Source organism: Methylibium sp., assembly GCF_035762065.1.
Classification (GTDB): Bacteria; Pseudomonadota; Gammaproteobacteria; order Burkholderiales; family Burkholderiaceae_C; genus Methylibium.
In genome coordinates, this window is record NZ_DASTPW010000010.1 from 54,518 (window position 1) to 112,188 (window position 57,671).

Below are 57,671 nucleotides of genomic sequence, written 5' to 3' on the forward strand. Positions count from 1 at the left end.
GGCGCGCTGCTCGGCCGCGACGCGAAGTTCGCCGCCGACCGCCTCGTGCTGCGCCTGGGCACCGCGACGCTGCGGATCGACGGCCTGCGCCTCGACGGCCTGCACGCCAGCGGCTGGCGTGCGACCTCGCCCTACGCCCGGCTCGACGCGGCGCTGCTCGCGGCAGATCGCATCCGGCTCGAGACCGCACCCGATCCCGCGCCGAAGCCGCCCTCCCCGCCGCCGATGTCGCTGCGCACGCCGGTGGCGCTGCGCGTCGACGCGCTGCGCATCGCGGCCTTCGAGCTTGCGGCGCTGGGCGCGCCGGTCGAGCAGATCCGCGCGCGCATCGAGGTGGGCGCCGAGCATCGGCTCGACGACTTCAGCGCACGCTGGCGCGGCCTCGTCGCGCAAGGCCAGGCGCGGCTCGAAGCCGACGGCGCGATGCAGCTCGAAGCGCGCAGCACGCTCGCCGCCGATCCGAACGCCGCGTCCTCGCTGCTGCCGCCGGGCGCGCGCGAGCTGCGGGTCGAAGTGCAGGCCAGCGGGCCGCTCGCGCGCTTCGATGCGCAGGCCGCGCTCGAACTGCAGGACCAGCGCGTCGATGCGAAGGCGCAGCTCGCGCCTTTCGAGCGCGCGCCGCTCTCGCGGCTCGACGCGCGCTTCGACAAGCTCGACCTCGCCCGGCTTGCCGGCGCGCTCGGCAACGCCGCGGTGCTGCCGGGCACCGCGCTCGACGGCACGCTGCAGGTCCAGCTGACGCCCGAGCAGCCGCTGGTCGTGCAGGCCACGGTGCGCAACGCCGAGCCCGGCCGCTGGGACCGCCGCCGGCTGCCGCTGGCCGGGCTCGACCTGCTCGCGCGCGGCGCCGGCAGCGCCTGGACGATCGAGCGCGGCCGGCTGCAACTGGCCGGCGACGGCGCGCGCGCGGCCGGCAGCGTCGAGGCCGCCGGCCGCATCGACGCGGCGCGTGCCGACGTCGAGCTGCGGCTGCGCGACGTGCTGCTGCGTGCGCTCGACGAACGCGCGCCGGCCCTGCGGCTGGCCGGGCCCATCAAGCTGCAACACGAGCCGCCGGCCGGCGCGAGCGGTGCGGGCGTGGTGCGCGTCGATGCGCAGCTCGAGGCCGTGCAGCTCGCGACGCCGGTCTCGCGCGGCACGGCGGCCGCGAAGCCGCTGCTGCGCGAGCCGCTGCGCCTGGCGCTCGCGGCGAGCGCCGACCTGCAGGCCGCGCGCTACACGGTCGACAAGCTGCAGGCGCGCAGCGCCGGCGCGCGGCTCGACGGCAAGGGCCGCGCCGAACGCGACGGCGCGGCCTGGCAGGCGCAGGCCGAGCTGTCGCTGGCCGAGTTCGATCCGGCGCCGTGGCTCCCCGGCGATCCCGGCGCGGCGTGGAAGCGCGCGCGCAACCGGCTCGCGGGGCAGCTGAAGCTCGACGCGCGCGTGCCGGCGGCGCTGCCGGCGCCCCCGGCGGCAGCGCGCAAGGCCGCGGCGCCGCCCGAAGCGCTGCGCTGGCTCGCCGCCACGCAGGGCCGGCTCGACCTGCGCTTCGCCGACAACCTGTTCGCCGGTCAGCCGCTCGACCTGAACGCGCAGGCCGAAGCCGACGGCCGCGGCAACGCGAGCGCGCGGCTCGACGCGCTCGCCGCCGGCAACCGTGCGAAGGGCGAGCTCGTGCTCGCGCTCGCGGCCAGCCGCACCGGCGGCGAACGCGCGCAGCTGGAGATCGACGCGCCGGCGCTGGACCGGCTCGCACCGCTCGCGCAGGCTTTCGGGCTGGGCGCGCTCGCGGGCCGGCTGCAGGCGCAGGCCAGCGCCGACGGCCCGCTCGGCGCCTGGCTCGGCGGCACGCCGAACGCGGCGCTGCGCACGCGCGGCGACGCCAAGGCGCAGAGGATCGACGCGGCCGGTGTGACGCTTGCCGCCGGCACCGCCCGCTGGGACCTGACGCTGCCGGCGCGCGCCGACCTCGGCGGCACGGCCGATCCCAAGCTCGAAGCACGCGCCGAGCTGCGCGAGCTGAAGTCGGGCGGCCTCGCGGTGCCGCAAGCCACGCTCGATCTGGCCGGCAGCCTCGCGGCGCACCGCGCCCGCTTGCAGGCGACGTTGCGGCCGGGTTCAGCGCCGACGCAGGCCGCGGCGGATGCGCAGGCCGCCGCCGCGTCCCGCTCCGGCGTCGCGAGCAACGCGGACGGCGCGGAAGCGGCGAAGCCGAACGGCCTCGGGCCGCTCGCGCTGGCGCTCGACTTCGAAGGCGGCTGGCAGGCGCAGCCGGCGACCGAAGGCGGGCTCTGGCGCGGCCGCTGGAACGAACTGCTGCTGCGCCCGGCGGGTGCGCGCTCGGCCAGCGCGGCGACGCCGCTGGTCGAGGCGCGCGGCGTCGAGCTCGAATGGCAGCAGGGCAGGAGCGGCCTGCGCCTGGCCGTCGCGCCGGCGCAGGCCGAGGTGCTCGGCGCGGTGCTGCGCTGGAGCCGCGCCGAGTGGTCGCGCACGACGGCGGCGGCGGGCGCCGCGCCGAAGGACCGGATCGAGCTGGACGCGACGGTCGAGCCGTTTCGCGTCGCGCCGCTGCTGCAGCGGCTGCAGCCCGATTTCGGCTGGGGCGGCGACCTGCTCGTCGCCGGCAAGGCCCGCGTGCGCAGCGAACCTGCGCTCACCGCGGCGATCGAGATCGCGCGCACCGGCGGCGACCTGACGGTGCAGGAGTTCGACGTGGTGCAGCGGCTGGGCCTGAGCGCGCTGCGGCTCGACCTGAACGTCGCGCAGGGCGTCTGGGCCGCGACGCAGGTGATCGACGGCGAGACGCTGGGCCGCGTCGCCGGCGCGCAGACGGTGCGCGGCCGCGGCGGCGACGGCGGCGCGCTCTTGCCGGCGGCGGATGCGCCGGTCGAAGGCGCGATCCGGCTGCAGGTGGACAACCTTTCCACCTGGGGCGCCTGGGTGCCGGCCGGCTGGCGGCTGGGCGGCGCGCTCGACGGCGTGGTGACGATCGGCGGGCGCTTCGGCGCGCCGGAGCTCACCGGCTCGCTTTCCGGCCGGCAGCTCGCGGTGCGCAACGCGCTCGAAGGCGTCGCGCTGGCCGACGGCGACCTGCAGGCGCGCTTCGACGGCGAGACGGCGAAGCTCGAGAACCTGAGCTTCCGTGCCGGCGACGGCAAGCTCGAAGCGCGCGGCGACGCGCGCCTGGGCGCCGCGCCGCGGGCGAACCTGCGCGTCAACGCCGAGCGCGCGACGGTGCTGGGCCGCGTCGACCGGCGCGTGGTGGCCAGCGGCGAGGCGCGGCTGGCGCTCGACGCGCAGGCGATCCGGCTCGAAGGCGAGCTGCGCGCCGACGAGGGCCTGATCGACATCAGCCGCGGCGACGCGCCCAAGCTCGGCGAGGACGTGCGCGTGCGCCGCACCGCCGCGACGCCCGGCGAGGCCGGCGTGCCGGCGCCGGCCACCGCGCCGCCGGCGCCGCCGCGCAACGTCGACCTGCGCCTGGCCGTGGCGCTGGGCGAGCGCTTCCGGCTGCGCGGCCGCGGCATCGACACGCGGCTCGAAGGCCGGCTGCTGCTCACCTCGCCGAAGGCCAAGCTCACCGCGAGCGGCGAGATCCGGACGGTCGACGGCACCTACGAGGCCTACGGCCAGAGCCTGGTGATCGAGCGCGGCGTGATCACCTTCGTCAGCGACATCGCCAACCCGCGGCTCGACATCCAGGCGGTGCGCGCGAAGACCGAGGTGCGCGTCGGCGTGATCGTCTCGGGCAGTGCCCAGTCGCCGCGCGTGCGGCTGTTCTCCGAGCCGGAGCTGCCCTCGACCGAGAAGCTCGCGCTGCTGGTCACCGGCCGCAGCTACGACAGCCTCGGCGGCGCCGAGACCGCCTTGCTGCAGCAGGCCGCGATGGCGCTGCTGGCCGGCGACGGCGGCGACGGCCAGAGCAAGTTCGACGTCGCGCGGATGCTGCAGCTCGACGAGCTCTCGGTGCGCCAGAGCGACGGCGCGGTGCGCGACACGGTAGTCACGCTGGGCAAGCAGATTTCCGATCGCGTCTACGTCGGCTACGAGCGCGGCCTGCAGGCCGCAGGCGGCAACTGGCAGCTGATCTACCGGATCGCACAGCGCTTCACGCTGCGCGCGCAGTCGGGCGACGACCCGGCCGTCGACCTGATCTGGATGTTCAGGTGGAACTGATGACGCCCAGCCCCGTTGCGGCTTCGCCGCTCGCCATCAACGGGGCACCGCTGGCGGCCCGGCGAAGCGGGATCCGCGGCGGTCGTTGAGTGGACAACCGCTCTACCAGAAGCCGACCCATTGCGCGAGCCGGTTGCCGCCGTGCCCGAGCGCGAAGCCGAGCACCCACCAGGCCAGCATGCCGATTTCCAGCCGCCAGCGGTTCAGGCCGTGGCGCGCGTTGAGCCACAGCGTCAGCAGCACCGCCGGCAGCTCGCGCAAGGCGATGGCGACCAATCCCCAGAACAGCCCGCCGAGCGCGAGGCCGAGCGGGATCAGCGTGAAGGTGGAGACGACCCGCACCGCGTTGAGCATCGCGTGGTACTGCGGCTGGTTCAGCGCGAGGTAGACCTGGTGCGCGAGCTGGTAGCGCGCCAGCAGCAGCGACAGGGCCAGGATCGACAGGATCGGCCCGGCGTCGCGGTAGCGCTCGTCGTAGAGGATGTCGATCAGGAGCGGCCCCGTGGCGAACAGCAGGCCGGAGCCCAGCAGCATCACCGGATCGACGCGGCGGCGCGCCTTCAAGTAGATCTCGGCGAGGCGCTGCGGATCGTTGCGCGCCATCTCGCTGAAGGCCGGCAGCAGCACGTTTCCGAACAGCTTCTCCATCACCAGCACCGCGGCCGACGAAAGGCCGAAGGCCACCGAGTACAGGCCCATGTAGTGCGCGTCGGCGACGCCGGCGAGCAGCAGCCGGTCGGCGTTGAGCGCCCACACGCCGACCGCCGACGACAGGAACAGCCACTTGCCGAAATGCATCAGCTCGGAGAGCACCGTGCGGTCCCAGGCCCAGCGGTTCTTCACCTCGGGCCAGAGGCGGTGGCTCAGCACGGTGTGCAGCGTCTGGCCGATCAGGTTGGCCGCGACGATCGCCCAGATCGAGCGCGTCAGCCAGGCCAGCACGATCATCACGACGATCTGGGTGATCTGCTGGGCCAGCTCGAGCGACACGTAGCGGCGCATGTCGAGCTCGCGCACCGCGGTGTGCACGCTGGTGGAGTGGAAGCCGTGCGCGATCGAGCCGAGGCCGCTGGCGGCCAGCACCCACGGCAGCACCGGGGCCGCGTAGGTGGAGTTGGCGGGCACGAACCCCATGAGGTTCGCCGCGTACAGCAGCAAGCCGAGCAGCACCGTGACGGCGCACAGCACGAAGCCGCGCACCACCTGCACGCTCCACACGGTGTTCAGGAAGACCCGTTCCTTCGCGCGCTCGTGCCGCACGACGCTCTGGTGCAGGCCGACGTCCGACAGGTTCAAGAGCACGATCGAGACCGTCAGCACGATGGCCATCACGCCGAACATCTCGGGCACCAGCAGGCGCGTGACGACGAGGTTGGCGCCCAAGCGCAGCACGTGGCCCAAGCCCACGCTGCCGGCGGACCACAGGCTCGCGCCCATCATGCGTTTGCGCAGCGACGGCCGACGGCTCTCGACGCGGCTCGGATCGGGGGGAATGGCGGACTCCGGCTTCGCGGCTTCGGGCACTGAGGACATCGCTGGCAATTGTCGAACGCGCGCCCCGGCCGTCTCGAGTGAATAGTTCGCGCGCTGCGTCGCGCCCCCGGGAGTCGAGGGCCGGCGTGTGGAGGCGAAAGGTGTTGGCGGCCCCGACAGGAATCGAACCTGTATCTGCCCCTTAGGAGGGGGCCGTTCTATCCATTGAACTACAGGGCCCGGGCGTCGTGGCTCGACGGCGGCGCGGATTGTGCCCGAGGGCCCCCGCTGCAACCTCCGCGCAAGCCTTCGATGCGCGAGCGCGACAGCACGTCAGCGCGGGCCGCGGCGCATCGCGCGGCTGAGCAGCACCACCGGGATCAGGCCGACCGCGACGATCGCGATCGACGGCAGCGCGGCCTCGGCCAGCCGCTCGTCGCGCGCCAGCTGGTAGGCGACGACGGCCAGCGTGTCGCTGTCGAAGGGCCGCAGCACGAGCGTCGCCGGCAGCTCCTTCATCACGTCGACGAACACCAGCAGCGCCGCCACCGCGGCCGAGCGGCCGAGCAGCGGCGCGTGCACGCCGAAGAACAGCCGCGCCGGCCCGGCGCCGAGCATGCGCGCGCTGTCGTCGAGGCTCGCCGGGATGCGCGCGTAGCCCGCCTCGACCGACTGCAGCGCGACCGCGCTGAAGCGCACCAGGTAGGCGTAGATCAGTCCGGCGACGCTGCCGGTGGCCGCGAGCGTGACCGTGTTCGCGAGCAGCGAGCCCGGCGCCGCCGCCTGCACCCAGCCGAGCGGCAGCAGCAGGCCGACCGCGATCACGCCGCCGGGCACCGCGTAGCCGAGCGAGACCAGCCGCGCCAGCGGCCGCGCGAGCCCACCGGCGCGCTGGCGCAGCACGAAGCCGAGCAGCCCGGCGATCGCGACCGCGGCGGCGGCGGCGAGGAGCGCGAGCTTCAGGCTCGTCCAGGCCCAGCCGCCGAAGCGCGCCCACGGCAGGCCGAATTCGCCGTGCAGCGCCTCCCGCCAGACGCCCTGCAGCAGCACCGCGACCGGCAGCACGAAGCCCAGCAGCACCGGAAGCGCGCACAGCGCGAAGGCCAGCGCGGCGCGCCGGCCGCGCAGCGCGACCGGCCGGCCTTCGCGCGCGTCCGGGCGCAGGCGGCCCGCCGCGAAGCGCAGCCGCGCCTGTGCGCGCCGCTCGGCCCACAGCACGATCGCGACCACCGCCAGCAGCACCGTCGCGAGCTGCGCCGCGGCGATGCGGTCGTCCATCGCGAGCCAGGCCTTGTAGATGCCGGTGGTGAAGGTCTGAAGGCCGAAGTAGGCGCCGACGCCGTAGTCGGCCAGCGTCTCCATCAAGGCGAGCGCGACGCCGGCGGCGAGCGCCGGCCGCGCCAGCGGCAGCGCAACCCGCACGATGCGCTGGCCCAGCCCCGAGCCAAGCAGCCGCGCCGCTTCCATCAGGTGCACGCCGCGCTCGACCAGCGCCGCGCGCGTCAAGAGGTAGACGTAGGGATAGAGCGCCAGCGTGAACAGCACGATGGCGCCGGGCAGGCTGCGCACGTCGGGCCAGAGGGCGCCGCTCGCGCCGCTCCAGCTGCGCAGCCAGGTCTGGGCCGCGCCGCTGTACTGGAGGAAGTCGGTCGCCGCGTAGGCGAGCACGTAGGCCGGCATCGCCAGCGGCAGCAGCAGCGCCCATTCGAAGACGCGGCGGCCCGGAAAGTCGAACAGCGTCACCGCGACCGCGGTCGCGCCGCCGACCAGCGCCACGCCGGCGGCCACGCCGAGCGCCAACCCGGCCGAGCCGAGCAGGTAGCCGGGCAGCACGGTGTCGAGCTGGTGCCGCAGCGTCGCGAGGCCGTTCGCCGAGGGCTCGAACCAGGCGCCGATGACGCCGAGCATCGGCAGCGCCAGCGCCGTGCAGACGACGACCGTCCACCGGCGCGCATTCATGCCTGCCGTGGCCGACGAGCCGCCGGGGCCCGCCACGCGGCCCGGTTGGCAATGCGAATGCCTGTCATTTGAAGTCCGCTGATTATCATCGGCCGATGCTGTTGAGCCTCGACCAAGCTTCGATCGCCTACCCCGCGGCGGCCGGCTCGGAGTCGGGCTCCGAGCCGGAAAAGGCAGGTCCGCGGCGCGCGGTGGACGCGGTGTCCTTCGGGCTGGCGGCCGGCGACATCGGCGTGCTGATCGGGCCCTCGGGCTGCGGCAAGACCTCGCTGCTGCGGGCGGTCGCCGGGCTCGAGCCGCTCGCCGGCGGACGCATCACGCTCGGCGATCAGGTGCTGAGCGACGCGGCCGGCGGCCGGATGCTCGCGCCCGAGCAGCGGCGCATCGGCATGGTGTTCCAGGACTACGCGCTGTTCCCGCACCTGAGCGTCGCGCAGAACGTCGGTTTCGGGCTCGCGAAGCAGCCCCGCGCGGCGCGCGAGGCGCGGGTCGCCGAGCTGCTGGAACTGGTCGGCCTGGCCGGTGCCGGCGCGCGGGCGCCGCATCAGCTTTCCGGCGGCCAGCAGCAGCGCGTCGCGCTGGCCCGCGCGCTGGCGCCGTCGCCGCGGCTGCTGCTGCTGGACGAGCCTTTTTCCAGCCTCGACGTCGATCTGCGCGAGCGGCTCGCGCAGGAGCTTCGCGCGATCCTGAAGCGCTCGGGCACCACCGCCCTGTTCGTCACGCACGACCAGCTCGAAGCCTTCGCGCTCGGCGACGTCATCGGCGTGATGCACCGCGGCCGCCTCGAGCAGTGGGACGCGGCCTACCAGCTCTACCACCGGCCGGCCACCCGCTTCGTCGCCGACTTCATCGGGCACGGCGTGTTCGCGCCGGCGCGCATCGTCGGCGGCAGCGGCGGCGCGCCGCGCGTGCTGACACCGCTGGGCGAACTGCTCGACCGCGGCGAATGCCCCCTGCCCTCGGCCTACCCGGCGGGCGAGTGCGAGGTGCTGCTGCGCGCCGACGACATCGTTCACGACGACGCCAGCCCGGTGAAAGCACGCATCGAGCGCAAGGCCTTTCGCGGCGCCGAGTTTCTTTACACGCTGCAGCTGGCCAGTGGCGAGCGCGTGCTGGCCCACGTGCCCTCCCACCACGACCACCAGATCGGCGAGTGGATCGGCATCCGCGCCGAAGTCGATCACGTCGTGACCTTCCCGCGCACGAGCGCCGTTTGACGCAACTTTCCGGGAAGAACGCGACTCCGAGCCGCGGAGCCCGGTCCTATACTGGGCTGCGACTTTTTTAAGCAACTCCCTAGGGAAAGCGGTCATTCGATGGGTACCAAGACCAAGGTCGTCGGCTGGGTCACTCTGGGCGCCGTCGCCGGCGCGCTCGCGACGATGCAGCTGACCGCGATCGCGCGCAGTTCCACCGCGGCGCTCCCGCTCGAAGAGCTGCAGCAGCTCGCCGCCGTCTTCGGCATGGTCAAGAGCGACTACGTCGAGCCGGTCGACGAGAAAAAGCTGATCACCGACGCGATCGGCGGCATGGTCGCCGGGCTCGACCCCCACAGCCAGTACTTCGACAAGAAGACCTTCAAGGAATTTCGCGAAGGCACCTCCGGTCGCTTCGTCGGCGTCGGCATCGAGATCGGCATGGAGGACGGCCTGGTGAAGGTGGTGAGTCCGATCGAAGGCTCGCCGGCCTTCCGCGCCGGCCTGAAGAGCGGCGATCTCATCACCAAGATCGACGACACCTTCGTCAAGGGCCTGACGATGGACCAGGCCGTCAAGCGCATGCGCGGCGAGCCGAACACCAAGGTGCTGCTCAACATCTTCCGCAAGGCCGAGAGCCGCAGCTTCCCGGTGACGATCACCCGCGAGGAGATCCGCATGCAGAGCGTGCGGGCCAAGATGGTCGAGCCGGGCTACGCCTGGCTGCGCGTGAGCCAGTTCCAGGATCGCACCGTCGACGACTTCATCACCAAGGTCAACGATCTCTACAAGCAGGACGCCAACCTGAAGGGCATCGTGCTCGACCTTCGCAACGACCCGGGCGGCCTGCTCGAGGCCTCGGTCGCGATCTCGGCTGCCTTCCTGCCGAAGGACGTGACCGTGGTGTCGACCAACGGGCAGATTGCCGAGTCGAGGGCGACCTTCAAGGCCAACCCGGAGTTCTACGCCCGCCGTGGCAGCGACCCGCTGAAGAAGCTGCCGGACGCGCTGAAGACCGTGCCGCTGGTGGTGCTGGTCAACGAAGGCTCGGCCTCCGCCAGCGAGATCGTCGCCGGCGCGCTGCAGGACCACAAGCGCGCCACCATCATGGGCAGCCAGACCTTCGGCAAGGGCTCGGTGCAGACGGTGCGCCAGCTCTCGGCCGACACCGCGCTCAAGATCACCACCGCGCGCTACTACACGCCGAGCGGCCGCTCGATCCAGGCCAGCGGCGTCGTGCCCGACGTGTGGCTCGACGAAACCGCCGAGGGCAACGTCTACGCCGCCCTGCGCACCCGCGAGGCCGATCTGGAGAAGCACATCTCCAGCGGCCAGGGCGCCGAGGTCAAGGACCCGGCGCGCGAGAAGGCGCGCGAGGAGGCGATGAAGAAGCTCGAGGAGCTGAACAAGTCCACCGACAAGGACAAGACGCCGAAGCCGCTGCCCGAATTCGGCAGCGCCGAGGACTTCCCGCTGCAGCAGGCACTGAACCGCCTGAAGGGCAAGACGGTGCTGGCCTCCAAGACGCAGACCGAGCGCAAGCCGGAAGAGATGTCGAAGGTGAACTGAGCCTCGCCCGACGGCACCGCGGCCCGGCGGGCAGTCCGTCGGGCCACACCCCAAGCCCGCCGCCCGGCGGGCTTTTTCTTGCCCGAACTTATGCTCGCCGCATGAACGACGACCAGCTGCTGCGCTACAGCCGACACATCCTGCTGGACGAGATCGGCATCGACGGCCAGCAGCGGCTGCTCGACGCGCATGCGCTCGTGATCGGTGCCGGCGGCCTCGGCGCGCCGGCACTGCTGTACCTGGCCACCGCCGGCGTCGGCCGCATCACCGTCGTCGACCACGACACAGTGGACCTGACCAATCTGCAGCGCCAGGTCGTCCATCAGCAGTCCGAAATCGGCGCGCCGAAGGCCGAGTCGGCCGCGCGCCGGCTGGCAGCGATCAACCCCGGGGTCCACATCGAAGCGCGCGTCGAGCGCGCCGATGCCCCGCGGCTGGCGGCATGGGTCGCCGAGGCCGACGTGGTGCTCGACTGCAGCGACAACTTCGCGACCCGGCATGCGGTCAACCGCGCCTGCTTCGCGCACCGCAAGCCGCTGGTGGCCGGCGCCGCGATCCGCTTCGACGCGCAGATGTCCGTCTACGACCCTCGCGACCCCGCGAGCCCCTGCTGGGCCTGCCTGTTCCCCGAGGACGCCGGCTTCGAGGACGTCGCCTGCTCGACGATGGGCGTGCTCGCGCCGCTGGTCGGCATCGTCGGCAGCATGCAGGCCGCCGAGGCGCTGAAGCTCTTGGTCGGCAGCGGCCGCTCGCTGGCCGGCCGTTTGCAGATGCTCGACGCGCGCACGATGGAATGGACCGAGATCCGCGTCGCGCGCCGCGGCGACTGCCCCGTGTGCACCGAACGATGAACCCATGAAGAACGCCGCCGACATGTCCGACGCCAAGCCCTCGCTGCACGCGCGCAACTTTCCGACCGCCGAGGAAGACGCGGTCGTCGCCGCCTCGCGCTACGCCGGCCCTGGCAGCGCCTACCGCCTCGCCTTCGACGACAAGGACTTCCTGCTGCGCGACGAGTTGCGCCCGGTGCGCATGCAGCTTGAGCTGCTCAAGCCCGAGCTCGTGCAACGCGAGCACGGCATCGACGCGACCGTCGTCGTCTTCGGCAGCGCCCGCGTCGTCGCGCACGACGTCGCCACCGCCGCGGTCGCCGCCGCGCGTGACGGGGGCGACGCCGATGCGCTCAAGCGCGCCGAGATGCAGCTCGCGATGAGCCGCTACTACGAGGAGGCGCGTCGCTTCGGCGGCATCGTCACCGCGCAGGCGAAGCGGATGAAGGACCCGATCGCGGTGGTCACCGGCGGCGGGCCGGGCGTCATGGAAGCCGGCAACCGCGGCGCCTTTGAAGCCGGCGGACCGAGCATCGGTTTGAACATCGTGCTGCCGCACGAGCAGGCGCCGAACGACTACATCACGCCCGAGCTGTGCTTCCAGTTCCACTACTTCGCGCTGCGCAAGATGCATTTCCTGATGCGCGCGATCGCCATCGTCGCCTTCCCCGGCGGCTTCGGCACGCTCGACGAACTGTTCGAGGCGCTCACGCTGATGCAGACCGGCAAGATCCGGCGCCGCCCGGTGCTGCTGTTCGGCCGCGAGTTCTGGACGCGCCTGGTCGACTTCGACGCGCTGGTCGCGACCGGCATGATCTCCACGCCCGACCTCGACCTGTTCCGCTTCGTCGAGACCGCCGACGAAGCCTGGCGCCTGATCGAAGGCCACTACCGGCTCGATGCCACCGCCAACGGCGCCGCGGCCGAAGACCTCTAGCAGTACCTGCACAGGACCGCCATGAGCCTCAGCTCCGCCAAGCCCCGCGTTAGCCTGATCGGCGCGCCCACCGATGTCGGGGCCGGCGCCCGCGGCGCGTCGATGGGCCCCGAGGCGCTGCGCGTCGCCGGCCTGCAGGCGACGCTCGAAGGCCACGGCCTGGAAGTCGTGGATCGCGGCAACCTCGCCGGCCCGGCCAATCCCTGGCAGGCGCCGGCCGAAGGCTATCGGCACCTGGCCGAGGTCGTCGCATGGAACCATGCGGTGCACGGCGCGGTGCACGCCGAGTTGCAGGACGGCCGGCTGCCGATCCTCCTCGGCGGTGACCACTGCCTCGCGATCGGCAGCATCAGCGCGGTCGCGCGCCACTGCCGCGAGGCGGGCAGGAAGCTGCGCGTGCTCTGGCTCGACGCGCATGCCGACTTCAACACCAACCTGCTAACGCCCAGCGGCAACGTGCACGGCATGCCGGTCGCGTGCCTGTGCGGCAACGGGCCGCAGCCGCTGATCGAGATCGGCGGCCAGGTGCCGGCGATCAGCCCGAAGTGGGTCCGCCAGATCGGCATCCGCAGCGTCGACCCCGGCGAGAAGCGCCTGGTGCACGACGCCGACCTCGAAGTCTTCGACATGCGCTACATCGACGAGATGGGCATGCGCCACACGATGGAGCTCGCGCTCGCGACGCTGGACGCGAACACCCATCTGCACGTGAGCTTCGACGTCGATTTCCTCGACCCGCCCATCGCTCCGGGCGTCGGCACCACCGTCAACGGCGGGCCGACCTACCGCGAGGCGCAGCTGTGCATGGAGATGATCGCGGACACCGGCCGCCTCGCCTCGCTCGACGTGATGGAGCTGAACCCCGCCTTCGACGTGCGGAACGCGACCGCGTTGCTGGCGGTCGATCTCGTCGAGAGCCTGTTCGGCAAGAGCACGCTGATGCGCAAGTAGCCGCGGGCGCTCGCTTGCCGGCCCTCTCGGGCAAGGACGCTCTGCCGGTTCGCTTGATCGCGAGAAGGGCCGGTGGGGCGCGGACCGGGGCCGCGGTCGCTCAGAACTTCGAGCGAAGGCTCACGCCGAACGAGCGCTCGCGGCCCAGCGGCAGGAAGGCGCCCGAGCCGTAGCTGCCGTACAGGCGCCGGTCGGCGACGTTGACGATCGACAAGCCGAGCGCGTGACGCCCGAAGTCGCTGCTCCAGGAAAGATCCCAGGACGCACTGCCCGGCAGCTCGATCGGGCCATTCAGCAGACCGCTCTCGCCGGCTTCGGCAAGGGTTCGTCGCGATTGGGCGACCAGCGCCAGGCCGAGCTGAGACGCCGGTGCGATCCAGGCCGGCAGGCGCACGTCCGCCAGCAACCGCGCCGCACGCCGGGGCGAGCCGACGCCGGAGTAGAACTGGACGCGGTCGTTCGCGTCCCACAGCCCGCGGTCGTAGCGCCCGCCCCCATAGCGGCTGAACTCCAGGCCGGCGCTGACTTCGAGCCAGGGTGCGACGCGCCCGGCGTACTCCAGCTCGACGCCACCGGCCGAACGCGGTGGAGGGATGTCCGTGCCGCTCGCATACATCGGCGCCTCGCCGCGGTCGGCCAGGCGGAACCACTCGACCGTGAACAAGGCTCGGCGCTCGGCAAGCGCGAGCTTCAGCCCCGTCTGGTGCTGCTGCTGTCGGTAGCGCGAGGTCGCGCCTTCGCCTGCGGCCGTCAAGCTGCTGGCTTCGAAGTTGCGCTGTTGGCCCGCATACAGCGTCAACGCCGGGGTGGCCTTCCATGCCAGCCCCAAGTCCCACAGCGTCGAAGGTGGCACGCCACTGGTCTCCAGCGGCACGTCGTCCGCTCTGGAGGAGAAGTGGTACTGGCCCCGACGCAGCGAAACGCGGCCACGCCAGGCGCCCCATTCGAGCTGGTCCTGCACCAGCCATGCGTACTGCTGGCCGCGCGAGTGGATGACTTGCTGGAACGGCTCATTGGCCTCGCCCTCGCTCAGCGGCGTGAGGCCGGGCTGGAACCCGTCACACGCGCAGAACCACCAGCTCTCGAACCGCTTGGGCCGCCGCTCGCGCCACGTCCCGCCGTCGATCGCGAACAGCAGTTCGTGCGCCACTTCGCCGGTATCGGCGCGGCCGATCAGGTTGAGCTGTGCGCCGTGCAGGCTCAACCGCTGCGCGAAGGTGCCACGCTGAACCAGCGTGCGGCCCGGCAGGTAGGCGACCAGATGCTGCTCGCCTTCGCCGCGCAGGCTCTCGAGGCGCCACAGCAGGCGCATGCGCCAATCGTCGGCGAGTCGAAGGCGCAGGTCGACATCGGCGAGCGTCGCTCGTACGGCGCGGCCGTCGCCAGGCGCCACCGGCCGCGCGCGCCCCGCCACGATCTGCCCCGGCAGCGGGGTTTCGACGCTGTCGCCCGGCGCGGCGACGACACGCGTCGACGGCGGGGGCGCGTCGCGGCGGTGGTCGCTCAGCAGGCTCATCAGCACCTCGGCGTCGCCGGCTCGCCAGCGCAGTGCGCCGAGCAGGCCGCTCGCATGCACCGGTTCGTAGCCGCCGTCGGTGCTGCCGCTGCGTTTGCCGTATGCCACGAGCCGCCAATCGGCGGCGCCACCGGGCGCGGATTCGAGGTCGGTGATGGAGGTGAGGGTGCCGCCGTCGCGCGTGTCGAACGCGGTGCGCTGCATGCTGCCGGTGCCGGCACCGGGGCGCTTCAACTCCAAGTTCGCAAGGCCGCCACGGCCGTTGGAGTCGGCCGCGCCGGCGACCGTGCCGTTCGGGCCCTTGGCCACCTCGATGCGCTCGATGAACGCGCTCTCGAGCATGTTGGCGCTGCGCAGCGTGCGCATGCCCGAGATCTTGGGCTGGGCTGACAAGCCTCGAACCGTGACCGGCGCATCGACGTAGAACGCGCCGCCGACGTTCGTCGGCTCGCCCGCGCCAGCGACGAAACGCAAGGCCTCGGCGGCCGTCGGCTCGCGCTGCAGCAACAACGAATCGCGCGTCAGCACCGAGACCGCCTGGGGCAGATCGACCAGCGCGGTCTGGGTGCGCGTGACCGATTGCCCGTACGAGGCACCCAGCCCCCCGTCGTCTTGCCGGCGTACGGCGTGCATCACGACCCGGTCGAGCAGCAGCATGGCCCGCGGATCGCCGGGCGGCGGCTCGCCCGGTGCAGGGCTCGGCGCCGAGTCCCCCGGGGCCAGCGGCCACAAGGGCGCAGACGCGTCGCGATCCGGCTCGCTCGCGACGATGACCAGGGTGTCGCCGGGCGCCTCGCTGCGCGCTTCGAGCGCCGTGCCACGCAGCGTCTGCTCCAACGCATCGGCGAGGCTCAGCGAGCCGGCGAGTGCCGGTGCGCGCAAGTCGCGCACCAGCGCCGGCGAGAAGCCGAGCACGACGCCGTAGCGCGCGCCGATCTCGATCAGCGTGCGCGCGAGCGGCTGGGCCGGCAGATCGAGCGTGAGGGCGCGCGCCGACACCGCAGCCTGCGCCGCAGGAGGCGGCTTCTGCGCCAGCGCAACCGGGGGCAGCGCCGCCGCGGCCAGCAGGTTGGCGAGCCGCAGGGTGCGGATCGTCGCGGCAACGGTTTGGCGTTTCGGCATGGAGCGTCGCGCGATCTTCTTCGGCCCGCGCGCTGTCGCGACGTGGCAAGTCCTGGACGCCTGTGTCTTCGGCCGATCAGCGATGGGCTTGAGGGCCCGGAGCGCACGGTGCAGAGCGTGCTTCACGATCCACCGACAGGCCGCGACCGTCGTCTGGCGGCAGCGGCAGCGCAGCGGACCGCTCGAACCGCCTGGGCCGCCGTCAAGGTTCGCGCTGGGTGGTGCCGTCGGCGCGGCTGTGCGCGCGAAACGCCCGCACCCCGTCGATCAGCCGCGAGTGGTCGATGCCGCGCAGCACGATGCGTCGCACGACGTACTCGCCGACGAACAGCAGCGCGACCAGCGGCATCGTCGCCAGGTTCGCGAACGCCGACCACCAGGGGAGCGGCGCGGCGACGAACAGCAGCACCGAGGTCGCGGCGATCGCGACGAAGGCCGCGGCCCACATCTGCGTGACCCGACGGGTGTAGTGCTCAACGCCGTCGGGCAGCACCCCGCCGCGCACGTGGCGCGCGAGGCGCGTGATCAGCGGCCCGCGTGCATCGCGCAGCGAGAGCCCGAACAGCGAGGCAAGCGCGAGGTTGAAGCCCGCATGCTCCGCGACGTAGAGCACCGCGCCGTGCGCCATCAGCCAGCTATGCGCCGCCGCGACCCCGGCGACGATCAGCGCCGCAGCGAGCAGCCCCGCCACGCGGCCGAAGCGGTACGCGACCGCGCCGATCAGCGTCGCGGAGCCGGGCGCGAGCATCAGCCAGGGCGTCCACGCGGAGCCGACCTCGATCGCGTGGTGGCAGGCGAGCAGGTAGAGCGCCGTCGCGACGACGCCCAGCAGCGCGGTCGCGGCGGCGCGGCGGTCGATGGGTGGGGAGGCGGCGGAAGCGTGCATCGGTGAGCGCGGGTATCGCCGCGGCAGGCCGGGCGCGGACGGTATCTTCGCAGCCCCGATGGCCGACCTCGCCGCACCCCCCTGCCCCGCCGTGCGCCCGATCACGCCGATCGTGCTGCGTGCATGGACCGCGACCACCTGCGCCGGCGCCGGCCGCGCGGCCTTGCTGGACGCGCTGCGCGACGGCCGCAGCGGCCTGCGGCCGAACGACTTCAGCCGCACGCCGATCGCGGCGTTCATCGGGCGCATCGAAGGCGTCGAGGACGCGCCGCTGCCGGGCGGGCTCGCGCGCTGGGACTGCCGCAACAACCGCCTCGCCTGGCTCGCGCTGCAGCAGGACGGCTTCCTCGACGCGGCCCGTGCGGCGATCGCGCGCCACGGCCCCGGGCGCGTCGCGGTGCTGATCGGCACCAGCACCTCGAGCATCGGCGCGAGCGAGGAGGCCTATGCGCGGCTCGCGCCCGATGGCGGCTTCCCGCCCGACCTGCAGCGGCCCGAGGTGCACACGCCGCATTCGCTCGGCGGCTTCGTGCGCGAAGCCCTCGGCGCGCGCGGCCCCTGCTGCACCGTCGCGACGGCCTGCTCGTCGAGCGCCAAGGTGTTCGCGCAGGCCGAGCGGCTGCTGCGGCTCGGGCTGGTCGATGCGGCGGTCGTCGGCGGCGTGGACAGCCTGTGCCAGAGCATCCTCTACGGCTTCCACGCGCTGCAGCTCGTCGCGCCCGAACGCTGCCGGCCTTTCGATGCGCGGCGCCAGGGCATCAGCCTGGCCGAAGCCGGTGGCTACGCGCTGCTCGAACGCGCGGGCGCGGACGACGAGGCCCGGTCCCTGCTGATCGGCTGGGGCGAGTCGTCCGACGCGCATCACATGGCCGCGCCGCATCCGGAGGGCCGCGGCGCCGAACGCGCGGCACTCGATGCGCTGGCGCGCGCCGGGCTCGACGCCGGCTCGATCGACTACCTGAACCTGCACGGCACCGCGACGCCGAAGAACGACGCGACGGAGGCGGCGATGGTCGCGCGCCACTTCGCGGCGCCGACGCGGGCGAGCTCGACCAAGGGGCTCACCGGCCACACGCTCGGCGCGGCCGGCATCGTCGAAGCCGTGATCACGCTGCTCGCGCTCGAACACGGCTTCGTTCCTGGCAGCACGGGGCTCGACGCGGCCGATGCCGAGCTGCCCGAGGCCTTCCGCGCGCTGCTCGCCCCTGCGCCGCAAGCCCGCCCTTTGCGCGTCGCGCTCAGCCATTCCTTCGGCTTCGGCGGCAGCAACGCGGTGCTCGCGTTCGCGAAGGACCGTGCCGCGCTCGAAGGAGCGCGCCGATGAGCGCCGGCGCGATCGACCTCGGCGTGCTGGGCGTCGGCCTCTGGGCCGAGGGCCTGCCCGGCTGGGCCGCCGCGCGCACGGTGCTGCGCGGCGACGCCGGCTGGCCGCTTGCGATGCCGGGTCCGGCGCCGATGACGCTGCTCGCGACAGCCGAGCGGCGCCGCGCGTCGGCCTCGGTACGCGTCGCGATCGCGGTCGCGGAGGAGGCCTGTGCGCAGGCGGGCATCGAGGCTTCGACGCTGCTCTCCGTCTTCGCCTCCACCCACGGGGAGCTGGGCCTGACCGACGAGATCTGCCGCACGCTGGCTGCGCAGCCGGAGGCGATGTCGCCGACGCGCTTCCACAACTCGGTGCACAACGCGGCCTCGGGCTACTGGACGATCGGCGCCGGCTGCACCGAAGCCTCGACCGCGATCAGCGCTTGGCAGCACAGCTTCGCCGCGGGGCTGCTGGAAGCCGGCGTGCAGGCGGCGAGCGAGCAGCGGCCGGTGCTGTTCGTCGCCTACGACGCGCAGGCCTCCGGCCCGCTCGCGAGCATGGCGATCAGCGGCTCGAGCTTTGGCGCGGCGCTCGTGCTTGCACCGTTCGCGACGCGCGGGCCGCGGCTTGGGTTGCGGCTCGACGCGGCCGGGCCGGCGCCGCAGGCGCCGCCCTGGCCGATCGACAATCCGCTCGCACCCTGCCTGCCGCTGTTCGCGGCGCTCGCCCGCGAAACCCCGGCTTCGCTCGGCTTCCCGCTCGCGTCCGGCATGGGGCTCACTGCTAGCATCTTCGGCCCCGACGAAGGCTTGCGCGGGATTCAGGAGTACCCACGATGACCCTTTCTTCGAGCCACGCGGCGCGCGCCGACGTACTGATCCTCGGCGGCGGCCTCGCCGGCCTGACGCTCGCGCTGCAGCTGCGCCAGTCGATGCCCGATCTGGACGTGCGCATCGTCGAACGGCGCGAGCACCCGGTGCCGGTCGCGGCGCACAAGATCGGCGAATCCAGCGTCGAGATCGGCGCCCACTACTTCGCCGAGACGCTCGGCCTGAAGGCCCACCTGGACAGCGCGCACCTGCGCAAGTTCGGCTTCCGCTTCTTCTTCAGCGAAGGCCACGAGCACCTGGGCGGCGCGACCGAACTCGGCGCCAGCCGCTTCCTCACGACCCCGAGCTGGCAGATCGACCGCGGCCTGTTCGAGAACTTCCTGGCCGAAGAGGCGCAGCGCCGCGGCGTGGGCTTCGAGGACGGCGCGACGGTGAAGACGATCGACCTCGATGCCGAGGGCGACCACCAGGTCACCGTCGCCTCGAAGTCGGGCGACGAGCGCACGCTGCATGCGCGCTGGCTCGTCGATGCCGCCGGCCGCGCCGGGCTGCTGAAGAAGAAGCTCGGCCTCGCCGAAGCGAACGGCCACGACGCGAACGCGGTGTGGTTCCGAATCGATGCGCGGCTCGACGTCGACAACTGGGTCGAGGACCCGGCCTGGCGCGCGCGCTGCTCGCCGGCCGCGCGCTGGCTGTCCACCAACCACCTGTGCGGGCCGGGGTACTGGCTCTGGCTGATCCCGCTCGGCTCGGGCGCGCATTCGGTGGGCATCGTCTGCGACGCGAAGATGCATCCGCTCGAGACCATGAACACCTACGACCGCGCGATGCAGTGGATCGCGCAGTACCAGCCCTGCGTGCATGAAGTGCTCGAAGCGCATCGCGACAAGCTGATGGACTTCGCGTTCTTCAAGAACTACTCGTACGGCTGCAAGCAGTTGCTGTCGTCCGAGCGCTGGGCGCTGACCGGCGACGCCGGCCGCTTCCTCGACCCCTTCTATTCGCCGGGCTCGGACTTCATCGCCATCGCGAACACCTACATCACCGAACTCGTCGCGCAGGATCGCGCGGGCAAACCCACGCGGACCAACGCACGCTTCTACGACGAGATGCTGCGCTCGCTCTACGACAGCTCGCTCGCGCTGTACCGCGACCAGTACCCGCTGTTCGGCAACCCGCGCGTGATGCCGGTGAAGGTGTTGTGGGACTACACCTACTACTGGGGCGTGATGTGCCCGCTGTTCTTCCAGCAGCGGCTGACCGACCGCGCCGCGCTGGCCGACCTGCGCGAGCCGCTGATGCGCGCACGTCGCGTCAACGATGCGATGCAGGGCTTCCTGCGCGCCTGGGGCGAGCAGACGATGCCGCCGGCCACCGCGCCGGCCCGCGAGCCGCGGCCGACCGCGCCGATGCTCGACCAGGCCAGCCTGCCGTGGTTCGCCGAGCTCAACCGGGGCCTGCGCGACGCGCTCGACGACCAAGCCTTCCGCGCGCGCATCCGCGCGAACGTCGAGCTGCTCGAGAAGCTCGCCGCCGAGATCGCCTGGCGCGGCGTGCAGGACGACGCCCGACTGGCCGCCCAGCGCAGCGACGCACTGCCCGACGGCCGCCCCGGCGACCTGCTGTTCACGCTGGCCGAGCCGGCGCTGGCCTGAGACGACGCCCGGCCGGTCAGGCCGGGCCGAGGCGCGCGCCGAGCCGCTCGGTCAGGTGCTGCACGTTGGTCGTCGACATCAGGTGCGCATGCAGCAGGCCGAGCGCGCCGTTGCGGGCGAGCTCGAGCAGCGTCGCATCGGACAGCGCCTTGAGCCGGGTCTCGTCGATCACCTGCAGCCCGCCGGCGTTCAGCGCCCGGCCGTCGGCAAGCTTCACGTCGATCTGCACCGACTTCAGCAGGCCGAGCTCGACGAGCCGGCGGCACAAGCCGCGCGTGCGCTCGACTTCGGCCTCGAAGGCATCGAGAAAGCCGATCGTGTCCTTCAGATAGGGCGTGGCCTCGCCGTCGTCCTGCACCAGCAGCTCGCCTCGCGCGTCGTTCAGGCCTTCGTAGCCGGCATCGACGAGCACCGCGGCCTGGCCCTGGGCGTCGCGCGCGTAGGCGAAGGGGTAGCGGCGGATGAAGGCCGGCACGTAGCGCGCGTCCCAGCGGCCGGCGCCGTCGGGCGGCAGGAACAGGTTCTCGTTCTCGCGCAGGCCCAGCAGCGCGATCGGGCTCACTTCGAGCGGTGCGTCCGGCGGCGCGGCCGGCGAGCGGGTCTCGACGAAGCCGATCACGTACTCCTTCGAGGCTTCCGGAAACTCGCTCGCGGCGACGAAGCAGGCATGCAGCTTCGCGAAGCGCGGCGCGAGCCGCTCGCGATCGAGGCGCTTGCCCCGGTGCGCGTGCCGGTCGAGCGCGACCGGGTCGAGGTAGAGGTCGTTCGCCTGGCTCATCCGTGGGCTCCGTGGGGCGCGCTCAGGCGCGGGTTGTCGGCTTCGGGCGCACGGCTGACGAGCAGCTTGTCCACCCGCTTGCCGTCCATGTCGACCACCTCGAAGCGCCAGCCGTCCCACTCGACGACGTCGGCCGCCTGCGGCAGCCGGCCGAGCAGCAGCATCGTCATGCCGGCCAGGGTGTTGTAGCGCCCGCGGCCTTCGTCGGGCAGGCCGCGCAGGTCGAGCCGGTCCTTCAGCTCGGGCACCGGGATCAGACCGTCGATCAGCCAGGAGCCATCGGCGCGCTGCACCGCCCACGAGTCCTCGGCGGTCGGCGTGGTGAATTCGCCGGTGATGGCCTCCAGCACGTCGCGCAGCGTGATCACGCCCTGCACCTCGCCGTACTCGTCGACGACGAAGACCATCTGCGTCGTCGAGCCGCGGAACTGTTCGAGCAGTTCCATGCCGGTCAAGGTCTCGGGCACGAAGACCGAGGGCTGCAGACCTTCGGTGAGGCTCAACGGGCGCCCGCTCGTCACCTGCCGCAGCAGGTGCTGCGCGCCGACGACGCCCAGCACCTCGTCGAGCCCGCCGCGGCACACCGGGTAGCGCGAGTGCTCGTGCGCGCCGATGATCGCCAGCGCTTGCTCGACCGGCACGGTCGCGTCGAGCCAGGCGATCTCGCCGCGCGGGATCATCATCGAGCCGATCTGGCGCTCGTCGAGGCGGAAGACGTTGCGCACCATCTGGTGCTCGTGCGCCTCGATCACGCCGGCGTCGAGCCCCTCTTCCAGGCTTGCGGCGATCTCCTCTTCGGTGACGCCGCGGTTGGCCGTCTCGCGCACGCCGAGCAGGCCGAGGATGGCGTTGGTCGTGCTCGACAGCAGCTTGACGAAGGGCCGTGTCGCGAAAGAAAGGCCGCGCATCGGTCGCGCCACGAGGCGCGCGACCGTCTCCGGATAGAGCTGGCCGATGCGCTTGGGCACCAGCTCGCCGAAGATGATCGTGAGGAAGGTGATGATCACCACGACGAGAGCGAGCGAGCCGATGTCGGCCGCGCGCGGCGGCGCATCGAAGCTGTGCTTCAGCCACGCGGCCAGCGGCTGCGAGAAAGCGGCCTCGCCGACGATGCCGTTGAGCACGCCGATCGAGGTGATGCCGATCTGCACGGTGGACAGGAACTTGGTCGGCTCGTCGTGCAGTTCCATCGCGGCCCGCGCGCCGGCATCGCCGGTCTCCACCATGACCTGCAGCCGCGCCTTGCGGCTTGCGGCCAGCGCCATCTCGGACATGGCGAACACGCCGTTCAGCAGGATCAGGAAGCCGAGCAGCAGAACGTCCATGCAGGCCGCGCCGCCCTCGCGACGAGGGCGCGTGGAACACCAGGTGGGGAGGGTTTCAGCGTAGCAGAATCGACCGATGCGCTACCTCGTGGGCGACCTGCAAGGCTGCTGCGACGCCCTCGAGCGGCTGCTCGCGACGATCGATTTCTCGCCCTCGCGCGACCAGCTCGTCGCGCTCGGCGACCTCGTCAACCGCGGGCCGCGATCGCTCGCGGTGCTGCAACGGCTTTCGGGCCTTGGCGACAGCGCGACCTGCCTGCTCGGCAACCACGACCTGCACCTGATCGCGGTGGCGCACGGCGTGCGCGAGCCGGGCACGAAAGACACGCTGGGCGCGATCCTCGAGTCGCCGCAACGCGCGGCCTGGATCGACTGGCTGCGCCACCGCCGCATGGCGCTGCAGGCCGACGGCTGGCTGTGCGTGCATGCCGGCGTCGCGCCGGCCTGGGACCTGGAGCTCACGCTTCGACTGGCCCGCGAGATCGAAACGCAACTCACCGGCCCCGGCCTCGGCGACTTCCTGCACACGATGTACGGCAACGAGCCGGCGCGCTGGCGCGGAGGCCTCGAAGGCGAAGCCCGCCTGCGCTTCGCGGTCAACGCGCTGACGCGCATCCGCTTCGTCGACGAACACGGCGCGCTCGACTTCAAGGCCAAGGACGGCGCGACGAAGGCGCCGAAGGGCCTCGTGCCCTGGTTCGACGCGCCCGGGCGCAAGACCGCCGGCGTGCCGATCGCCTTCGGCCACTGGTCGACGCTCGGCCTGCTCGAGCGACCCGACCTGCTCTCGCTCGACACCGGCTGCGTCTGGGGCGGCAAGCTCACCGCGATGCGGGTGGACGAAGGCCGGCGCGAGCTGATCCAGATCGACTGCGAGCCGGCGCAACGGCCGGGTTAGCACGGCGACAATCGCCGCTCCGGAAGCGTGGCCGAGCGGTTGAAGGCACCGGTCTTGAAAACCGGCGACGGGCAACCGTCCGTGGGTTCGAATCCCACCGCTTCCGCCAGACCTTGGGTTCGTTCGACGCCGCAGGCGTTGCGCCGAAGCTCATGTCGCGCAGCGACGTGGGCGCGGGCAGTCTCACAGCCCCGCCACGCGCCTGTGCGCTATCGCTTCAGGGGATCGTGCCCCCAGTTCATCAGCGACCACCGCCAGCGCGTGTCGCGCACGTCGCCCGCGGGCCGCTGCGCCATGTGGCGCTTGACGTAGCCGACGACCTTGCGCATGTGCTGCAGGTCGTCGTCGTCCAGCTCGGCACGCTTCGTCTTCAGCAGTTCGACGATGCGCCGGCCCGACTGGTGGCCCACCGACTCCTTGCCGTCGGCGTCGCGCCAGCCCACCTCCTTCGACTCGTCGCGCTCCAGCCAGCGCTCGATCTCCCCGGCGGTCATGTTGACCGCTTCGTCGAAGGCCGCGAGCGTGTCGTCGCGGGTCGCGGCGCCGCTCACCTCAGCCGCCCTTCTTCTTCAGCGACCCCGGCTTGTGGATCGCCGTGGCGCCGCTCTTCGCGCTGCGCACCTCGTACTGCGGCGCGTCGGGCGTGGCCTTGGCGGTGTGGCCCTTGACCTTGTCGGTGTGCGTGACCTTGCGCACCACGGTGCCCTCGGTCTTGCCTTGCGACGTCTTCCACTCGACCGCGTCGCCGGCCTTCAACTGCTTGGTGGACATGGCTGCTCCTGTGGCTCTTGCGGGCGTCCAGCCAGCAACCGCTATGCCCGGCCACTCCCCCATTCCTTGGATGGCCCGCGGGCGCGCCGTCGGCGCCAATACGCGGCTGCGGGGAAAAAGGGAGGAAGCACATGACGACCGAGTGGCATGAGCAGATCTGGGAGGTGGTGGTCGTCGGCACCGGCATGGGGGGTGCGACGCTCGGCTTCGCGCTCGCGGCGCAAGGGCGGCGGGTGCTGTTCATCGAGCGCGGCCACGACCTCATGCGGCGTGCGCCAGCCCCGCTGGCGCCGGTGGGGGCCGACGACGAAGCGCCGCAGGCGCGCATGGCCCGCGGCCATTGGCCGACGCGGCTGCATGGCCAGACGAATCGCGGCGCGGTCGACGTGCTGCCCTCGCTTGGCTGCGGCACCGGCGGCTCGACGCTGCTCTACGCGGCCCAGCTCGAGCGCCTGTTCGCCGCCGACTTCGAGCCGCGCGGCCACTTCGCCGACCTGAACGGCTCGACGCTGCCCGAGGCTTGGCCGGTCAGCCATGCCGAAATGCTGCCTTGGTACCGGCAGGCCGAACGGCTCTTCCGCGTCTGCGGTTCGGCGGACCCGCTCGACCCCGATGCGGCGACGACGCTGCGCGAGCCGCCGCCGATGTCGGCGCGCGACGTGCACTTCATGCGCTCGTTCCGCGAGCTGGGCCTGAAGGCCTACCAGGCGCACGTGGCCTGCGACTTCATCGACGACTGCGTCGGCTGCGGCGGGCGGATCTGCGAGCACGGCTGCAAGAGCGACGCCCGGCGCGCCTGCCTGGAGCCGGCGCTGCGCGAGCACGGCGCGACGCTGGTCGCCGATTGCGAGGCGGTCGCGGTCGAGGCCGACGCGCAGCGTGCCCACGGCGTGCGCGTCCACTGGCAGGGCCGCGAGCTGCTGGTGCGCGCCGAGCTCGTCGTGCTGGCCGCCGGCGCGCTGATGACGCCGCGCATCCTGCTGGCCAGCACCAGCGCGCACTGGCCCGAAGGTCTCGCGAACCGCTCCGGCGCGGTCGGCCGCAACCTGATGTTCCACGCGACCGACTTCGCCGCGGTGCGCCCGCGGCTGCCGCAGCCGGGCGTCGGGCCGCAGAAGGCGGTCGCGACCAACGACTTCTACCTCGACGCGGGCGGCAAGCTCGGCGCCTTCCAGTCGATCGGCATCACGCTCGAGCCGGGGATGGTCTACGCGCAGCTGCTCGAGCGCATGCCGAGGCTGCCGCGCGTGCTGCGCCTGCCGGTGCGCGCGCTGCTGCACCTGGCGGCGGCGGCGATCGGCCGCACGCTGCGCGGCTCGACGCTGTTCGCGACCATCACCGAAGACCTGCCCTACTGGCACAACCGCGTGCTGCGCGACGAGGCGGCGCCCGGCGGCGTGCGCTTCGAGTACCGCTACTCGGCCGAGCTCGATCGCCGCGCGCGGCGCTTTCGCGACCTGCTCAGCCGCAAGCTGCGCACCCACCACCGGCTGCGCTGGCTGAGCTTTCGCCACAACCTGAACTTCGGCCACGCCTGCGGCACCTGCCGCTTCGGCGACGACCCGGCCACCAGCGTGCTCGACCGCGACAACCGCGCGCACGGCATCGACAACCTCTACGTCGTCGATGCGTCCTTCTTCCCGTCGAGCGGCGGCACCAACCCGAGCCTGACGATCGCGGCGAACGCGCTGCGCGTCGCGCAGGCGATTGGCGCGCGGTTCGCGTCGGCGAGCGACGAGCCGCTCGCCCAGCAAGCCTGAATCACGAGGCCGCCGCCGGCGCCGGCCGGTGCCGGCGCCGCAGCCGCCCGAGCAGGTGCTCGGCGTCGTCGACGAGGGTGTAGACGACCGGGATCACCAGCAGGCTCAGCAGCGTCGACGTCAGCAGCCCGCCGATCACCGAAATCGCCATCGGCGCACGGAAGCTCGGGTCGGCGCCGATGCCGAGCGCGATCGGCAGCATCCCGGCCATCATCGCCAGCGTCGTCATCAGGATCGGCTGCGCGCGCTTGTGGCAGGCGTCGAGCAGCGCGTCGAGGCGATCCATGCCGGCCAGGCGCTGCATCACCGCGTACTCCACCAGGAGGATCGAGTTCTTCGCGACGATGCCCATCAGCATCAGCAGGCCGATGAGCGAAGGCATCGAGAACGCCTGCTGCGTCATCAGCAGCGCGACGAAGGCGCCGCCCAGGCTCAACGGCAGCGCGGCGAGGATGGTCACCGGCTGCGCGAAGTCCTTGAACAGCAGCACCAGCACCACGTAGACGCACAGCACGCCGGTCAGCATCGCGAGGCCGAAGCTGCCGAACAGCTCCTGCTGCGATTCGAGATCGCCGCTCGCCTGGCGCTTGACGCCCGCGGGCAGCGCGCGCAGCGACGGCAGCGCGTCGACCTCCTTCGCCACGTCGCCCAGCGCGCGGCCGTTGAGCTCGACCGAGAGCGTCACATTGCGCGAGCGGTCGTAGCGGTCGATCTGCGCCGGCCCGCTGTCGAGCCGCACGCTCGCGACGCTGCCGAGCAGCACCGGGGCGCCGCGCGACGACGGCATCGCGAGCCGCTCGATCGTCGCCAGATCGCTGCGCGCCGCCTCGGGCAGCCGGACGCGGATCGGCACCTGGCGCTCGTCGAGGTTGAGCTTGGCGAGCTGGGCCTCGTAGTCGCCGGCGGTCGCGACGCGCAGCGTGTCGCCGATGCCCTGCACCGTCACGCCGAGATCGGCGGCGCGCGCGTAGTCGGGCCGCACGACGAGCTCGGGCCGCAGCAGGCTGGCCGTGGAGGTGACGTTGCCCAGCCCGGGCAGCGTGCGCAGCTCGCGCTCGATCGCCTGCGCGGCCTGCGCGAGGCTGCGCGGCTCGTCGCCGGAGAGCACGAGCTGCAGCTTCTCGCCCGAGTCGCCGCTGCCCACCGTGATGCGCGCGCCCGGGATCGCGGCCAGCCGTTCGCGCAAGGCGCCCTCCACGTCCTGCTGCGAGGTGTCGCGCTCGCCGCGACCGACCAGCTTGACGAAGAGCTGCGCCTTGCGCACCTCGCCGGCCTGCGAAAGGCCGCCGCCGGGCCCGCCGCCGGCCTGCGCGCTGCCGATGGCCGTGAACACGCTCGCGACCTCCGGGCTCTGCACGATCAAGGCGCGCGCCTGCTCGGCCGTCGCGCGGGTCTCCTCCAGCGTGCTGCCGGGCGCCAGTTCGATCGACGCGGCGGTCAGGCTGCGGTCGGCGGGCGGGATGAAGCCGGTGGGCAGCAGCGGCACCAGCGCGATCGAGGCGACGAAGAAGGCACCTGCGCCGATCGAGGTGATCCAGCGGTGCCGCAGGCACCAGCGCACCGCCGCGAGGTAGCGGCGCATCACCCAGCCGTCGCGTTGCTGCTCGGGCAGCGGCTTGAGGATGTAGGCGGCCATCATCGGCGTGATCAGGCGCGCGACCACCAGCGAGAAGAACACCGCGATCGCGGCCGTCCAGCCGAACTGCTTGAAGAACTTGCCGGCGATGCCGTCCATGAAGGCGGTCGGCAGGAACACGGCGATCAGCGCGAAGGTCGTCGCGATCACCGCGAGGCCGATCTCGTCGGCCGCCTCCAGCGCCGCCTCCAGCGGCTTCTTGCCCATGCGCAGGTGGCGCACGATGTTCTCCACCTCGACGATCGCGTCGTCCACCAGGATGCCGACCACCAGCGACAGGCTCAGCAGCGTCACCGTGTTGAGCGTGAAGCCGAACCACTTCATCGCGAGGAAGGTCGGGATGATCGACAGCGGCAGCGCCACCGCGGCGACGAAGGTCGCGCGCAGGTCGCGCAGGAACAGCCACACCACCAGCACCGCGAGCACCGCGCCTTCGTACAGCAGGTGCATCGAGCCCTCGTAGTTGTCCTCGACGGGCGTCACGCTCTCCGTCGCCTCGGTGAAGACGACGTTCGGATGCTCGGCCGCGAGCTGCTCGATTGCGAGGCGCACGCCGCTGCCGACGTCGATCTCGCTCGCGCCCTTGCTGCGGGTGATCTCGAAGGCGACCGCCGGCTCGCCGCCCTGCAGCGCGAGCGAGCGCCGCTCGGCGCCGGTGTCCTTCACCTCGGCGACGTCGGCCAGGCGCACGCGCCGGCCTCCCGCGAGCGCGATCTCGATCTGCGCAACCTCCTCGGCGGTGCGCACCGTGCCGAGCGTGCGCACCGACTGCTCGGCGCCGCCGAGGTCGGTGCGCCCGCCGGCCGACTCGAGCTGCACCTGGCGCAGCGTGCTCGAGATGTCGGCCGCGGTGACGTTCAAGGCCGCGAGCCGCGCCGGATCGACCTCGACGCGCACCTCGCGGTCGAGCCCGCCGATGCGCGCGACCTGCCCGACGCCCGGCACCGACAGCAAGCGCTTCGCGACCGTGTTGTCCACCAGCCAGCTCAGCTGCAGCTCGTCGCCCGCGGCGCCCGCGTCCGCGTCGGCAGGCCGGGCCTGCACGGTGTAGCGCAGGATCGGCAGGCCGGTCAGCGTGATCTTCGAGACGACCGGCTCTTCCAGTTCCGTCGGCAGGTCGGTGCGGATGCGGGCGACCGCATCGCGCACGTCGTTGACCGCCTCGGCGACGTCCTTCTCGAGCACGAACTCGACGGTGGTCGACGAGCTGCCGTCGGTGACCGTCGAGGTGATGTGCTTGACCGCGCCGATGGTCGCGATCGAATCCTCGATGCGCCGCGTGACCTCGGTCTCCAGCTGCGAGGGCGAAGCGCCCGGCAGGTTCGCGGTGACGGTGACCGCGGGCAGCTCGATGTCGGGGAAGTCCTGCACCTTCGCGCCGCGAAAGGCCATCAGGCCGGCGATCGTCAGCAGGCCGAACAGCAGGATCGCCGGGATCGGGTTGCGGATCGAGAAGGCGGAGAAGTTCATCGCGGTCTCCGCGCCTCAGGTGGTGCGCGCCGCGGTCGCGGCCTTCGGCGGCGTGCCGGGCGAGGCCGGCTCGGAAGCCGGCGGCGCGTTGCCGGTGGCAGGCGGGGCGTCCTGCACCGCGACCACGTCGCCGTCGATCAGGAAGCCGGCGCCGCGCACGACCACCGTCGCGTCGGCCCCCAGGCCTTGCAGGATCTCCACGCGCTCGCCCTGGCGGCGGCCGGTGACGACCGCGGTCTGCTGCACCCGGCCGCCCTGGCCGAGCCGGTACACCAGCGCGTTGCCGTCGCGCACGACCACCGCGGTGGCCGGCACGGTAAGCGCGGGCGCGGCGCCGAGCGTGATCTCGCCGCGCGCGAACATGCCGGCGCGCAGGCGCGGGCTCGGCGCCAGGTCGACGTAGACCAGCGCGGTGCGGTTCGTCGTGTCCACCGTCGGGCCGACCATGCGCACCCGCCCTTCGATGCGCGCCGGCCGGACCGCGTCGCCGCCGGCGTTCTCGTCGAGGCCGAGCATCACCGTCTGGCCCGGCTCGATGCGGCCGAGCTCCGAGGCGAGGAACTCGCCGCGCCATTCGAGGCGGCCCTGGCGGATCAGCCGGAACAGCTCGGTGCCCGCCGGCACGACCGCGCCGACGGTCGCGCTGCGCGCGCTGATCACGCCGTCGTCGGGGGCCAGCACCTCGGCTTGGCGCCGCGCGATGCGCTGGGCCTCCAGGCTCGCCTTCGCCGCCGCGAGCCGCGCCTCGGCGGTGCGCTCGGCGGTCAGGTACTGCGTGATCTCCTGGCCGCTCAGCGAGCCGGTGGCCTGCAGCTGGCGCGCGCGCTCGGCGTTCGCGCGCGCCTCGCCCAGCGCGGCCTCGGCCTCGGCAAGCGCCGCGCGCTGCTGCGCGAGCTGCGCTTCGAGCGTCTCGGTCGCGAAGCGCGCGAGCACCTGGCCGCGCTTGACGACGTCGCCGACACTCGCGCGCAGCTCGGCCAGCCGCTGGCCGTTGGCCTCGGCGCCGATCACCGCCTCCTGCCAGGCGGCGACGTTGCCGTGGCCGCCGAGCGTGCGGCCCCAGCGCTCGCTCCTCGGGCGCTCGACGGTGACGGCCAGCGCCGGCCGCGGGGCCGCGGCGGCGCCGCTGCCGGGCTTCTTCGCCTCGGGCTCGGCGGCATTGCCGGCGCCACGCGCGAGGACGAGCGCGACCAGCGCGGCGACGGCGGCGGCCAGCACCGCCAGCCACAGGCGCGGGTGCCGTCGAAAACGATCGATCGAAATCATCAGCGAACCCTCCCGGGCGCCGCGGGCGCCTGCGAAGAAAGAAGAAGGCGAAGACGCGCGATCACGAGCTTGCGCCGGCCGTGGCCGCCTGCTCGTCGGCCGCGCGCCAGCCGCCGCCGGTCGCGCGATGCAGCGTGATCCATGCGCCGATGCGATCGCGCTCGACGCCGATCAGCGCCTCGCGCGCGGCGAGCAGCGTGCGCCGCGCCTCTTCGAGTTCGAGCACGCTCGCGGCGCCGACGCGATAACGCGCGTCGATCGATTCGAAGTAGCGCGCGTAGCCATCGGCCGCGGCGCGGGCGTCGTCGGCGCGCTTGAGCGCGGTGTCGAGGTTGACCAGCGCCTGCTCGACCTCGCGCACCGCGGCACGCGCGACCGCGCGGTAGTTGCCCTCGGCCTCGGCATGGCGCGCGCGTGCCGCATCGACTTCGGCGGCGCGCCGGCCGGCATCGAACAGCGGCAGGCTGAGCGAGGGCCCGATCGACCAGGTCGGGCCTTCGCTGCGCGAGCCGTAGGCCTCGAAGCGCGTGCGGCCGATGCTGCCGAGGAGGCTCAGGCGCGGCAGCCGGTCGGCCACCGCGACGCCGATGTCGGCGCTCGCCGCGGCCAGGCTGCGCTCGGCGGCGGCGAGATCGCGCCGGCGCTCGAGCACCCGCGCCGGCACTGCGTCGATGCGCAGGGCGGCCGGCTGCGGCAGCCCGCCGGCCGCGACGCGCGCGAGCCGCGCGCGCAGCGCCGGCTCGTCGAGCCCGGTCAGCTCGACGAGCTGCTTGACGTTCAGCTCGCACTGCCCGCGCTGCTGCGTCGCGCGGCTGCGCGCTTCCGCGAGCGAGGCTTCGATGCGCGCCAGCGCCGCCGGCGCGGTGAAGCCGGCCTCGGTCTTGAAGCGGGTGAACTTCACGGTGTCGGCGGTCGAGTCGGCATTGCGCTCGGCCGTCTCGGCCAGTTGCAGGCAAGCGCGGTGATCGAGGTAGGCGCTCGCGACCTCGGCCTCCAGCGCGAGCCGCGCGGCCTCGGCATCGGCGACGCGCGCGTCGAGCCGCGCGAGCGCGGCCTCGCGGCTGCGGCGCACCGCGCCGAACAGGTCGATCTCCCAGTTCAGATCCACCGCGGCGCTGGTGCTGGTCGAGATCACCGCGCCGCTGCCGGCGGCCGACGGATCGCCGCCGCCGACGCCGGTGCCGAGGCTGCGCGAGCGGGTGATCCCGGCGCTGCCCGCGAGCGATGGCAGCGCGGCCGCCCGCGCCTGCACCGCGCTGGCGCGCGCCTGCTCGACGCGCGCCAGCGCCTGCGCGACCGAGGGGCTGCCGTCCAGCGCCGCGCCTTGCAGCGCCGCGAGCGTCGGATCGTCGAAGGCCTGCCACCAGGCGGGCGCCGGCGCCACGGGCGCGCTGCCGGGCGCGGGGAGCGGTGCCTGCCAGGCGACCGCCTGCGCCGGCTCGGGCGCGCGATGCGCCGGCCCGACCGCGGCACAGCCGGCCAGCGCGACCGCGGCGAGCGCCAGCAGCGCCGCGCGGATGCGCAGGCAGGGCGCGGGGCGTCGTGCAAGCGTCATGGCGTTCCCTTCGACGCCGAGCCCGCGCCGGCCGCCGGCGCGGCGGCGGCACGGCGCGCGCGCTCGTGATCCACCAGCGCGGCGCCCTGCTCCGCGAGCCGCCGGACCAGCCGGCGCACCGCGGCGTCGCTGCCGATCAGCCGCGGCCGGATCGCGTGCGTCACCTGGCGCGTCATCACGAAATGCGAGCCCATCGCCACCAGCACCATCGCCAGCGTCTCGATGTCCAGGTCGATGCGCGCGGCGCCGACGTGCCGCTGCAGCATCCGTTCGAGCGCGCGCTGGTGCGGCTCGATCGCCTCGGCCAGCGTGGTCGCGAGCACGCCGCTGGGCTCGGCCATCTCGTGCGCGAGGATCACGAAGAACGGGTCGGCGTCGGCGCCTTCGAGCAGCGGCTCCAGCTGCGCGCGGAAGAAGGCTTCGAGTGCGTCGCGCAGCGGGATCTCGGGCCGCTCGAAGCGGCTCGAGGTGGCGACGAACTCGCGGATCGGCGCTTCGAGTACCTCGCGGTAGAGGCCCGCCTTGTCGCCGAAGTGGTAGTGGATCGCGGCGACGTTGGCGCCAGCGAGGTCGCAGATGTCGCGCGTGGTCGCGCGCCGGTAGCCGTCGCGCGCGAAGACCTCGGTCGCGGCGAGCACCAGGCGCCGTCGCGGGTCGGCCTCGGCCGCGATGCGCGGCGGCACGCGCGGCGCAGCGGTTTTCGCGCCGGTCCGGGCGCGTGAGGCCGCACCCGCCTTCAACACCGGCTTGCGAGGGCTTGTCGTTCGTGAGGGCATCGGCGGGGCCTGCGACCTGTGGCGTCGAGGCCCGGATTCAAGCACATGCTTGAATCGATTCAAGCAAGCGCTTGATTGCCGTGTGCGAAGTAAGGTTGCTGCGGCGGGCCGCCGCCGGCGGTCATCGCGTGGTCACCGCGCGGTCATCCCCGCGTCAGCCGATGCAGGTGCGGTTCTTGCCGGTGCGCTTGGCTTCGTACAGCGCCTCGTCGGCGCGTTCGAGGGCCTGCACGAGCGTCTCCTCCTCGCCGCGCCAGGCGGTGACGCCGGCCGAGAACGTGACGAACACCTGCCCTTCGGCATCGCTCATGAACAGCTCGGCCGAGAGGCTGCGCTGCACGCGGGTGAGCACGCGCTGGGCTTCGTCCACCGGCGTGGCCGGCAGCAGCACGACGAACTCCTCGCCGCCGTAGCGCGCCAGCGTGTCGCCGGGGCGCAGCGTCAGCTGCACGCGCCGGCTGAGGAACTTCAGCGCCTCGTCGCCGTTCGCGTGGCCGAGGCGGTCGTTGAGCTTCTTGAAGTTGTCGAGGTCGATCAGCGCGACCGACAGGACCGCCGCCTCGCCCTCATTGCCGGGAGCGGGCGTTCCGCCCGCGTGGACCGCGCGCTGGCGCTTGCCGCGTTCGGCCTCGAAGGCAGCGAGCAGGCCGCGGCGGTTCGCGATCTGCGTCAGCGGATCGGTCGAGACCTCGCTCGACAGGCGCCGGATCTCGTCTTCCAGCGCGGCGACGCGCTGCTGCATCGCGTCGGCCTTCAGCTGCTCGTTCGCCAGGCGCTGCTGCGAGCGGCTCACGTCCTCGTGCACCGCTCGGCTCTCGGCGACCAGTTCGCGCACGGTATCGGCCAGGGTGTCGAGCGAGTCGGCGCTCTCGATCGCGGCGGCGTGCCGGCCGAGCCGCTCGGAAAAGCGCCCCGTCTGCGCGCCCAGCGCGGCGATCTCGCCGAGCATCTGCTGGATCGAGGCCTTCAGCGCGATGCGGGCCTCGGCGCGTTCGCTGCGCAGCGTGCGCTGGCGCTCGCGCGTGGTGCGCAGCAGCTCGCCGACCGAGCGCACGCCGCGCGCGCTGAAGGCGGCGTCGCCTTCGAGCAGCTCGCGGCGCATCACCTCGGCCTGGCCGCGGACCCAGGAGTCGTCTTCGGCCAGGTCGGCCAGGCTCGCGGTCAGCTCGCGCGCCAGGCCGCCCAGCTGAGCGAGCAGGTGGTGGCGGTGCTGCAGCACGCGCCGCGCCTCGTCGCAGGCCGCGGCGATCGCTTCGGCATGCGGCTGCGGCCCCTCGGCGGCGAGCCGCGACTGCAGGGCCGCGAGCTTGTCCGCGACCTCGCGCCCGCGCGGCTCGCTGCGCGGCAGCGCAACCTGCACCGTCGCGCCGAAGCTCGCGGCGACGTCGGGCCAGGCGGTCGGGGGAGCGGGCGTCGAAGGCGGCGCGGGCGGCGCGATCTCGATCGGCGCGGTCCTCACCGCGGCCGGCACCGGCGGCACCGCCTCGTCGAGCGCCGCGAGATCGGTCACCGGCTCGTCACGCGCCTCGCCGTCCCAGCTCGCGACCAGCTGCGTCAGCCGGTGATGCAGCCGGCGCGCGTCGCTGCGGCTGCCGCCGAGCACGCGAAAGAGGCTGTCCTTGCGCCGCGCGGTGGTCCATTGCTTGCTGCCGCGTTCGAGCCCGCGCACCGCGCGCTCGATGAGCTTGGCCCAGGCGTCGCCGGAGGTGTCGGCGCCGGCCGTCTCAGGGGCAGCGGCGGCTTCCATCTCGCATGCTCCGCGGCGTTTCGCGCGATGCGCGGCGCACCAGCCGGCACCCCGCAAGCAGGCGCGACGGACGCTGCACTGCCGGTCCGTTCGGGGCACCCCGTCGTCGGGGCGCGGCGAAGCCGCAACGGGCGTGGTCCATCACGCGGAGCCCGAGCGGTAAGGCCGCACGACGGTGAACTCGCCGGCGCTGTTCGCCGGCGGCAGCACCTCGACGTCCTCCGACTGCGCGATCCACGGCGCCTTGCGCGGCAGCACGATCTGCGCGAGCCAGTGGTCGAGCTCGTCGGCCGGCAGCGGCCGGCTGAACAGGAAGCCCTGCATCGTGTGGCAGCCCAGTTCCTGCAGCGCCTGCATCTGGCCCAGCGTCTCGACGCCTTCGGCGACCACGCGCAGCCGCAGCGAATGCGCGAGCGCCAGGATCGCGGTGACGACCGCGCGGCTCTTCATCTTCACGCCCAGCCCCTGCACGAAGCTGCGGTCGATCTTCAGCTCGGCGATCGGCAGCGTCGGCAGGTAGGCGAGCGAGGAATAGCCGGTGCCGAAGTCGTCGATGGAGATGTCCACGCCGATCGCGTTGAGCGCATAAAGCTTGCCGATCACGTCCTGCCGGTCCTTCATCAGGCCGGTCTCGGTGATCTCGATTTCCAGCGCGCGCGGCGAGACGCCGTGCTCGGCCGCGGCGGCCTCGATGTGCGCGATGAGATCGGTGCGCTCGATCAGCAGGCTGGGCAGGTTCACCGCGATCGAGATGTCCATGCCGTGCTGCTCGCGCCAGGCGCGCGACTGGCGCATCGCCTCGCGGATCGCCCATTCGCTCATCGGCACGATCAGTCCGGTCTCCTCGGCCATCGGGATGAACTCGAGCGGCGGCACCAGCGGGCCGCCGGCGCGCTTCCAGCGCATCAGCGCCTCGACGCCGACGATCTGCGCGTTGCGCACGTCGATCTTGGGCTGGTAGTGCAGCACCAGCTCCTCGCGCTCGATCGCCTTGTGCAGCGCGCTCTCCAGCTCCAGCTTGCGCCGGCCCTGACCGGCCAGGTGCGGCATGTACAGCGAGGCCGCGTTGCGGCCGGCGGCCTTGGCCGAATACATCGCGACGTCGGCGTTGCGCAGCACGTCGGCCACGCTCATCCCGTCGCGCGGGAACAGCGCGATGCCGACGCTCGCGGTGACGAAGCACTCCTGGCCGGCGACGAAGATCGCCTCGCGCATCACGTCGAGCACGCGCTGCGCGACGCGCTCGGCGTCGGCATCGCTGCCCACTTCCGGCAGCAGCGCGACGAACTCGTCGCCGCCGAGCCGGCCCACCGCCTCGAGCGAGCGGTGCGTCGTGAGCGCGCGCGAGTCGTGGTTCGGGCTGTCGTACATCAGCTCCGAATGCCGCACGCAGGAGCGCAAGCGCCGCGAGACCTCCACCAGCAACTCGTCGCCCGCGCTGTGGCCGAGCGTGTCGTTGATCAGCTTGAAGCGGTCGAGGTCGATCAGCAGCAGCCCGACCTGGTGGTTGCCGCGCCGCGCCTGCTCGACCGCACGCTCGGCGCGCCAGATCAGCTGCCGGCGGTTCGGCAGGCCGGTGAGCGCGTCGAAGTTCGCGAGGTGGCGGATCTTGTCCTCGGCGACGCGACGGTCGGTGACGTCCTGCACGATGCCGGCGTAGCCGGACAGCCCGCCGAGCTCGTTGAATTCCGGCTCGGCCTCGACGTGGATCACGCGCTCGCGGCCGTCGGACAAGGTCACCGAGAAGTCGGTCGCCAGCACGACGGTGCGCACCGCGGTGCGGCGCAGCAGGTGCACGAAGTCGCTGCGCTGGTCGGCCGGCACCATGCGGATCAGGTCGCGCATGTCGAAGCGGCCCTGCGACGAGAGGCCGAACACGCGCTGCGCCTCGATCGACAGCTGCAGCCCGCGCCGGTCGCGCCGCCATTCGAAGCTGCCCATGCGCGCGAGGTCCTGCGCGCGCGCGAGCTTCGACTTGCTGCGCTCGAGCTCGAGCAGCGTGCGTGCCGAGCGCAGCAGGTTGCGCAGCCGCCCGGCAAGCAGGCTCCACTGCGTGGACTTGACGAAGAAGTCGGTCGCGCCCGCTTCGTAGGCCTTGAGGATCGATGCCTCGTCGTCGAGCCCGGTGAGCATCAGCACCGGCAGCGATTCGAAGCCGGACAGCGAGCGCAGGGTGCGGCAGGTCTCGAAGCCGTCGAGCCCGGGCATCTGCGCATCGACGACCAGGATGTCCGGCGCCGCCTCGGCGAGCAGCTGCAGCGCGCGTTCGCCGCCGGTGGCCTCGGTCACCTCGAAGCCGCGTTCGCGCAACGCGATCGAGGTCAGCAGCAGGTTGACTTCGTCGTCGTCGACCAGCAGCACGCGCGCGCCGACACTCGGCTCGGTTCCTGCGGCGGGATGCGGATTCATCGGCGCTCGAGCGTGCGTGGTTTGTTGGACTCAGGCGGCCTGCTTGAGGAGCTCTCGAAGGCTGCCGCCGACGGTGAGGATTTCCCGGCGCATCTCGGCGACGCGGGCATCGAGCCCGGCCGTCTCGCGGCCGCGGATCATGCCTTCGATGTCGGCGCACAAGGCCGACAACTTGAGCGCGCCGATGCTGGCGGAAGACGATTTCAAGGTGTGTGCCACATGCTTCACGCCGTCGAGGTCGTCGGCGGCGAGCGCCGCGTCGAGCTGGGGCAAAAGACGCGCCGTCGAGGTCTCGAAGGCGTCGGCGACGCGGTCGAGCAGCCGGTTGCTGCCGCTCGGGTCGAGCTGGCGCAGCCGCTGCAGCGCCTGCGCGTCCAGGCTTGCGGCGGCCCGGACCGGCTGCGCCGTCTGCGGCGCCTCGGCGGCGGGGGAGTCGGTGGTGCCGGGGAGTTTCTGGGTCAGCATGGCGTGCAGTTCGTTTTGTCGGAAGGGCTTGGCGAGATAGTCGTCGAAACCGACGGCGATGAAATGCTGGCGGTCGCCGTCGAGTGCGTTGGCCGTCACGGCGACCACCGGCGTGGTGGCCGGCGTGCGGAAGCTGTAGCGCTGCCCGGGGTTGTGGCGGAACTGCCGCAGCGCTTCGGCGCCGTCCATGCCGGGCATCTGGATGTCCATCATGATCAAGTCGAAGCGGTGCTCGCACAAGGCGCGCAGGCCCGCGACCGCCGAGGACGCCAACCGCACCTTGAGCCCGAACTGCCGCAGCATCTGCCCGATCACTTCCTGATTGACCGGGTTGTCCTCGACGACCAGCACATGGCCGTCGAGCCGCCGCGCGAGCGCCGCGACCGGCGCGCCGGCGACGGCCACGCCGAGCATGCTCTGGCGCAGCTCGGCCTGGCGCACCGGCTTGTGCACGAAGCGCTCGAAGCCGGCGGCGCGGGCGCGCTGCTCGTCGTCGCGCGCGCCGACGCCGCCCATCAGCACGATGTTCATGTCGGCGAACTCCGCCATCGCCGACAGCCGCTGCGCCAGCGCCACGCCGTCGATGCGCGGCATGTGCATGTCGATCAGCGCGGCGTCGAAGCGCTTGCGCGGCTGGCCGGCGGAGCGGCCGCCCTTGGTGCGCTCCTCCGACAGGATCGCCAGCGCCTGCACGCCCCCGGCGGCCGGCACGACCTCGGTGCCCCAGGCTTCGAGCATGCGCACCAATTGGTCGCGACCCGCTTCGTGGTCGTCGACGACCAGCACGCGCAGCGGCGGCAGCGCGACCGCCTCGACATCGGCGATCGGCGGCGCGACCGCGGCCGCCATGGGAAGCCGCACGATGAACTCGGAGCCCGCGCCGACGCGGCTTTCGACCTCGATGCTGCCGCCCATCAGGTGCACCAGCCGCTGCGAGATCGCGAGGCCCAGCCCGGTGCCGCCGTAGCGCCGCGCCATGCCGCTGGACGCCTGGTTGAACGCGGCGAAGAGCTGCGGCAGCACCTCGGCTTCGATGCCGATGCCGGTGTCGCGCACGCTGAACTCGAACCAGTCGACGCCGGCCGGCGCGTCGTGCGCCGGCGCCGGCCCCGACGGCGGCCGCAGTTCGACGACCACCTCGCCGTGCGCGGTGAACTTGATCGCGTTGCCGACGAGGTTGGTCAGCACCTGGCGCAACCGCAGCGCGTCGCCGTGCACCACCGCCGGCAGGCCGGCGCGCTCGACCAGGCTCAGCTCCAGCCCGCGCTGCTGCGCGCGCGGCGCGAGCAGTTCCAGCACGTCCTCGACCACCACCCGCACGGTGAAGTCGACCGGCGCCAGCTCGAACTTGCCGGCCTCGATCTTCGAGAAGTCGAGCACGTCGTTGATGATCTCGAGCAGGCCCTCGCCCGAGCGGTAGACGGCCTGCGCGAAGCGGCGCTGGCGCGCGTCGAGCGGCGTGCCCAGCAGCAGCTCGGTCATGCCGAGCACGCCGTTCATCGGCGTGCGGATCTCGTGGCTCATCGTCGCGAGGAACTGGCTCTTCGCGTGGCTGGCCAGCTCGGCCTGCAGCGCCAGTCCGCGCGCTTCCTCTCCCGCACGCTCGAGCCGCTCGCGGCTTGCCTCGAGCTCGTCGCGGTGCGCACGCAGCCGGTCCTGCATCGCATTGAAGTGGGCGGCGAGCTGGCCGAGATCGTCGGCCGAGGTGATCTCCACCGGCTGGCTCAGGTCGTCGTCGGCGACGCGCGAGGCGCCGTCGCGCAGGCTGTCGAGCTGGCGGTCGATGCTGCGGCGCAGGAGCAGCATCACCACCGTGCCGCCGGCCATCGCCACCGCGCCGGTCGCGAACATCAGCCACTGCAGCAGCCCGGCGATCCAGCGGCTGGCCTCGCCCAGCGTGCGGGTGAAGTCGTCGGCCAGCGGCGCGAGGTGCTCGCTCAGCCGCTCGATGCGCAGCAGCGCCTCGGCCGCCTCGGCCTCGCTCAGGCCGCCGGCCTCGATGCGCGCGCGCAGGCGCCGGCCTTCGGCCTGCAGCGCGAGGATGCTTTCGTCGGCGCGCGCCCACAGCTGGATCGAGCGGTCCAGGTAGCTGACGTGGCGGAAGTGGCGGTAGAGCCAGATCAGGGAGTCGATGTCGTCGGGGTGGTTCTGGCCGGCGAGGAAGCCGCCCACGACGACGCTGCGATCGAACTCCGGCTTTTCCAGTTCGAGCCGCGCGCGCCGGTCGCCGAGGTTGATGTCGAGCGCCTGGACGTGACGCCACCAGTCGGTGTCGTCGCGCGAGCGGACGTAGCGCTCGAGGAAATGGATCGCGTCGCGCTGGCCCTTGGCCCACTGGCTCTCGCCGGCGATGTAGGCGCGCACGGCGATCAGCGCGTCCGAACTCAGCTTGCCGACGAGGCCGAGCGTCATCAGCATCGAGACGAAGACCGCGAGCAGCAGGCCCAGCTTGTGCGCGATCGGCAGATCGCGCAGCCATTTGCGCTTCGCGATCGGCAGGGGCGAACCGGACGAACTGCTGACCATGGCCCGAGTGTGCGTCCGGCCGCGCGAAAGTCGGCCCGGGCCGACCCCCGGCGCGCGCGACGGCGGCACTTGCACACGGCCGGCGCGCGGCCGGCGTGTCGCGGCGGCGACGTCAGAACTGGAACGCGAGCCGCACGCCGCCCCAATGGCGGCCGTCCACGGTGATCGGCGCGGCCGCTTCCTTCATCACGACGAAGTGGCCTGCGCCCATGTCGCGCCGGTAGGTCTGGAGCAGGAAGGGCTGCTGGTTGCGCGCCGAGGCGAGCCCGGTGCGGTCGTTGAAGATGCGTCGCCAGCGGCTGTTCACCGTGTTCCAGGCGACATCGCCCGGCCGCTGCGGCATGCAGTACTGGCGGATGTGGGTCGGGACGTAGCCGTTGCGGTCGGCGGCGATGCAGTAGACGACCTTCGGGCTCAAGCCGAGCACGCGCTCCTGCACCTGCGGGAACAGCCGGTCGGCCAGCGCGTTGAAGCGCGTCAGGTGCTGCGGCGGGTTGCTGCCGGCGATCGGCTGGTACTGCTCGTCGAACAGCTCGGCCGCGCCGATCGTGCCGGTGCGCAGCGCGTCCTCGAGCAGCTTGCCGATCTGCCCGGCGGCCTGCTGCGCCGCCTGGATGAAGGGCGTGTCCTCGGTGTCGATGCCGCTGGCGGCCAGCACCTCGATCAGCGTCTCGCTCAGCTTCAGCAGCGATTCGCTGCGGCCGGTGGCGGCCGCCAGCGCTTGGCTGGCGCGCTGCATCTCGGCGTCGATCGTGCCCATCTGCGCATGCACGCCGTCGCAGATGCCGCGGCTTTGCGCCGCCGCGTCGCTGATGCCGGCGACGCCGGCCTGCACCTCGGAGAGCGCGCGGTGGAAGCTGCTGCCCGTTGCCGCCGCGCCGTTGGTTTCGGCGGGCAGCTGGATCTCGCGCGCGAGCGCGCCGACGCGCGCATCGAGCTCGGCGACCGTGCCCATGATCTGTTTCGACGAGGCCTCGACCTTCGCCGACAAGTCCTTCACCGCGTCGGCGACGACGCCGAAGCCGCGGCCCGCCTCGCCGGCGCGGCCGGCTTCGACCGAGGCGTTGAACGCGACCAGGCGCGTCTGCAGCGCGATCTGGGTGATCTGCCCGGCCGCACCCGCCACCTGGCGCAGCGTGTCGACGATGCCGGCGACCTCGGCGCCGACCTGGGCCACCGCGGAGCGCGCGCGTTCGACGGCCGCAAGGCTCGCGGTGGTCGTGTCGCCGATGCCGTCCTGCGCGGTCTGCACCTCGCCGAGCTGCGCGGCGAGCGCCGCGAGCGCCTGCGCCTGGCGCCGGTTCAATTGGTTGCTGTCGTCGATCAGGCCGCGCACCTCGGCGGCGTCGCGGCCGAGGCGCGAGGCCTGCTGCGCGATCGTTCGCACCGCGGCGCCGAGGTCGGGCGCGGCTGCCCCGGGCGCGGCGTCGGCGGCCGCCTCGTCACGGGGCTTGCGGGCGAACAGGCTCAACATGGACGATCCCCTCGACGAGCGTTGCAAGCCGGCCGGCGGCCGCGATGCATCCGGCTCGGCCGGTTCGGCCGGTTCGTCCGGAGCGCCTCCTCATGAGGCATCGGCGAACGCGCAACGGACATGGGCCGCCCTAGTGATCGCGCAGCTTCACGCGCAGCCGGGCGATGCTCTGGCTGTGCAGCTGGCACACGCGCGACTCGGTCACGCCGAGCACCGCGGCGATCTCCTTCAGGTTCATGTCCTGCTCGTAGTACATGCTCATCACGTACTGCTCGCGCTCGGGCAGCGTCTTGATCGCCTCGACCAGCGCCTCGCGCATGCGGCGATCCTTGAGCATCGCCTGCGGGTTCTCGTTCTCGTCGGCGACGTGGCGGTCGAGGTAGTCGTTGTCGCCGTCCTCGCCGGTCATGTCTTCCAGGTAGACGAGCTGGGTGCCGCGCACGCGGCCGAGCAGCTCCTGGTATTCGGCCAGGCTCAGCTTCATCTGCTTGGCGATCTCGCCTTCGCTGGGTGCGCGGCCGAGCGTCTGCTGAAGCGCGTGCACCGCGGTCTCGATGTCGCGCTGCTGCTTGCGGTTGCCGCGGCTCATCCAGTCGCTGCCGCGCAGCTCGTCGAGCATCGCGCCGCGGATGCGCTGGGTCGCGAAGGTCTCGAACTGCACGCCCTGCGCGGCGTCGAAGCGGGTCATCGCGTCGGTCAGGCCGATCAGGCCGACTTGAATGAGATCGTCGATCTCCACGTTCGCGGGCAGCTTGGCGATCATCTGGTGCGCCAGCCGGCGCACCAGCGGGCTGTACTGCTTGAGCATCGCGTTCGTGTCGAGACGGCCGGTGGCGGTGTACATGGAAGCTCCAGGCAGGCGAAGGGCGCGGGCGCGACGGGTTCAGCGGCGAGCGGCCGCGAAGCTGCGCGGGCCGGTCGAAGGCAAGGCGGCGCGGCGCGGCCGCGGCAGCTCGGTACCGAAATCGGCGCCGTAGCCGGCATCGAGCGCCGCGAAGGCGCTGTCGGACAGCGGCTGCGCGAGCGCGCAGGCGAGCTGCTCGCGGGCCAGGCGGGCCAGGCGCGAGCTTGGCTCGTGGTCGGCGGTCTCGGCCGGATCGACGGCGACCCAGTCGTGCACCACCGCGCCGAGGAAGTCGTCGGCGCAGCGCGCGAGGCGCTGCGCGACCGCGCCGGCGCGCGGACTCGCGGGCTCGGCGGCGATCAGCAGGTCGTGCGCCATCAGGCGGGCGCGCGTGGCGAGCAGCTTGATCGCCGCATAGGCGTGCGTCACCGCTTCGGGCTGCAGGTCGCACAGCACCAGCGGGCGCAGCGCGTCGGCCTGCAGCTCCTGCGCGCGGCGCGCGAACAGGCGCACCAGGTCGGAGGCGCTGGCATGCACCAGCAGCACGTCGGTCCCGGGCGCCGCGTCGATCAGCGCGTCGAGGAAGCTGCTGGTCGAGCCGCTCGCATCGACATAGCGCAGCGCGAGGCCGCGCGCGGCGAGGTAGCCGACCTGCGGCGACAGCGTCTCGATGCCTTCGGCGAGGTCGAAGCCGGCCAGCTCGGCCGGCGCACGGGCGTGCTCGCCCGCATCCACGACCAGCGTGCGCAAGCCCTGCCCGGCGAAGGCGGTGCACAGCCGCTCGAGCAGCGCGCCGCCGTGCGCGAGCTCGGGGTTGGAGACGACCGGCACGCAGCGGATCGTGGGGCTGGTGAACAGGCGGCGCAGGCCCTGGGCCTGGTCGACCGGTGCGGGCGCCGGCACGAGGCCATGCGCGCGGCCGGCGCCTTCGCGCAGCGCGCCGAGCTGGCGGCTGGCGGGCAGCGTGTCGAGCTGGTCGAACCAGCTGTCGGTCGCCGGAACGGTGACGCGGGCGGCGTGCATGGCGGGCTCGCGTTCAGGCGCGCGCCGCGTTCGCCGCGGTGCCGTTGGCCTGGGTCATGCGGCGCGCCTGCATCTGCGGCGCGGCGAAGACGAGGTTCATCTCGCTCGCGTCGAAGTGGTAGGCCGGGCTCGCGGTGGCGCGCAGCGCGCGGTGCACCAGCGCCTGGCCCGACAGGCGATGCCAGTCCTCCGGCACGCGCTGGCCGTTGGCGACCGCGACGATCTTCTGCCGGTGGCGGATCACCGCGTCGAGCGCCGGCGCGAGCTTCACCGCTTCGTCGAGCTTGCTCAGCACGATGCCGCGGCAGGTGTCGGCACGGTAGGCGGTCATCACGTCGTCGATGGTTTCGCCTTGCGCGGCGGCCGAGACGACGAGCAGCCGGCTGATCGTGCGATGCGCCAGCATGTCGAGCAATTCCTTGGTGCGCGCGTCGCGCTGCGCCAGGCCGGCGGTGTCGATCAGCACCATCTTCTTGCCCGACAGCAGGTCGAGCAGGTCTTCGAGCGTCGTGCGGTCGTGCGCGGTGTGCACCGGCACGCCGAGGATGCGGCCGTAGGCACGCAGCTGCTCGTGGGCGCCGAGCCGGTAGGCGTCGAGCGTGATGAGGCCGAGGTTGCTCGCGCCGTGGCGCGTCGCGAAGGCGGCCGCGAGCTTGGCGGTCGAGGTGGTCTTGCCGACGCCGGTGGCGCCGACCAGCGCGAACACGCCACCCTGGTCTTCGATCGGCAGCTCGCGCTCGCCGGTCTGCAGGTTGCGCTCGAGGATGCTCGCGGCCCAGCCCGTTTCGTCGGCGATCTCGGGCGTCAGGCCCACCACCAGCTTGCGGATCAGGATCGGCGAGAAGCCCGCTTCCAGCAGCTTCTGCGTCAGCCGCGCCTGCGCCGGCTGGCGCTGCAGCTTCTCCATGAAGGCGAGCGCGCCGAAGCGCTCCTCGATCAGGCCCTTCATCGAACGCAGCTCGGAAAGCATCTGCGCGTCGGCCTGCGCCTCGCGCAGCGGCGCGGCGCCGGGCAGCGGCTCGGCGAGCGCGGCGACTTCCTCGCGCAGCATCGGCGGCGGCGTGATGCGCTGCGGCTGCGCCTGCGCGGCGGCGCGGCGCGGCGGGATCGGCTCGCCCAGCGTGTCGCCGGCATAGCGGCTCGCGCCCGCATCGGCGAAGCGGCTCTCGCTCGCGGCGGCGAAGCGGCTGTCGCCCGCATCGGCGAAGCGGCCGGCGTGCGCGTCGTGCAGATCGCCGAAGCGGCTGGCGCCGGCGTCGCGCGTGGCGGCGCGCTGCGCCGTCGCGGCGGCATGGGTGGCGGCGGCGCGCTGCGTGGCCAGCGCCGGCTCGGCGCGCGTGCCCTCGCCTTCGGCACGCAGCGTCGCGTCGCGCTTCTTCAGCATGCGCTCGCGCACGTAGTCCTGGAAGGACAGCGTGCTCATCGACAGCTGGGCGGCGTCCCCCTGCACCTCGGTGCGGGTGGCGGCCTTCGGCGTCGGCTGCGCGCGTTGCGCGAGCGCGGCGGCGGCCTGGCGCAGCGCGCCGGCGATCGGCGTACGGCCCGGTGCCGCGCGCGCGGGCGCCGGCTCGGCCTGGGGTTGCTGCGTCGTCGCGAAGGCGGCCGGGAAGCGGCTCGCCGCGTGTTCTTCCACCTGCGCCAGCGCGCCGGGCGCCATCGCCAGCATCTCGATGCCTTCGACGCAAGGCTTGGTGCTGAGCACGACGGCGTCGTCGCCGAGCGCCGCGCGCATCTTCTGCATCGCCTCGCGCGAGGTGCGGCCGGTGAAGCGTTGGACGTTCATGCGCTGCCTTTGATGCGGTGAAGGCGGTGGAGGGAAGTCAGGCCGCGATCGCCATCGGCTGGCCGATGATCGAAGCGATGCGGATCGAATGCGTGTCGGGGATCTCGCTGTGCGAGAGCACCTTGAGGCGCGGCGCGGCGCGCTTGAGCAGGCGCGCGATCGGCAGGCGGATCGCGTCGGGCACCAGCAGGCAGGCCGGGTGGCCGAGGTCTTCCTGGCGCTTGGCGGAGTCGGCGGCGTGGCGGCTCAGCGTGTCGGCGACGCTCGGGTCGAGCACCGGGCCGTTCGGGGAGGTCAGGGCCTGCGCGAGCAGCCGCTCGAGTTCGGGTTCGATCGCGATCACGTCGAGCTCGCGCACCGGGCCGTAGATCTGCTGCACGATCGACGGCGCGAGCGCCACGCGGATGCGGCGGGCCAGTTCCTGCGGATCGTTCGCGAGGTTCGCGTTGGCACCGGCATGCTCGGCCAGCGCCTCGACCACCGAGCGCATGTCGCGGATGTGCACGCCCTCTTCCAGCAGGAGCTGGAGCAGCTTTTGCAGCGCGGCGATCGGAACCATCTTGGGAACCACGTCTTCGATGAGCTTGGGGGCCAACTTCGTCACATGCTCGACCAGCTGTTGCGTCTCCACGCGTCCCAGCAGGCGGGCGGCATTCACTTGCATCAAGTGTGAAAGGTGGGTCGCGACGACGGTCGAGCAATCAACGACCGTATAGCCGGCCATTTGCGCCTGCTCCCTGAGGCGCTCCTCGATCCAGGTCGCAGGCAGGCCGAAGGCGGGATCGGTGGTGCTCGTGCCGGGCAGCTGCGCGGCGGCGTGGCCCGGGTTGATCGCCATCAGCATGCCGGGGAAGGCCTCGCCTTCGCCGATCACCGCGCCGCGCAGCACCACGCGGTACATGCTCGGGCGCAGCTCGAGGTTGTCGCGGATGTGCACCGCCGGCGGCAGGAAGCCCACGTCCTGCGCGAACTTGCGCCGCACGCCCTTGATGCGGCCGAGCAGGTCGCCGGCACGGTCCTTGTCGACCAGCGCGATCAGGCGCAGGCCGACTTCGAGGCCGAGCGTGTCGATCGGCTGGAGGTCGTCCCAGCTCGCTTCGGCGTCGGGCGCGATCACCGTCGGCGCGGCCGGCTTCTCCGCCTCGGCCTTCGCGGCGAGCTGGCGCTTGCGCATCCCCCACGCGAGCCAGCCGATCAGGCTCGCGATGCCGAGGAACACGACGTGCGGCATGCCGGGGATCACGCCGAGCAGGCCGATCACGGCCGCGACGATCGCGACCGACTTCGGCGTCTTGAACACCTGGCCGAGGATCTGCTCGCCGACCGCCTCCTCCTTGCCGACGCGCGAGACCACCATCGCCGCGGCCACCGAGATCAGCAGCGCCGGGATCTGCGCGACGAGCGCATCGCCGATCGCCAGCAGGATGTAGCTGTCGGCCGCCTGGCCGGCCGAGAGGCCGTGCTGCACGACGCCGATCAGGAAGCCGCCGACGATGTTGATGAACAGGATCAGGATGCCGGCGATCGCGTCGCCGCGCACGAACTTGCTCGCGCCGTCCATCGAGCCGAAGAACTCGGCCTCCTGGCCCACTTCGGCACGGCGGCGGCGGGCTTCCTTGTCGTCGATCGCGCCGGCGTTGAGGTCGGCGTCGATCGCCATCTGCTTGCCGGGCATCGCGTCGAGCGTGAAGCGCGCGCCGACCTCGGCGATGCGCTCGGCGCCCTTGGTCACGACGATGAAGTTGATGACGACCAGGATCGCGAACACGATCAGGCCGACCGCGAAGTTGCCGCCGATCAACACGTGGCCGAAGCTCTCGATCACGGTGCCGGCCGCGCCCGGGCCGGTGTGGCCTTCGAGCAGCACGACGCGGGTCGACGCCACGTTCAGCGACAGCCGCAGCAGCGTCGTGAGCAGGATCACCGCGGGGAAGGCGGAGAAGTCGAGCGGCCGCACCATGTAGGCCGAGACCATCATCACCATCAGCGCGAGCGCGATGTTGAAGGTGAACAGCAGGTCCAGCAGCAGCGGCGGCAGCGGCAGCACCATCATCGCCAGCACCATCAGCACCAGCAGCGGCACGGCGAGGCTCTTGATGGTGGCAGCGTGCGGGCCAAGCCACTTCTGGAGGGGGGCCAACAGTGCGTTCATGAGCCCGATTCTTTCCAGCGGCTCGCGATGCTCAAGCCGGAAAAGAAGCGTCTTAAGGCTGCAGTTGTCGCCGCGGACCTTCGTCCCGCGACACCTGGCTTCGCCACGATGCCCGGCAATGCGGTGGGGCGCGCGGATCATCGGTCGACCTCACCGGCATGCCCCCATGACGACGCCTCCCCTTCGCCGCGTGCCCGGGAACTCGTCCGGCTCGCCCGCCGCGCCGTCGGGTTCGGGCGCAGAGCCGACGTCCGCAGGGTCGGTGCGGCGCGCACCCGACGCGCACGGGCCCGTGCCGCGACGCCAGCGCACCGACGCAGGTGCCGCCGCGCGCGCGGCGCAAGCGCTGGCTTTGCCGCCGGGCCGCGCATTGCCCTCGCGCAGCTCGGCGCCGGCCCTTCCGTCGCACCGGGGCGGGGTGTCCTCGCTGCAGGCCATCTCCTTGCCTGATCTCGTTCCGGATCCTTGGGCGGGCGCTGGCTCGCGGGCCGTCCTGCAGGCGCCGCAATCGCCGCTGCACCGCCCGGCTTCGCCGGAGCGGGAGGCCTCCGGTTCGGGCGAGGCGCCCGCCGATTCGTTCGGGCCGCAAGCATCGGAATCCGTCGGCATGCCAGGCGGGGGAGCACCGGCGCCCGCGAAGGCGGTGGCAGCCGTGACCAGGGTGATCGCAGTGCTCCAGGAGATCGCGGCGGGACAGAAGATGACCCACGCGTTCAAGGCCGCGAACTGTTCCCGCTGGATCAAGTGCTTCGACAAGAACGGCCAACTCGAGCCGCGCGGCAGCAGCAACGACCTTTCCCTGCGGATCTTCCACGACATGCTCGACAGCCTGGAGGGCGGCACGCAAGGCGACAAGGATCTGTTGAGCGACTTTCGCCGTGCCGAGCGCCAGGCCGGTCAGCGCAACTGGCAACGCACGAGCGAGATCCTCGAAGGGGTCATGGAAGCGAGCGTTCTGCTTCGAGAGGGCTTCGTCACGATGAAGAAGGACATCGTGGACGACCTGAAATATCGCCAGCTGCCGCATGTGGCCGTCGCGGTGGCCCAAGCGGTGCTGGCCGACGGTGTCTTCAAGAGCGACGAACACGACAGCACCGCGAAGGGCATTCGCCTGCAGGTCGAGTCGCTCCGGCTCAGCGGCCAGCGGGCGGATCTGGTGGCCGAGTGGGACGACTTCACTGCGGCGCAGTCGCCGGCGGCCGAAGCGGCGGCCGAGGCCCGCAGACCCTATGGTCCTCAAGCGCTCTCCCACACCGTCGATCTCGAAGACCGGGCCGAGCAGGCAACGACGTTCCTGGAGTTGCTGCGGCAAATGGCCGTCGACGAGGAACATCTCACGTCCGCGACCGGCAAGGCTCATAACGCGCAATTCGGCCTGTGCTTCGACTTCGAAGGCGGCATCAAGGCTCGCGGCGCCGAGTTCCTGCAGCCGCTGAGCGAAAGTCCGCAGGCCGCGCATCGGCGAACGTTCGAGGCCGTGCGAGAGCAGTCCCGCGTGACCATCGAAGCCGTCCGCGACCGCACGGCCTCCATGCTGCAGGAGCTGGCCGACGCCGTTCTGGAAATCAAGAGCGGCGCCGCCGTCAAGACGCACGTCCAGGATGGGCTCGACGCCGATGGATCGAGCGCGAGGAACTGGCTCAGGGGCGCGGTGGACCGATTCGGCTTTCTCTCCCAGACGGAGTCGAGCCGGCCCTGCGTATCGACCCTGCAAGCCAAGATCGATCGTCTGCGAAACAGCCCCAGCCAAGCCCACCAGGATGCGGCCCGGCGGGTGCAGAACGCGCTGGATCAAGGCGAGCGGCCCATGGGGCCTCCGGCAGCCCGGCCTCCGAGGCCGCCCGGCACGCGGCCGACCAGGCCGGCCGTCGCTGACACGACCGGCTTGCGCCCCTACCACCGCAGGTCGACGGCTGCGGTGCCGGCCGCCGACGCGGCAGGACCGTCGCGCACCGGTCCGACGACTCGCAGCCGCAGCGCTGCGGCCACGCCGGCGAGCTCGGTCGGCAGCGTCCGGGCCGGCTTGCCGGATCGAGCCGCGGCCGCTTCGAGCGAGGCCCGCTCGGGCATCGGCGCCGGCTTCAATGCTCAGGAGGAAGTGCAATCGCGTCGCCGCGGCGCCGCCCGGGACGGCTTTCCGCGACTGCCCGCTTCGCCGGCGCACGAGGCGCCCCGGCGTCCCTGGGTACCCAGTGACGTGATGCACGCGGTGCTCCAGGCCTTGCACGAGCGGGGTGTCCTGACGGCGTCCGACTACCACGAGGTCGGTATGCGCCACGGCTTGAGCGCCGGACAGCTCGACGAAGTGCTCATGCGCGGCGGATACGACGTTTTCGAGTCGCGCCCGACGCGGATCGACGCTCCCGAGCAGCGCTGGCAGCGCATGCGCGACGAGGTGCTCGGCGTCGTCGTGCCACGCGCGCCGCGCTCCCCCATGCCCGAGGGCGCGCGCCCGGCGCGGTCCTGGGCCGACGGCGCGCCGTCCGTGGCACGAGCCGAGGAGTCCGTCGATCTGGAACGGGAGCTGATGGGGCTGCTGGAAGCGGATGACTCGGGCGCCGGCTCCACCGCGACGCGACCTTTGGCCACCGCCGCGGCTGCGAGCGCTCCCGGCGGGGACCGCGTCGACGCGGCGCGCGGGCTGCCGACGACCCCGGACCCAGCTCGATCTTCGGTGAGTCGCCGGTCCGACGTGCCGTGACGCGGGCGGCGCGCCGCGCTCAAGCGGAGCGGTGCTGCGGATCCAGCTCCGCCGGCACCGGCAGTTCCGGCAGCGCCTGCGGCATCGGCGCCTGGCCCTTCATCGCCGCACGCAGCTGGTAGACGTAGGCCAGCACCTGCGCGACCGCGGTGTAGAGCGCCAACGGGATCTCCCGGTCGAGCTCGGCATGCGCGTAGAGCGCCCGCGCGAGCACCGGCGCCTGCAGCACCGGCACCTCGGCGGCCTTGGCGGTGTCGCGGATGCGCATCGCGACGAGGTCGAGCCCCTTCGCGACGACGCGCGGCGCGCCGCCCAGCGTCTCGTCGTACTTCAACGCGACCGCGTAGTGCGTCGGGTTCATCACCACCAGATCGGCCTTCGGCACCGCGGCGAGCATGCGCCGGTTGGCCATCTCGCGCATGCGCACCTTGGCCTTGGACTTGACCTCCTGGTTGCCCTCGGCTTCCTTGAACTCGTCCTTCGCTTCCTGATGGCTCATGCGCAGGCGCTTGGCGTGCTGGAACTTCTGCAGCGGCACGTCGACCAGCGCGAACAGCGCGAGTGCGAGCAGCAGCAGCGCGAGGCCCTGCATCACGTCGCCGCCGGCCTGCGACAGGGCCGCCGGCAGCGGCAGCGCGAGCGCGGCGGCGAAACCGTCGAGATGCGTCGCCAGGTAGAAGCCGCCGACGCTGCCCAGCACCAGCGCGAGCACGCAGGCGCGCAGCGTGTCGATCAGCCGGTCGCTGGAGAAGAGCTTGGGCAGGCCGGTCAGTGGGTTGAGCTTGCCGAACTTCGGCGCGATCGCCTGCGTCGTGAAGTTCCAGCCGCCGAGCGCGAGGCCGCAGGCGAGGCCGACGATCGCCATCGTCACGCCGATCGGCAGCACCGCATGGAGGAAGGCGAAGCCGAATTCGGCCGCGCGCTGCGCCATCGCGTCGGGCTGCTGCAGCGAACGCGCGTCGAAGCGCAGGCCGGCGCGCAGCAGGTCCTTCGACCAGCCGGCCGCCGTCGGCGCGAGCGCCATCGCGAGCAGCAGCGCCGCGCCGATCGCGCCGAAGTGGCCGAGGTCGCGCGAGCGCGGGACGTTGCCTTCCTCGCGCGCCTTCTCCAGCTTGCGCGCCGAGGCTGGGAGGTTGCGGTCCTGGGCGCTGCTGGAATCGGCCATGGTTTGCCGCATTGTTCGACCCGCCCTGCTCGACGTGCGGCGGAAAAGCGGCGTGCGCGCCCGCCATTTCCGTCGCCGCGCGGCCATGCCCGCTTGTCGCCGCAAACCGGAAGCCGCCGACCGGACCGCCGGCCAGCCGGCTGTCATGCTCGCGACACTTTGGCGTGACCAGCGGGAGGCAGCGATGGCAGCTGTCATGAACACATCGCCGACTCCGGTCGCGCAAGACGACGCGGTCGCCGCGGTCCAGGCCGACCCCTGGCTGATCGGCGCGCTGCGTTGCGTCGGCGATGCGGTGGTGGTCGTCGAGACCGACGCCCGCGTGCGCTACCTGAACCCGGCGGCCGAGGCGCTCTCGGGCTGGTCGCTCGACGCGGCGAAGGGCCGGCCGCTGGCCGAGGTGATGCGCTTCGAGGTCGACCCGTCCGCGCGCCCGGCTGACGACGAGCGCGACGACGCGATCGAGCACGGCCTGGTGCTGCTCGGGCGCGGTGGCCTGCGCACGGTGGTGGATCGCTCGGCCGCGCCGGTCGAGGACGAACTCGGGCGGCGCCGGGGCGCCGTCTTCGTGTTGCGCGACGCGACCGAGCGGCTGCGGCGGGAGGCGAGCGAGTCGGCAAGCCGGCTGCGCGGCGAAGCGCTCTCGCGCATCGGCCACGAGATGCGCACGCCGCTGAACGCGGTGCTCGGCTTTGGTCAGCTGATGCAGGTGCGCGCCTGCCCCGGCCGGGACGGGGGCGGCTGCTACGTGGACCACATCGTCGACGCGGGCCGGCACCTGCTGGGCATGGTCGACGACCTGCTCGAAGGCCGTCACGACGAGCCGGGCGCCGGCCTGCGCGTCCAGATGCAGCCGGTGGACGCCGGCGAGGCCATCGGCGCGGCGATGACGATGCTGCAACCGCTGGCCGAGGCGCTCGGCGTCGAGCAGCGCGCCGAGCTGCCGGCGCAGCCGGCGCACGTGCGGGCCGATCCGCGACGGCTGCGCCAGGTGCTGCTGAACCTGGGCTCGAATGCCGTCAAGTACAACCGGCCGGGCGGTCGGGTGCGCTGGGCCATCGACGACGCCGGCCCCGGGCCGGTGCGCCTGACGGTGCACGACGACGGCATCGGCATGGCGGCCTTCCAGCTCGACCGCCTGTTCCAGCCCTTCGACCGCCTGGGCCGCGAGGCCTCAGGCGTCGCCGGCACCGGGCTCGGGCTGGTCATCACGAAGGGCCTGGTCGAACGGATGGGCGGGCGGCTCGAGATCGACAGCCAGGTCGACCGCGGCACCACGGTGACGGTGCTGCTGACGCGCGCCTGAAGCGGCCGGCGACGGCGATCATCGCGGCCTCAAGGAGACCGCCATGCCCCTCGTCACCCTCACCGTGCGCAAGCCGAAGCCGGCCGACTTCAAGACCGCGGTGCTCGACGCCGTCCATCGCGCGCTCGTGGCCTCCGGCGTGCCGGCCACCGACCTGTTCCAGCGCGTGCTCGAACTCGACGCCGACGACTTCCGCTTCGACCCGAGCTACCCCGACCTGCAGCGCCCGCGCACCGATGACTTCGTGCTCGTCGAAGTGCTGTGGTCGGTGGGCCGCAGCGTCAAGGTGAAGAAGAAGCTGCTCGAAGGCCTGATGACCGAGCTGGCCGGGCGCGGCTTCGACACCGAGAACGTGATGGTCTGCTTCAAGGAAACCAGCTGGGAGAACTGGGCCTTCGGCGGCGGCCGGCTGATCCACGCGAGCTGACGCGGCAGGTATCTCCCAGGCGATGGCGAAGTGCCGCTGACCTAGAGTCGACCCATGCCTTCTTCACCGGCCCCCACGACCTGGCTTGTCGGCGCCTCGATCGCCGTCGGTGCGCTCGCGCACGCGGCGCCCGCGGCGGGCGAGTCGCTGCGCTGCAACGGCCAGACCGCCTCCGAAGGCGACAGCCGCATCTCCGTGCTGCACAAGTGCGGCCGGCCGTCGCTGCAGGACGCCTATTGCGCGCCGGTGTTCTACGGCGACACGCTGCATCCGGTGCCCGATGCGATCGCCGCGGCGGTGGTGCCCTGCCAGCCGGTCGAGGTGTGGCTCTACGACCGCGGGCCCGGCCAGCTGATGGCCAGCGTGCGGTTTCGCGGCGGCGTCGTCGCCTCGATCGTCTACGGTCAACAGCCGCGCTGAAGCGGCGGGAGGGTCGCCACCATGCTGCAAACCGCTGCCGACGTGGTGGTGGGCCTCGTCGGCCTGCTGCACGTCTACATCCTGGTGCTGGAGATGTTCCTGTGGGACAAGCCGGCCGGGCTGCGCGCCTTCGGCCAGTCGCGCGAGCAGGCGCAGGCTTCGAAGGTGCTGGCGGCGAACCAGGGGCTCTACAACGGCTTCCTCGCCGCCGGGCTGTTCTGGGGCCTGAGCCTTGGCGCGGAGGGCACCGGCGTGAAGGTGTTCTTCCTGCTGTGCGTGCTGGCCGCCGGGCTCTACGGCGCGGCGACGGCGAGCCGCAAGATCCTCTTCGTGCAGGCGCTGCCGGCGGCCGTCGGGCTCGCGCTGATCGCGCTGGGCTGAACGCCGGAGGTCCATCCCGTTGGGGATGGGCGCGGCAGGAGGCGGTCACAGAATCGTTCGGCCCTCGTTCCTGGGGGCGTTCGAGGAGACCGCCATGAACCCTGCCATCGAGCAACTGATCGCGATCGCGAAGAAGGAAGTCGGCACCCGCGAAGGCCCGCTCAACAACACCGGCGCGCGCATCGTCGAGTACCAGGGCGCGACCTGGCTCGCGCCCGGCGCCTGGCCATGGTGCGCCGCGTTCTGCTGCTGGATCATGCGCGAGCTGCTCGAGGATTCGAGCGTGCGCCAGGGCATCGCCGCCTACTTCAAGCGTCCCTCGCTGACCTTCGGCGAAGCCGACAAGTACCGCTGCCGCGATGCCAGCGCCTTCGGCTGGGAGAAGTGGGCGAAGCAGCACGGCTTTCGCGTCCTCGACGAGCACCAGCTCGCCCGCGCCGGCGACTTCGTCGTCTTCGACTTCTCGCACATCGGCCTCGTCACCGAGAACCAGCCGAGCCTCGCGACGACGATCAAGACGATCGAGGGCAACACCAACGGCAAGGGCGAGCGCGACAGCGCCAGCGGCGACGGCGTGTGGGTCAAGGAGCGCGAGCGCAGCCTGACGAAGAGCTACATCCGGATCTTCAGCGACTGAGCGGCGGCGCTCACAACGCCGCGCGACGCAAGGTCTCGACCACCGGCCGCGCGAGCACCTCGCGCAGGCCCCACCAGCCGGCCAGCAGCGCCAGCAGGCCGCCGGCGGCGGCGCCGGCGAGCGGCACCCACAGCGGCGCGTTCCAGTCGAACTCGAACACCCAGCGGGCAAGCGCCCAGCCGACGACGAGCGCCGCGATCGAGGCCAGCGCGCCGGCCAGCGCGCCCACGCCCAGCAGCTCGGTGCGCTGCACGCGGCCGAGCAAGGCCGCGCCGGCACCCAGCGCGCGCATCACCGCGAATTCGCGCGCGCGCTGCTCGCGCGTCGCGGTGACCGCGGCGAACAGCACGACGAGCCCGGTCGCCAGCGTGAAGCCGAACAGGAACTCGACCGCGCGGATGACCTGATCGAGCACCCGCTGCACCTGCGCGATCGACGCGGACACGTCGACGCTGGTGATGTTCGGGAAGTTGCGCGCGAGCGCGTTGTCGAAGTCGCTCGACGCGACGCGCACCGTCTCGCCGTCCGCCGGCGCCGAGGCCGGCGCGCCAGGCGTTCGAGCCGGCTCGGCAAGCGGCGCGCGGAAGGCGGCCATGTAGGTCGTCGGCAGCGCCTCGGACAGTTGCGCGTTCGGGAAGATCACGAAGAAGTTGGCCCGCATCGAACCCCAGTCGACCTTGCGCAGGCTGGTGATGCGGCCTTCCTGCAGCACGCCGGCGATGTCGAAGCGCAGCGTGTCGCCGAGCTTCAGGTTCAGCGTCTTCGCGATGCCTTCCTCGACGCTGATCGCGCCCGGCTCCTCGGCGCGCCAGCGGCCGGCGACGACCTCGTTGTGCTCGGGCAGGCGCGCGTCGTGGCTCAGGTTGAACTCGCGCTCGACGAGGCGCATCGCGCGGTCCTCGGTGTAGTCGCCGGGCGCCACCTCGCGGCCGTTCACCGCGACCAGGCGGCCGCGGATCATCGGGTACCAGTCGTAGCGCGCCACGCCCGCCTCGGCGAGCTGCGCGCGGAAGGCCTGCGCCTGCTCGGGCTGCACGTTGATCACGAAGCGGTTCGGCGCATCCGGCGGCGTGGCGCGGTTCCAGCTGCTGATGAGGTCGGTGCGCAGCAGCACCAGCAGCACCAGCGCGAGCAGGCCGACGCTCAGGCTCGACACCTGCAGCACCGCGAAGCCGGGGCGCGCCGCGACCTGCCGGGTCGCGAGGATCAGCCAGCGCGGCGCGGTGCTCGCCGCCTGCGGCACCGCGCGCCGCAGCACCTGCACCGCGAGCCACGAGAGCGCCGCGAACAGCGCGACCGCACCGGCGAAGCCACCGACGGTGATCAGCCCGAGCCGCAGGTCCGACGCCACCGCCAGCAGCAGCGCCGCGAAACCCAGCGCGCCGGCGGCGAGCACGACGATCGAGCCCGGCTTCAGCTCGCCGAGATCGCGCCGGATCACCCGCAGCGGCGGCACCCGCGCGAGCTGCAGCACCGGCGGCAGCCCGAAGCCGAGCAGCAGCGTCAGGCCGACGCCGAGCCCGAACACCGCGGGCCACACGCCGGGCGCCGGCAGCGACGACTCGACCAGCCCCGCGAGCAGGACGACGAACACGAAATGCACCGCGAGGCCGAGCAGCACGCCCAGGCTGCTCGCGAGGACGCCGACGATCGCGAACTCGATCGTGTAGGCGCCGGCGATGCGCCGCTGCGATTCGCCGAGCACGCGCAGCATCGCGCAGTCGTCGAGGTGGCGTTGCGCGAAGTCGCGCGCCGCGATGCCGACCGCCACCGCCGCGAGCAGCGCCGCGAGCAGGGCGACGAGGTTCAGGAAACGCGCGCCGCGGTCGAGGGCCTGCCGCATCTCGGGCCGGCCGCTTTCGAGCGACTCGACCTGCACGCCGCGCCAGTGCTGCTGCGCGATCTGCGCCTCGGTCCAGTCGGTGAAGGCGCGCACGCGGCGGTCGCCCTCGGCCGCCGCCATGCCGGGCGGCGCGGCGACCGCGAGCCGGTAGCCGACGCGGCTGGCCGGCTGGATCAGGCCAGTGGCCGGCAGGTCGTCCAGGTTCAGCAGCGCGCGCGGCGCGAAGCTCATGAAGCCGGCGCCGCGGTCGGGTTCGAGCGCGATCACCGCGGCGATGCGCAGCGTCGCGTCGCCGAGCAGCAGCGCGTCGCCGACGCGCAGGTTCAGCGTGCCGAGCACCGCGGCATCGACCCAGACCGTGCCGCGCTCGGGCCCGCCGGTGGCCGTGCGTTCGGCGCCGCCCGGCGCGTCGGCGATCTTCAGCGTGCCGCGCAGCGGGTAGCCGTCGGCCACCGCCTTGACGGCGACGAGGCGCGACGCGCCGCCGCGGGCGTCTTCGGCGCGGCCCATGCTGGGGAAGGCCACGGTGCGCGTCACCCGCAGGCCGTCGGCGCGCGCGCGCTCGGCCAGCGCGGCCGGCGCCGGCTGGTCGCTGGAGACGATCGCGTCGCCGCCGAGCAGCGAGCGCGCGTCGCGCGCCAGGCCGGCGTTGAGCCGGTCGGCGAAGAAACCGACCGCGGTGAGCGCGGCGACCGCGAGCATCACCGCCACCAGCAGCAGCCGCAGCTCGCCGGCACGGAAGTCGCGCACGAGCTGGCGCAGCGCGGCGCGCCACAGCGACGGGCGGTGCATGGCGCCGGTCTTCATGCCGCGGCGCCCGCCTCGACGACCGCGTCGGCCTCGATCTCGACCAGCCAGCCCGGATCGATCAGCCCCTTGACCTCGACGAAGGTCGAGGCCGGGCGGATCGCGCCGAACACCTCGCCGTGGGCGCGCGCGGCTTCCTGCCAGCGGGAGACGTCGGTCAGCATCACCCGCGTGCGGATCACGTTCGCGAGCGGCACGCCGGCCTCCGCGAGGGCGGCTTCGATGATCTGCAGGCAGCGCAGCGTCTGGCCGTGCAGGTCGCCGGGTGCGGCGACGCCACCGCCCGGGGCGACCGGCGCGGTGCCGGCCACCGCGACGACCGATCCGACGCGCACCGCGCGCGAGAAACCGATCTGCGGCTCGTAGGGCGAGCCGGAGGAGACGAGCTGGCGCATCGCGGGGGTCCTTGTGGGGGCGACCTGTGGGCGGCACGCCGGCGGTCGCTGGCGATTCTGGCGGCGGCGCTGCACGCCACGGTCGCCGAGGGCCATTGCGACCGCCGCCACGCGGCGGCCGCCGGCGCAACGCTGCCGACAAATCCGCTGAAGCACTGCGGGTCCGGGCGGCGCTGCAATCAAGGCATGGTCACGACGCTGCCCTCCATCTTCGTCTCGCACGGCTCGCCGATGCTCGCGCTCGACCCCGGCTCGACCGGCCCGTTCTTCGAACGGCTCGGGCGCGCGATCGACGAGGGCTTCGGCCGGCCGCGCGCGATCGTGGTCGTCTCGCCGCACACCGCGGCAGCGCGACCGGTGCTGCTGGGCGCGCCGACGCACCATGCGGTGCACGACTTCAGCGGCTTCCCGCCCGAGCTCTACACGCTGCGCTACGGGCCGGCCGGCAGCGCCGAGGTCGCGCAGCGCGCCGCGGCGCTGCTGCAGGCCGCCGGCATCGGCTTCGACACCAGTTGCGAGCCGGGCCTGGACCACGGCATCTGGTCGGTG

General features: G+C 72.7%; 41 protein-coding genes and 2 tRNA genes (2 of these 43 running past the window's edge). 19 read left to right on the forward strand and 24 right to left on the reverse strand.

What is annotated here, in order from left to right; translation table 11 throughout:
* On the forward strand, positions 1-4,155 hold the 3' portion of the coding sequence (locus tag VFR90_RS03615; RefSeq protein WP_326404646.1) for a translocation/assembly module TamB domain-containing protein. Its footprint begins 231 nt before the window's first position; only the last 4,155 of its 4,386 coding nucleotides appear in the window; its start codon lies off the left edge, out of view; the stop codon is at positions 4,153-4,155.
* A 102-nt stretch (positions 4,156-4,257) separates the two neighbouring features.
* Here VFR90_RS03615 and VFR90_RS03620 read toward each other — a convergent pair whose 3' ends face one another.
* The 3 genes from VFR90_RS03620 to VFR90_RS03630 form a co-directional block, all read right to left on the reverse strand.
* A complete protein-coding gene (locus tag VFR90_RS03620) occupies positions 4,258-5,688 on the reverse strand; it encodes an oligosaccharide flippase family protein (protein WP_326404647.1) in 1,431 nt (476 codons plus the stop codon).
* A gap of 105 nt (positions 5,689-5,793) precedes the next feature.
* A tRNA-Arg gene (locus VFR90_RS03625) sits at positions 5,794-5,868 on the reverse strand.
* A 93-nt stretch (positions 5,869-5,961) separates the two neighbouring features.
* Entirely contained in the window at positions 5,962-7,587 is a 1,626-nt protein-coding gene (locus tag VFR90_RS03630) for an ABC transporter permease (protein ID WP_326404649.1), read from the reverse strand.
* Between the two features lie 95 nt (positions 7,588-7,682).
* Here VFR90_RS03630 and VFR90_RS03635 point away from each other — a divergent pair, with 95 nt between their 5' ends.
* The 5 genes from VFR90_RS03635 (at position 7,683) to rocF (ending at position 13,070) form a co-directional block, all read left to right on the forward strand.
* Positions 7,683-8,804, forward strand: a complete 1,122-nt coding sequence (locus VFR90_RS03635) for an ABC transporter ATP-binding protein (RefSeq protein WP_326404650.1) — start codon at positions 7,683-7,685, stop codon at positions 8,802-8,804.
* A gap of 99 nt (positions 8,805-8,903) precedes the next feature.
* Positions 8,904-10,352 (forward strand): S41 family peptidase, encoded by a 1,449-nt coding sequence (locus VFR90_RS03640; RefSeq protein WP_326404651.1) that lies wholly within the window; start codon positions 8,904-8,906, stop codon positions 10,350-10,352.
* 101 nt (positions 10,353-10,453) lie between these two features.
* Entirely contained in the window at positions 10,454-11,203 is a 750-nt protein-coding gene (locus VFR90_RS03645) for a HesA/MoeB/ThiF family protein (RefSeq protein ID WP_326404652.1), read from the forward strand.
* 4 nt (positions 11,204-11,207) lie between these two features.
* Positions 11,208-12,119: an LOG family protein gene (locus tag VFR90_RS03650; RefSeq protein ID WP_414676484.1), complete on the forward strand. Its 912-nt coding sequence runs from the start codon at positions 11,208-11,210 to the stop codon at positions 12,117-12,119.
* A 21-nt stretch (positions 12,120-12,140) separates the two neighbouring features.
* Positions 12,141-13,070, forward strand: coding sequence for an arginase (rocF, locus tag VFR90_RS03655; protein ID WP_326404653.1), 930 nt, complete (start codon positions 12,141-12,143; stop codon positions 13,068-13,070).
* Between the two features lie 100 nt (positions 13,071-13,170).
* On the opposite strand, the gene VFR90_RS03660 is transcribed toward rocF, so the two are convergent.
* Both VFR90_RS03660 and VFR90_RS03665 read right to left on the reverse strand, forming a co-directional pair.
* On the reverse strand, positions 13,171-15,708 hold the full coding sequence (locus VFR90_RS03660; protein ID WP_326404654.1) for a TonB-dependent siderophore receptor: 2,538 nt from the start codon (positions 15,706-15,708) through the stop codon (positions 13,171-13,173).
* Between the two features lie 202 nt (positions 15,709-15,910).
* Entirely contained in the window at positions 15,911-16,594 is a 684-nt protein-coding gene (locus VFR90_RS03665; RefSeq protein WP_326404655.1) for a COG4648 family protein, read from the reverse strand.
* A 91-nt stretch (positions 16,595-16,685) separates the two neighbouring features.
* On the opposite strand from VFR90_RS03665, the gene VFR90_RS03670 reads away from it, so the two are divergent.
* From VFR90_RS03670 to VFR90_RS03680, 3 genes are read left to right on the forward strand one after another with little or no spacing between them, the layout of a single operon-like run.
* Complete coding sequence (locus tag VFR90_RS03670; RefSeq protein WP_326404656.1) at positions 16,686-17,918, forward strand: beta-ketoacyl-ACP synthase; 1,233 nt, start codon at positions 16,686-16,688, stop codon at positions 17,916-17,918.
* Positions 17,915-18,736, forward strand: a complete 822-nt coding sequence (locus VFR90_RS03675) for a beta-ketoacyl synthase chain length factor (RefSeq protein WP_326404657.1) — start codon at positions 17,915-17,917, stop codon at positions 18,734-18,736. The genes VFR90_RS03670 and VFR90_RS03675 overlap by 4 nt, the downstream gene beginning before the upstream one ends.
* Positions 18,733-20,382 carry an NAD(P)/FAD-dependent oxidoreductase gene (locus tag VFR90_RS03680; RefSeq protein ID WP_326404658.1) on the forward strand — a complete coding sequence of 550 codons (1,650 nt, stop codon included), beginning with the start codon at positions 18,733-18,735 and terminating at the stop codon, positions 20,380-20,382. The genes VFR90_RS03675 and VFR90_RS03680 overlap by 4 nt, the downstream gene beginning before the upstream one ends.
* Before the next feature lie 16 nt (positions 20,383-20,398).
* Here VFR90_RS03680 and VFR90_RS03685 read toward each other — a convergent pair whose 3' ends face one another.
* Together VFR90_RS03685 and VFR90_RS03690 are read right to left on the reverse strand one after the other, a co-directional pair.
* Complete coding sequence (locus VFR90_RS03685; protein WP_326404659.1) at positions 20,399-21,160, reverse strand: SapC family protein; 762 nt, start codon at positions 21,158-21,160, stop codon at positions 20,399-20,401.
* Positions 21,157-22,485: a hemolysin family protein gene (locus tag VFR90_RS03690; protein WP_326404660.1), complete on the reverse strand. Its 1,329-nt coding sequence runs from the start codon at positions 22,483-22,485 to the stop codon at positions 21,157-21,159. Before VFR90_RS03690 ends, VFR90_RS03685 begins: the two co-directional genes overlap by 4 nt.
* A gap of 76 nt (positions 22,486-22,561) precedes the next feature.
* Between VFR90_RS03690 and VFR90_RS03695 the strand changes: the two genes are divergently transcribed.
* Both VFR90_RS03695 and VFR90_RS03700 read left to right on the forward strand, forming a co-directional pair.
* Entirely contained in the window at positions 22,562-23,383 is an 822-nt protein-coding gene (locus tag VFR90_RS03695; RefSeq protein WP_326404661.1) for a symmetrical bis(5'-nucleosyl)-tetraphosphatase, read from the forward strand.
* A 21-nt stretch (positions 23,384-23,404) separates the two neighbouring features.
* A tRNA-Ser gene (locus VFR90_RS03700) sits at positions 23,405-23,492 on the forward strand.
* 100 nt (positions 23,493-23,592) lie between these two features.
* Here the strand turns inward: VFR90_RS03700 and VFR90_RS03705 are convergent.
* Both VFR90_RS03705 and VFR90_RS03710 read right to left on the reverse strand, forming a co-directional pair.
* Entirely contained in the window at positions 23,593-23,934 is a 342-nt protein-coding gene (locus tag VFR90_RS03705) for a DUF3140 domain-containing protein (protein WP_326404662.1), read from the reverse strand.
* A gap of 1 nt (position 23,935) precedes the next feature.
* On the reverse strand, positions 23,936-24,154 hold the full coding sequence (locus VFR90_RS03710; RefSeq protein ID WP_326404663.1) for a hypervirulence associated TUDOR domain-containing protein: 219 nt from the start codon (positions 24,152-24,154) through the stop codon (positions 23,936-23,938).
* A gap of 131 nt (positions 24,155-24,285) precedes the next feature.
* Here VFR90_RS03710 and VFR90_RS03715 point away from each other — a divergent pair, with 131 nt between their 5' ends.
* The gene (locus VFR90_RS03715) at positions 24,286-25,914 is read left to right on the forward strand and encodes a GMC oxidoreductase (RefSeq protein WP_326404664.1); all 1,629 of its coding nucleotides are present in this window, start codon (positions 24,286-24,288) and stop codon (positions 25,912-25,914) included.
* Position 25,915: 1 nt separating this feature from the next.
* Here the strand turns inward: VFR90_RS03715 and VFR90_RS03720 are convergent, their stop codons facing one another.
* From VFR90_RS03720 to flhA, 12 genes are all read right to left on the reverse strand, one after another.
* Positions 25,916-29,020 (reverse strand): efflux RND transporter permease subunit, encoded by a 3,105-nt coding sequence (locus VFR90_RS03720; RefSeq protein ID WP_326404666.1) that lies wholly within the window; start codon positions 29,018-29,020, stop codon positions 25,916-25,918.
* 15 nt (positions 29,021-29,035) lie between these two features.
* Positions 29,036-30,286: an efflux RND transporter periplasmic adaptor subunit gene (locus VFR90_RS03725; protein ID WP_326404668.1), complete on the reverse strand. Its 1,251-nt coding sequence runs from the start codon at positions 30,284-30,286 to the stop codon at positions 29,036-29,038.
* 61 nt (positions 30,287-30,347) lie between these two features.
* On the reverse strand, positions 30,348-31,841 hold the full coding sequence (locus VFR90_RS03730) for an efflux transporter outer membrane subunit (protein ID WP_326404670.1): 1,494 nt from the start codon (positions 31,839-31,841) through the stop codon (positions 30,348-30,350).
* The gene (locus VFR90_RS03735; protein ID WP_326404671.1) at positions 31,838-32,524 is read right to left on the reverse strand and encodes a TetR/AcrR family transcriptional regulator; all 687 of its coding nucleotides are present in this window, start codon (positions 32,522-32,524) and stop codon (positions 31,838-31,840) included. The genes VFR90_RS03730 and VFR90_RS03735 overlap by 4 nt, the downstream gene beginning before the upstream one ends.
* A 247-nt stretch (positions 32,525-32,771) precedes the next feature.
* Positions 32,772-34,364 carry a GGDEF domain-containing protein gene (locus VFR90_RS03740; RefSeq protein WP_326404672.1) on the reverse strand — a complete coding sequence of 531 codons (1,593 nt, stop codon included), beginning with the start codon at positions 34,362-34,364 and terminating at the stop codon, positions 32,772-32,774.
* A 141-nt stretch (positions 34,365-34,505) separates the two neighbouring features.
* Positions 34,506-36,773 (reverse strand): putative bifunctional diguanylate cyclase/phosphodiesterase, encoded by a 2,268-nt coding sequence (locus VFR90_RS03745; RefSeq protein ID WP_326404673.1) that lies wholly within the window; start codon positions 36,771-36,773, stop codon positions 34,506-34,508.
* Between the two features lie 30 nt (positions 36,774-36,803).
* Positions 36,804-39,764: a response regulator gene (locus VFR90_RS03750; protein WP_326404674.1), complete on the reverse strand. Its 2,961-nt coding sequence runs from the start codon at positions 39,762-39,764 to the stop codon at positions 36,804-36,806.
* Between the two features lie 112 nt (positions 39,765-39,876).
* Entirely contained in the window at positions 39,877-41,238 is a 1,362-nt protein-coding gene (locus tag VFR90_RS03755) for a methyl-accepting chemotaxis protein (protein WP_326404675.1), read from the reverse strand.
* A 130-nt stretch (positions 41,239-41,368) separates the two neighbouring features.
* Positions 41,369-42,082 (reverse strand): RNA polymerase sigma factor FliA, encoded by a 714-nt coding sequence (locus VFR90_RS03760; protein ID WP_326404676.1) that lies wholly within the window; start codon positions 42,080-42,082, stop codon positions 41,369-41,371.
* A gap of 39 nt (positions 42,083-42,121) precedes the next feature.
* Positions 42,122-43,105, reverse strand: coding sequence for a flagellar biosynthesis protein (locus tag VFR90_RS03765; RefSeq protein ID WP_326404677.1), 984 nt, complete (start codon positions 43,103-43,105; stop codon positions 42,122-42,124).
* A gap of 13 nt (positions 43,106-43,118) precedes the next feature.
* On the reverse strand, positions 43,119-44,888 hold the full coding sequence (flhF, locus tag VFR90_RS03770; RefSeq protein ID WP_326404678.1) for a flagellar biosynthesis GTPase FlhF: 1,770 nt from the start codon (positions 44,886-44,888) through the stop codon (positions 43,119-43,121).
* A 37-nt stretch (positions 44,889-44,925) separates the two neighbouring features.
* Positions 44,926-47,040 (reverse strand): flagellar biosynthesis protein FlhA, encoded by a 2,115-nt coding sequence (gene flhA, locus VFR90_RS03775; RefSeq protein WP_326404679.1) that lies wholly within the window; start codon positions 47,038-47,040, stop codon positions 44,926-44,928.
* A 166-nt stretch (positions 47,041-47,206) separates the two neighbouring features.
* Between flhA and VFR90_RS03780 the strand changes: the two genes are divergently transcribed.
* Positions 47,207-49,741, forward strand: coding sequence for a hypothetical protein (locus VFR90_RS03780; protein ID WP_326404680.1), 2,535 nt, complete (start codon positions 47,207-47,209; stop codon positions 49,739-49,741).
* Between the two features lie 19 nt (positions 49,742-49,760).
* On the opposite strand, the gene VFR90_RS03785 is transcribed toward VFR90_RS03780, so the two are convergent.
* Complete coding sequence (locus VFR90_RS03785; RefSeq protein ID WP_326404681.1) at positions 49,761-50,906, reverse strand: EscU/YscU/HrcU family type III secretion system export apparatus switch protein; 1,146 nt, start codon at positions 50,904-50,906, stop codon at positions 49,761-49,763.
* Between the two features lie 196 nt (positions 50,907-51,102).
* Between VFR90_RS03785 and VFR90_RS03790 the strand changes: the two genes are divergently transcribed.
* From VFR90_RS03790 to VFR90_RS03810, 5 genes are all read left to right on the forward strand, one after another.
* Positions 51,103-52,212: a sensor histidine kinase gene (locus tag VFR90_RS03790; protein WP_326404682.1), complete on the forward strand. Its 1,110-nt coding sequence runs from the start codon at positions 51,103-51,105 to the stop codon at positions 52,210-52,212.
* 43 nt (positions 52,213-52,255) lie between these two features.
* Positions 52,256-52,639 carry a tautomerase family protein gene (locus VFR90_RS03795; protein ID WP_326404683.1) on the forward strand — a complete coding sequence of 128 codons (384 nt, stop codon included), beginning with the start codon at positions 52,256-52,258 and terminating at the stop codon, positions 52,637-52,639.
* Positions 52,640-52,693: 54 nt separating this feature from the next.
* Positions 52,694-53,059, forward strand: a complete 366-nt coding sequence (locus tag VFR90_RS03800; protein WP_326404684.1) for a DUF2845 domain-containing protein — start codon at positions 52,694-52,696, stop codon at positions 53,057-53,059.
* A gap of 21 nt (positions 53,060-53,080) precedes the next feature.
* Positions 53,081-53,440: a DUF1304 domain-containing protein gene (locus tag VFR90_RS03805; protein ID WP_326404685.1), complete on the forward strand. Its 360-nt coding sequence runs from the start codon at positions 53,081-53,083 to the stop codon at positions 53,438-53,440.
* Between the two features lie 94 nt (positions 53,441-53,534).
* A complete protein-coding gene (locus tag VFR90_RS03810) occupies positions 53,535-54,077 on the forward strand; it encodes a CHAP domain-containing protein (RefSeq protein ID WP_326404686.1) in 543 nt (180 codons plus the stop codon).
* Between the two features lie 10 nt (positions 54,078-54,087).
* Here the strand turns inward: VFR90_RS03810 and VFR90_RS03815 are convergent, their stop codons facing one another.
* The gene (locus VFR90_RS03815; protein WP_326404687.1) at positions 54,088-56,727 is read right to left on the reverse strand and encodes an ABC transporter permease; all 2,640 of its coding nucleotides are present in this window, start codon (positions 56,725-56,727) and stop codon (positions 54,088-54,090) included.
* Positions 56,724-57,122, reverse strand: coding sequence for a RidA family protein (locus tag VFR90_RS03820; protein WP_326404688.1), 399 nt, complete (start codon positions 57,120-57,122; stop codon positions 56,724-56,726). The genes VFR90_RS03815 and VFR90_RS03820 overlap by 4 nt, the downstream gene beginning before the upstream one ends.
* 186 nt (positions 57,123-57,308) lie before the next feature.
* On the opposite strand from VFR90_RS03820, the gene VFR90_RS03825 reads away from it, so the two are divergent.
* Positions 57,309-57,671 carry the 5' end (the start) of a DODA-type extradiol aromatic ring-opening family dioxygenase gene (locus VFR90_RS03825; RefSeq protein WP_326404689.1) on the forward strand. The gene runs 510 nt beyond the window's last position, so only the first 363 of its 873 coding nucleotides appear in the window; its start codon is at positions 57,309-57,311; the stop codon falls past the right edge of the window.

What these genes read in the sequence shown, in the direction of transcription:
- VFR90_RS03780 (WP_326404680.1), top strand. Translation starts at nt 47,207, where the DNA reads ATGACGACGCCTCCCCTTCGCCGCGTGCCCGGGAACTCGTCCGGCTCG.
- VFR90_RS03690 (WP_326404660.1), bottom strand. Translation starts at nt 22,485, where the DNA reads ATGGACGTTCTGCTGCTCGGCTTCCTGATCCTGCTGAACGGCGTGTTC.
- VFR90_RS03620 (WP_326404647.1), bottom strand. Translation starts at nt 5,688, where the DNA reads ATGTCCTCAGTGCCCGAAGCCGCGAAGCCGGAGTCCGCCATTCCCCCC.
- rocF (WP_326404653.1), top strand. Translation starts at nt 12,141, where the DNA reads ATGAGCCTCAGCTCCGCCAAGCCCCGCGTTAGCCTGATCGGCGCGCCC.
- VFR90_RS03635 (WP_326404650.1), top strand. Translation starts at nt 7,683, where the DNA reads ATGCTGTTGAGCCTCGACCAAGCTTCGATCGCCTACCCCGCGGCGGCC.
- VFR90_RS03805 (WP_326404685.1), top strand. Translation starts at nt 53,081, where the DNA reads ATGCTGCAAACCGCTGCCGACGTGGTGGTGGGCCTCGTCGGCCTGCTG.
- VFR90_RS03810 (WP_326404686.1), top strand. Translation starts at nt 53,535, where the DNA reads ATGAACCCTGCCATCGAGCAACTGATCGCGATCGCGAAGAAGGAAGTC.
- VFR90_RS03645 (WP_326404652.1), top strand. Translation starts at nt 10,454, where the DNA reads ATGAACGACGACCAGCTGCTGCGCTACAGCCGACACATCCTGCTGGAC.
- flhF (WP_326404678.1), bottom strand. Translation starts at nt 44,888, where the DNA reads ATGAACGTCCAACGCTTCACCGGCCGCACCTCGCGCGAGGCGATGCAG.
- VFR90_RS03630 (WP_326404649.1), bottom strand. Translation starts at nt 7,587, where the DNA reads ATGAATGCGCGCCGGTGGACGGTCGTCGTCTGCACGGCGCTGGCGCTG.
- VFR90_RS03730 (WP_326404670.1), bottom strand. Translation starts at nt 31,841, where the DNA reads ATGACGCTTGCACGACGCCCCGCGCCCTGCCTGCGCATCCGCGCGGCG.
- VFR90_RS03800 (WP_326404684.1), top strand. Translation starts at nt 52,694, where the DNA reads ATGCCTTCTTCACCGGCCCCCACGACCTGGCTTGTCGGCGCCTCGATC.
- VFR90_RS03790 (WP_326404682.1), top strand. Translation starts at nt 51,103, where the DNA reads ATGAACACATCGCCGACTCCGGTCGCGCAAGACGACGCGGTCGCCGCG.
- VFR90_RS03725 (WP_326404668.1), bottom strand. Translation starts at nt 30,286, where the DNA reads ATGATTTCGATCGATCGTTTTCGACGGCACCCGCGCCTGTGGCTGGCG.
- flhA (WP_326404679.1), bottom strand. Translation starts at nt 47,040, where the DNA reads ATGAACGCACTGTTGGCCCCCCTCCAGAAGTGGCTTGGCCCGCACGCT.
- VFR90_RS03760 (WP_326404676.1), bottom strand. Translation starts at nt 42,082, where the DNA reads ATGTACACCGCCACCGGCCGTCTCGACACGAACGCGATGCTCAAGCAG.
- VFR90_RS03660 (WP_326404654.1), bottom strand. Translation starts at nt 15,708, where the DNA reads ATGCCGAAACGCCAAACCGTTGCCGCGACGATCCGCACCCTGCGGCTC.
- VFR90_RS03815 (WP_326404687.1), bottom strand. Translation starts at nt 56,727, where the DNA reads ATGAAGACCGGCGCCATGCACCGCCCGTCGCTGTGGCGCGCCGCGCTG.
- VFR90_RS03695 (WP_326404661.1), top strand. Translation starts at nt 22,562, where the DNA reads ATGCGCTACCTCGTGGGCGACCTGCAAGGCTGCTGCGACGCCCTCGAG.
- VFR90_RS03785 (WP_326404681.1), bottom strand. Translation starts at nt 50,906, where the DNA reads ATGGCCGATTCCAGCAGCGCCCAGGACCGCAACCTCCCAGCCTCGGCG.
- VFR90_RS03750 (WP_326404674.1), bottom strand. Translation starts at nt 39,764, where the DNA reads ATGGTCAGCAGTTCGTCCGGTTCGCCCCTGCCGATCGCGAAGCGCAAA.
- VFR90_RS03765 (WP_326404677.1), bottom strand. Translation starts at nt 43,105, where the DNA reads ATGCACGCCGCCCGCGTCACCGTTCCGGCGACCGACAGCTGGTTCGAC.
- VFR90_RS03820 (WP_326404688.1), bottom strand. Translation starts at nt 57,122, where the DNA reads ATGCGCCAGCTCGTCTCCTCCGGCTCGCCCTACGAGCCGCAGATCGGT.
- VFR90_RS03675 (WP_326404657.1), top strand. Translation starts at nt 17,915, where the DNA reads ATGAGCGCCGGCGCGATCGACCTCGGCGTGCTGGGCGTCGGCCTCTGG.
- VFR90_RS03720 (WP_326404666.1), bottom strand. Translation starts at nt 29,020, where the DNA reads ATGAACTTCTCCGCCTTCTCGATCCGCAACCCGATCCCGGCGATCCTG.
- VFR90_RS03715 (WP_326404664.1), top strand. Translation starts at nt 24,286, where the DNA reads ATGACGACCGAGTGGCATGAGCAGATCTGGGAGGTGGTGGTCGTCGGC.
- VFR90_RS03640 (WP_326404651.1), top strand. Translation starts at nt 8,904, where the DNA reads ATGGGTACCAAGACCAAGGTCGTCGGCTGGGTCACTCTGGGCGCCGTC.
- VFR90_RS03665 (WP_326404655.1), bottom strand. Translation starts at nt 16,594, where the DNA reads ATGCACGCTTCCGCCGCCTCCCCACCCATCGACCGCCGCGCCGCCGCG.
- VFR90_RS03755 (WP_326404675.1), bottom strand. Translation starts at nt 41,238, where the DNA reads ATGTTGAGCCTGTTCGCCCGCAAGCCCCGTGACGAGGCGGCCGCCGAC.
- VFR90_RS03710 (WP_326404663.1), bottom strand. Translation starts at nt 24,154, where the DNA reads ATGTCCACCAAGCAGTTGAAGGCCGGCGACGCGGTCGAGTGGAAGACG.
- VFR90_RS03680 (WP_326404658.1), top strand. Translation starts at nt 18,733, where the DNA reads ATGACCCTTTCTTCGAGCCACGCGGCGCGCGCCGACGTACTGATCCTC.
- VFR90_RS03740 (WP_326404672.1), bottom strand. Translation starts at nt 34,364, where the DNA reads ATGGAAGCCGCCGCTGCCCCTGAGACGGCCGGCGCCGACACCTCCGGC.
- VFR90_RS03650 (WP_414676484.1), top strand. Translation starts at nt 11,208, where the DNA reads ATGAAGAACGCCGCCGACATGTCCGACGCCAAGCCCTCGCTGCACGCG.
- VFR90_RS03795 (WP_326404683.1), top strand. Translation starts at nt 52,256, where the DNA reads ATGCCCCTCGTCACCCTCACCGTGCGCAAGCCGAAGCCGGCCGACTTC.
- VFR90_RS03685 (WP_326404659.1), bottom strand. Translation starts at nt 21,160, where the DNA reads ATGAGCCAGGCGAACGACCTCTACCTCGACCCGGTCGCGCTCGACCGG.
- VFR90_RS03745 (WP_326404673.1), bottom strand. Translation starts at nt 36,773, where the DNA reads ATGAATCCGCATCCCGCCGCAGGAACCGAGCCGAGTGTCGGCGCGCGC.